Annotated in this window: 49 protein-coding genes, 1 tRNA gene and 1 pseudogene (2 of these 51 only partly in view); 29 read left to right on the forward strand and 22 right to left on the reverse strand. The window is 72.7% G+C overall.

The features are described from left to right. The 4 genes from QSK45_RS26995 to QSK45_RS27010 all read right to left on the reverse strand — a co-directional run. Positions 1-11: the beginning of a hypothetical protein gene (locus QSK45_RS26995; protein ID WP_285561500.1), read on the reverse strand. The gene continues 379 nt to the left of window position 1, outside the view; 11 of the gene's 390 nt are visible here — the first part of the coding sequence; it begins with the start codon at positions 9-11; its stop codon lies beyond the left edge, outside the window. 137 nt (positions 12-148) lie between these two features. Then, complete coding sequence (locus QSK45_RS27000) at positions 149-3,919, reverse strand: ABC transporter ATP-binding protein (RefSeq protein ID WP_285561340.1); 3,771 nt, start codon at positions 3,917-3,919, stop codon at positions 149-151. A gap of 83 nt (positions 3,920-4,002) precedes the next feature. Continuing rightward, positions 4,003-5,040 carry an esterase-like activity of phytase family protein gene (locus tag QSK45_RS27005; protein ID WP_285561342.1) on the reverse strand — a complete coding sequence of 346 codons (1,038 nt, stop codon included), beginning with the start codon at positions 5,038-5,040 and terminating at the stop codon, positions 4,003-4,005. Between the two features lie 103 nt (positions 5,041-5,143). Beyond that, positions 5,144-6,067, reverse strand: a complete 924-nt coding sequence (locus QSK45_RS27010) for a serine hydrolase (RefSeq protein ID WP_285561344.1) — start codon at positions 6,065-6,067, stop codon at positions 5,144-5,146. 142 nt (positions 6,068-6,209) lie between these two features. On the opposite strand from QSK45_RS27010, the gene QSK45_RS27015 reads away from it, so the two are divergent. Beyond that, complete coding sequence (locus QSK45_RS27015) at positions 6,210-6,578, forward strand: hypothetical protein (RefSeq protein ID WP_285561346.1); 369 nt, start codon at positions 6,210-6,212, stop codon at positions 6,576-6,578. 159 nt (positions 6,579-6,737) lie between these two features. On the opposite strand, the pseudogene QSK45_RS27020 reads toward QSK45_RS27015, so the two are convergent. Continuing rightward, positions 6,738-8,417: pseudogene (locus QSK45_RS27020) on the reverse strand (thiamine pyrophosphate-binding protein); the annotation flags it as partial. Positions 8,418-8,422: 5 nt separating this feature from the next. Continuing rightward, positions 8,423-9,394 carry an agmatinase gene (gene speB / locus QSK45_RS27025; protein ID WP_285561348.1) on the reverse strand — a complete coding sequence of 324 codons (972 nt, stop codon included), beginning with the start codon at positions 9,392-9,394 and terminating at the stop codon, positions 8,423-8,425. 132 nt (positions 9,395-9,526) lie between these two features. Here speB and QSK45_RS27030 point away from each other — a divergent pair, with 132 nt between their 5' ends. Both QSK45_RS27030 and QSK45_RS27035 read left to right on the forward strand, forming a co-directional pair. Next, positions 9,527-11,038 carry a PucR family transcriptional regulator gene (locus tag QSK45_RS27030; protein ID WP_285561503.1) on the forward strand — a complete coding sequence of 504 codons (1,512 nt, stop codon included), beginning with the start codon at positions 9,527-9,529 and terminating at the stop codon, positions 11,036-11,038. 83 nt (positions 11,039-11,121) lie between these two features. Then, on the forward strand, positions 11,122-11,913 hold the full coding sequence (locus QSK45_RS27035) for a phosphatase (protein WP_285561350.1): 792 nt from the start codon (positions 11,122-11,124) through the stop codon (positions 11,911-11,913). A gap of 75 nt (positions 11,914-11,988) precedes the next feature. Here the strand turns inward: QSK45_RS27035 and QSK45_RS27040 are convergent, their stop codons facing one another. The 4 genes from QSK45_RS27040 to QSK45_RS27055 form a co-directional block, all read right to left on the reverse strand. After that, positions 11,989-12,357 carry a hypothetical protein gene (locus QSK45_RS27040; RefSeq protein ID WP_285561352.1) on the reverse strand — a complete coding sequence of 123 codons (369 nt, stop codon included), beginning with the start codon at positions 12,355-12,357 and terminating at the stop codon, positions 11,989-11,991. 322 nt (positions 12,358-12,679) lie between these two features. Beyond that, positions 12,680-13,546: an acyl-CoA thioesterase II gene (tesB, locus tag QSK45_RS27045; RefSeq protein WP_285561354.1), complete on the reverse strand. Its 867-nt coding sequence runs from the start codon at positions 13,544-13,546 to the stop codon at positions 12,680-12,682. A 36-nt stretch (positions 13,547-13,582) separates the two neighbouring features. Then, on the reverse strand, positions 13,583-14,740 hold the full coding sequence (locus tag QSK45_RS27050; RefSeq protein WP_285561505.1) for an acyl-CoA dehydrogenase family protein: 1,158 nt from the start codon (positions 14,738-14,740) through the stop codon (positions 13,583-13,585). Positions 14,741-14,916: 176 nt separating this feature from the next. Beyond that, a complete protein-coding gene (locus tag QSK45_RS27055; protein WP_285561356.1) occupies positions 14,917-15,513 on the reverse strand; it encodes an SACE_7040 family transcriptional regulator in 597 nt (198 codons plus the stop codon). A 97-nt stretch (positions 15,514-15,610) separates the two neighbouring features. Here QSK45_RS27055 and QSK45_RS27060 point away from each other — a divergent pair, with 97 nt between their 5' ends. The 4 genes from QSK45_RS27060 to QSK45_RS27075 are packed head-to-tail and all read left to right on the forward strand — an operon-like array spanning position 15,611 to position 21,259. Further along, complete coding sequence (locus QSK45_RS27060; RefSeq protein ID WP_285561357.1) at positions 15,611-17,227, forward strand: carboxyl transferase domain-containing protein; 1,617 nt, start codon at positions 15,611-15,613, stop codon at positions 17,225-17,227. Positions 17,228-17,238: 11 nt separating this feature from the next. Further along, positions 17,239-19,152, forward strand: coding sequence for an ATP-binding protein (locus QSK45_RS27065; protein ID WP_285561360.1), 1,914 nt, complete (start codon positions 17,239-17,241; stop codon positions 19,150-19,152). A gap of 17 nt (positions 19,153-19,169) precedes the next feature. Then, complete coding sequence (locus QSK45_RS27070) at positions 19,170-20,093, forward strand: hydroxymethylglutaryl-CoA lyase (RefSeq protein ID WP_412827854.1); 924 nt, start codon at positions 19,170-19,172, stop codon at positions 20,091-20,093. A gap of 5 nt (positions 20,094-20,098) precedes the next feature. After that, on the forward strand, positions 20,099-21,259 hold the full coding sequence (locus tag QSK45_RS27075; RefSeq protein ID WP_285561364.1) for an acyl-CoA dehydrogenase family protein: 1,161 nt from the start codon (positions 20,099-20,101) through the stop codon (positions 21,257-21,259). 66 nt (positions 21,260-21,325) lie between these two features. On the opposite strand, the gene QSK45_RS27080 is transcribed toward QSK45_RS27075, so the two are convergent. Together QSK45_RS27080 and QSK45_RS27085 are read right to left on the reverse strand one after the other, a co-directional pair. Then, positions 21,326-21,508 carry a DUF1737 domain-containing protein gene (locus QSK45_RS27080; RefSeq protein WP_285561366.1) on the reverse strand — a complete coding sequence of 61 codons (183 nt, stop codon included), beginning with the start codon at positions 21,506-21,508 and terminating at the stop codon, positions 21,326-21,328. Positions 21,509-21,536: 28 nt separating this feature from the next. Further along, entirely contained in the window at positions 21,537-22,058 is a 522-nt protein-coding gene (locus QSK45_RS27085) for a hypothetical protein (protein WP_285561368.1), read from the reverse strand. Positions 22,059-22,164: 106 nt separating this feature from the next. On the opposite strand from QSK45_RS27085, the gene QSK45_RS27090 reads away from it, so the two are divergent. The 6 genes from QSK45_RS27090 to QSK45_RS27115 all read left to right on the forward strand — a co-directional run bounded on the left by QSK45_RS27090 (position 22,165) and on the right by QSK45_RS27115 (position 29,226). After that, positions 22,165-23,211, forward strand: a complete 1,047-nt coding sequence (locus QSK45_RS27090; RefSeq protein WP_285561370.1) for an ABC transporter substrate-binding protein — start codon at positions 22,165-22,167, stop codon at positions 23,209-23,211. Between the two features lie 42 nt (positions 23,212-23,253). Next, positions 23,254-24,099 (forward strand): siderophore-interacting protein, encoded by an 846-nt coding sequence (locus QSK45_RS27095; RefSeq protein ID WP_285561373.1) that lies wholly within the window; start codon positions 23,254-23,256, stop codon positions 24,097-24,099. Positions 24,100-24,220: 121 nt separating this feature from the next. Beyond that, positions 24,221-25,663 (forward strand): pyridoxal phosphate-dependent decarboxylase family protein, encoded by a 1,443-nt coding sequence (locus tag QSK45_RS27100; protein WP_285561374.1) that lies wholly within the window; start codon positions 24,221-24,223, stop codon positions 25,661-25,663. Further along, positions 25,647-26,930, forward strand: coding sequence for a lysine N(6)-hydroxylase/L-ornithine N(5)-oxygenase family protein (locus tag QSK45_RS27105; RefSeq protein ID WP_285561376.1), 1,284 nt, complete (start codon positions 25,647-25,649; stop codon positions 26,928-26,930). The genes QSK45_RS27100 and QSK45_RS27105 overlap by 17 nt, the downstream gene beginning before the upstream one ends. Next, positions 26,927-27,460 carry a GNAT family N-acetyltransferase gene (locus QSK45_RS27110; RefSeq protein WP_285561378.1) on the forward strand — a complete coding sequence of 178 codons (534 nt, stop codon included), beginning with the start codon at positions 26,927-26,929 and terminating at the stop codon, positions 27,458-27,460. Before QSK45_RS27105 ends, QSK45_RS27110 begins: the two co-directional genes overlap by 4 nt. Next, positions 27,457-29,226 carry an IucA/IucC family protein gene (locus tag QSK45_RS27115; protein ID WP_285561379.1) on the forward strand — a complete coding sequence of 590 codons (1,770 nt, stop codon included), beginning with the start codon at positions 27,457-27,459 and terminating at the stop codon, positions 29,224-29,226. Before QSK45_RS27110 ends, QSK45_RS27115 begins: the two co-directional genes overlap by 4 nt. A 51-nt stretch (positions 29,227-29,277) precedes the next feature. Here QSK45_RS27115 and QSK45_RS27120 read toward each other — a convergent pair whose 3' ends face one another. Further along, a complete protein-coding gene (locus tag QSK45_RS27120) occupies positions 29,278-30,897 on the reverse strand; it encodes a beta-N-acetylhexosaminidase (RefSeq protein WP_285561381.1) in 1,620 nt (539 codons plus the stop codon). Positions 30,898-31,046: 149 nt separating this feature from the next. On the opposite strand from QSK45_RS27120, the gene QSK45_RS27125 reads away from it, so the two are divergent. The 3 genes from QSK45_RS27125 to glmS all read left to right on the forward strand — a co-directional run bounded on the left by QSK45_RS27125 (position 31,047) and on the right by glmS (position 33,455). Beyond that, entirely contained in the window at positions 31,047-31,259 is a 213-nt protein-coding gene (locus QSK45_RS27125; RefSeq protein WP_285561383.1) for a hypothetical protein, read from the forward strand. 107 nt (positions 31,260-31,366) lie between these two features. Continuing rightward, positions 31,367-31,624 carry a hypothetical protein gene (locus QSK45_RS27130; protein ID WP_285561385.1) on the forward strand — a complete coding sequence of 86 codons (258 nt, stop codon included), beginning with the start codon at positions 31,367-31,369 and terminating at the stop codon, positions 31,622-31,624. 13 nt (positions 31,625-31,637) lie between these two features. Continuing rightward, complete coding sequence (gene glmS, locus QSK45_RS27135) at positions 31,638-33,455, forward strand: glutamine--fructose-6-phosphate transaminase (isomerizing) (protein ID WP_285561387.1); 1,818 nt, start codon at positions 31,638-31,640, stop codon at positions 33,453-33,455. 62 nt (positions 33,456-33,517) lie between these two features. Here glmS and QSK45_RS27140 read toward each other — a convergent pair whose 3' ends face one another. After that, positions 33,518-34,045: a universal stress protein gene (locus QSK45_RS27140; protein ID WP_285561389.1), complete on the reverse strand. Its 528-nt coding sequence runs from the start codon at positions 34,043-34,045 to the stop codon at positions 33,518-33,520. A 354-nt stretch (positions 34,046-34,399) separates the two neighbouring features. Here QSK45_RS27140 and QSK45_RS27145 point away from each other — a divergent pair, with 354 nt between their 5' ends. The 4 genes from QSK45_RS27145 (at position 34,400) to QSK45_RS27160 (ending at position 37,335) form a co-directional block, all read left to right on the forward strand. Next, the gene (locus QSK45_RS27145) at positions 34,400-34,789 is read left to right on the forward strand and encodes a hypothetical protein (RefSeq protein WP_285561392.1); all 390 of its coding nucleotides are present in this window, start codon (positions 34,400-34,402) and stop codon (positions 34,787-34,789) included. A 379-nt stretch (positions 34,790-35,168) separates the two neighbouring features. Then, positions 35,169-36,395, forward strand: a complete 1,227-nt coding sequence (locus QSK45_RS27150; protein WP_285561410.1) for a GlxA family transcriptional regulator — start codon at positions 35,169-35,171, stop codon at positions 36,393-36,395. Positions 36,396-36,535: 140 nt separating this feature from the next. Continuing rightward, on the forward strand, positions 36,536-37,141 hold the full coding sequence (orn, locus tag QSK45_RS27155) for an oligoribonuclease (protein WP_285561411.1): 606 nt from the start codon (positions 36,536-36,538) through the stop codon (positions 37,139-37,141). Between the two features lie 118 nt (positions 37,142-37,259). Next, a tRNA-His gene (locus QSK45_RS27160) sits at positions 37,260-37,335 on the forward strand. Between the two features lie 121 nt (positions 37,336-37,456). On the opposite strand, the gene QSK45_RS27165 is transcribed toward QSK45_RS27160, so the two are convergent. From QSK45_RS27165 to QSK45_RS27185, 5 genes are all read right to left on the reverse strand, one after another. Next, positions 37,457-38,512 carry a LacI family DNA-binding transcriptional regulator gene (locus tag QSK45_RS27165; RefSeq protein ID WP_285561414.1) on the reverse strand — a complete coding sequence of 352 codons (1,056 nt, stop codon included), beginning with the start codon at positions 38,510-38,512 and terminating at the stop codon, positions 37,457-37,459. Between the two features lie 182 nt (positions 38,513-38,694). Then, entirely contained in the window at positions 38,695-40,143 is a 1,449-nt protein-coding gene (locus QSK45_RS27170; protein WP_285561416.1) for a GH1 family beta-glucosidase, read from the reverse strand. 211 nt (positions 40,144-40,354) lie between these two features. Next, positions 40,355-41,263 (reverse strand): carbohydrate ABC transporter permease, encoded by a 909-nt coding sequence (locus QSK45_RS27175; RefSeq protein ID WP_285561418.1) that lies wholly within the window; start codon positions 41,261-41,263, stop codon positions 40,355-40,357. Between the two features lie 14 nt (positions 41,264-41,277). Beyond that, a complete protein-coding gene (locus QSK45_RS27180) occupies positions 41,278-42,270 on the reverse strand; it encodes a carbohydrate ABC transporter permease (protein ID WP_285561420.1) in 993 nt (330 codons plus the stop codon). Between the two features lie 415 nt (positions 42,271-42,685). Next, positions 42,686-44,005 (reverse strand): ABC transporter substrate-binding protein, encoded by a 1,320-nt coding sequence (locus QSK45_RS27185; RefSeq protein ID WP_285561422.1) that lies wholly within the window; start codon positions 44,003-44,005, stop codon positions 42,686-42,688. 495 nt (positions 44,006-44,500) lie between these two features. Between QSK45_RS27185 and QSK45_RS27190 the strand changes: the two genes are divergently transcribed. The 3 genes from QSK45_RS27190 to QSK45_RS27200 all read left to right on the forward strand — a co-directional run bounded on the left by QSK45_RS27190 (position 44,501) and on the right by QSK45_RS27200 (position 47,347). Continuing rightward, positions 44,501-45,550 (forward strand): LacI family DNA-binding transcriptional regulator, encoded by a 1,050-nt coding sequence (locus tag QSK45_RS27190; RefSeq protein ID WP_285561424.1) that lies wholly within the window; start codon positions 44,501-44,503, stop codon positions 45,548-45,550. A gap of 152 nt (positions 45,551-45,702) precedes the next feature. Continuing rightward, entirely contained in the window at positions 45,703-47,139 is a 1,437-nt protein-coding gene (locus QSK45_RS27195; RefSeq protein WP_285561427.1) for a GH1 family beta-glucosidase, read from the forward strand. A gap of 1 nt (position 47,140) precedes the next feature. After that, positions 47,141-47,347, forward strand: a complete 207-nt coding sequence (locus tag QSK45_RS27200) for a hypothetical protein (protein WP_285561507.1) — start codon at positions 47,141-47,143, stop codon at positions 47,345-47,347. 16 nt (positions 47,348-47,363) lie between these two features. On the opposite strand, the gene QSK45_RS27205 is transcribed toward QSK45_RS27200, so the two are convergent. Then, positions 47,364-48,233 carry a spermidine synthase gene (locus tag QSK45_RS27205; protein WP_285561429.1) on the reverse strand — a complete coding sequence of 290 codons (870 nt, stop codon included), beginning with the start codon at positions 48,231-48,233 and terminating at the stop codon, positions 47,364-47,366. 34 nt (positions 48,234-48,267) lie between these two features. Then, on the reverse strand, positions 48,268-48,669 hold the full coding sequence (locus QSK45_RS27210) for a hypothetical protein (RefSeq protein WP_285561431.1): 402 nt from the start codon (positions 48,667-48,669) through the stop codon (positions 48,268-48,270). Positions 48,670-48,936: 267 nt separating this feature from the next. On the opposite strand from QSK45_RS27210, the gene QSK45_RS27215 reads away from it, so the two are divergent. Continuing rightward, positions 48,937-50,421, forward strand: coding sequence for an NsdA family TPR-like regulatory protein (locus QSK45_RS27215; RefSeq protein ID WP_285561433.1), 1,485 nt, complete (start codon positions 48,937-48,939; stop codon positions 50,419-50,421). A 177-nt stretch (positions 50,422-50,598) separates the two neighbouring features. Here QSK45_RS27215 and QSK45_RS27220 read toward each other — a convergent pair whose 3' ends face one another. Then, complete coding sequence (locus QSK45_RS27220; RefSeq protein WP_285561435.1) at positions 50,599-51,195, reverse strand: histidine phosphatase family protein; 597 nt, start codon at positions 51,193-51,195, stop codon at positions 50,599-50,601. 237 nt (positions 51,196-51,432) lie between these two features. Between QSK45_RS27220 and QSK45_RS27225 the strand changes: the two genes are divergently transcribed. The 5 genes from QSK45_RS27225 to QSK45_RS27245 form a co-directional block, all read left to right on the forward strand. Further along, positions 51,433-52,365, forward strand: coding sequence for a phosphatase PAP2 family protein (locus QSK45_RS27225; RefSeq protein ID WP_285561437.1), 933 nt, complete (start codon positions 51,433-51,435; stop codon positions 52,363-52,365). Then, entirely contained in the window at positions 52,262-53,458 is a 1,197-nt protein-coding gene (locus QSK45_RS27230; protein WP_285561438.1) for a hypothetical protein, read from the forward strand. Before QSK45_RS27225 ends, QSK45_RS27230 begins: the two co-directional genes overlap by 104 nt. Further along, positions 53,449-55,038: a hypothetical protein gene (locus QSK45_RS27235; RefSeq protein ID WP_285561440.1), complete on the forward strand. Its 1,590-nt coding sequence runs from the start codon at positions 53,449-53,451 to the stop codon at positions 55,036-55,038. The genes QSK45_RS27230 and QSK45_RS27235 overlap by 10 nt, the downstream gene beginning before the upstream one ends. Beyond that, entirely contained in the window at positions 55,035-56,375 is a 1,341-nt protein-coding gene (locus tag QSK45_RS27240) for an AAA family ATPase (RefSeq protein ID WP_285561442.1), read from the forward strand. The genes QSK45_RS27235 and QSK45_RS27240 overlap by 4 nt, the downstream gene beginning before the upstream one ends. Positions 56,376-56,570: 195 nt before the next feature. Beyond that, positions 56,571-56,696, forward strand: partial view of a DUF8844 domain-containing protein gene (locus QSK45_RS27245; RefSeq protein WP_285561444.1) — the start only. It continues 243 nt past the right edge of the window; only the first 126 of its 369 coding nucleotides appear in the window; the start codon lies at positions 56,571-56,573; its stop codon lies beyond the right edge, outside the window.

A 56,696-nucleotide genomic window follows, 5' to 3' on the forward strand; every position in this document is an offset into this window, starting at 1 on the left:
CCACTGTCCACGTGCATGTCCTCCCCGAGAACGCGGCCGGGCCGTCCCCCGGCGGCCGTACGGATGTACGGACGCGGGGGTGTGACGGATGGTTGCACGGTCGTCAGCGACGCGACCCGGCGCGCACCCGTCGGGGGGACCCGGCCGCTCAGCGGACCGCGCCCACCGGCTCCTCCGGTTCGGAGCGCCCGGCGAAGGTCCGCCACAGCTCGGCGTACCGGCCGCCCAGGGCCAGCAGTTCCTCGTGCGTGCCGTCCTCGGCGACCCGCCCGTGGTCCATGACCACCACCCGGTCCGCACGGGCGGCCGTGGTCAGCCGGTGGGCGACCACCAAAGTGGTGCGCGCGTACGCGCTCCCCGAGGGGTGGTGGTCGGGCGAGGGGCCGGCCGTACGACGGCCCGCCAGCCGGTCGGTCGCCTGGTTGACCTGGGCCTCGGTGGCGAGGTCGAGCGCGGCCGTGGCCTCGTCCAGGAGCAGGATGTCGGGGTCGACCAGCTCGGCGCGGGCGAGCGCGATGAGCTGGCGCTGGCCCGCGGAGAGGTTGCGGCCGCGCTCGGCGACCTCGTGGAGGTAGCCGCCGTCGAGGGTGGCGATCATCTCGTGCGCGCCGACCGCCCGCGCGGCCGCCTCCACCTCGGCGTCGGTGGCGTCGGGGCGGCCGTAGGCGATGGCGTCGCGGACGGTGCCGGGGAAGAGGTACGCCTCCTGCGGGACGACACCGAGCCGGTGCCGGTACGCGGTGAGGTCGAGGTCGCGCAGATCGGTGCCGTCGACCGTGACCCGCCCGGCGGTGGGGTCGTAGAACCGGGCCACCAGCTTGACCAGCGTGGACTTCCCGGCACCGGTCTCGCCGACGAAGGCGACCGTCTGCCCCGCGGGGATCGTCAGCTCCACGTCGGCGAGGGCCTCTTCGCCGTCGCCGTACGCGAAGTGCACGTGCTCGAAGGCGATCTCGCCGCGCAGCGACCGTACGTCCCGCGGCTGTTCGGCCGCCGCGGTGGACGTGGGCTCGCGCAGCAGTTCCTGGATGCGGCCGAGCGAGACGGTGGCCTGCTGGTAGCCGTCGAAGACCTGGGACAGCTGCTGGACGGGGGCGAAGAAGAGGTCGATGTAGAGGAGGTAGGCGACCAGGGCACCGGTGGTGAGGGTGGCGGACTCCACCCGGCCCGCGCCCGCGATCAGCACGGCGGCCGCGGCGGCGGAGGACAGCAGCTGGACGAAGGGGAAGTAGATCGAGATCAGCCACTGGCCGCGCAGCCGGGCGGCGCGGTAGCCGTCGCTGCGCTCGGCGAACCGCCGCCCGCCGTCCCGCTCGCGCCGGAACGCCTGCACGATCCGCAGCCCGGACACCGACTCCTGGAGGTCCGCGTTGACCGCCGAGACGCGCTCGCGGGCGAGTTCGTACGCCTTCACGCTCGCCCGGCGGAAGAAGAAGGTGGCGACGATCAGCGGGGGCAGCGTGGTGAAGACGACGAGGGCGAGCTGGACGTCGATCACCAGCAGGACGACCATGATGCCGAAGAAGGTGACGACCGACACGAACGCGGTGACCAGGCCGGTCTGGAGGAAGGTGCTCAACGCGTCGACGTCGGTGGTCATCCGGGTCATGATCCGGCCGGTCAGCTCGCGCTCGTAGTAGTCGAGGCCGAGCCGCTGGAGGTGCGCGAAGATCTTCAGCCGGAGCGTGTAGAGGACGCGTTCGCCGGTACGGCCGGTCATCCGGGTCTCGCCGATCTGCGCGGCCCACTGCACCAGCACCACCAGCAGGGCGAGCAGCGAGGCCGACCAGACGGCGCCGATCGCCAGCTTGGTGACGCCCGCGTCGATGCCGTGCCGGATCAGCACCGGCAGCACCAGGCTCGCGCCCGCGTCCACCGCGACCAGGAGCAGACTGACCAGCAGGGGCAGGCCGAAGCCGCGCAGCAGGCGGCGCAGGCCGTAGGAGTCCTCGGGCCGCACCGCCTGCTCCTCGTCGACGCCGGGGGTGTCGGTGGCCGGGGGCAGCGCGTCCACCTTGGCGAGGAGTTCGGGGGTGGCCGGGCTGCCGGACAGCGCCATGTCCCTGGGCGCGCGGTCGCCGGTCCACAGCCGGGGGGTGACGCCGCGCTCGGCGTCGTACTCGGCGTCCAGCTCCTCGCGCAGGCTGTCGTCCTCGACCGGCTCGTCCGGCAGCGCGTGGCCCGGGGAGACGCCGCCCAGCTCGTCCGGGTCGGTCAGCAGCCGGCGGTAGAGGGCGCAGCGCCGCTGGAGCTCCTCGTGGGTGCCGAGGTCGGCGAGCCGGCCGCGGTCGAGCACGGCGATGCGGTCGGCGAGGTTCAGGGTGGAGCGGCGGTGGGCGATCAGCAGGGTCGTACGGCCCCGCATGACCTGCTTGAGGGCCTCGTGGATCTCGTGCTCGACCCGGGCGTCCACGGCGGAGGTGGCGTCGTCCAGAACCAGCAGGCGGGGGTCGGTGAGCAGGGCGCGGGCGAGCGCGACGCGCTGGCGCTGGCCGCCGGAGAGGGTGAGGCCGTGCTCGCCGACCTTGGTGTCGTAGCCCTCGGGCAGTTCCCGGATGAAGCGGTCGGCCTGGGCGGCGCGGGCGGCGGCCTCGATCTCCTCCTGGGTGGCGTCCGGGCGGCCGTAGGCGATGTTGGCGCGGACCGTGTCGGAGAAGAGGAAGGAGTCCTCCGGGACCAGTCCGATCGCGGCGCGCAGCGAGGAGAGGGTCAGCTCGCGGACGTCGTGGCCGCCGATCAGGACGGCGCCGTGGGTGACGTCGTAGAAGCGCGGCAGCAGCAGGGAGAGGGTGGACTTGCCGGAGCCGGAGGAGCCGACGACGGCCAGCGTCTCGCCCTGGCGTATCTCGAAGCTGAGCCCGTCCAGGACCTTGGCGTCGCTGTCGTACCCGAAGGACACGTCGTCGAACTCGACGGTCGCGGGCGCGTCCGCGGGCAGCTCCCTGGTGCCGTCCCGCATGGTCGGCTCGGTGTCGATCAGTTCCAGGACGCGCTCGGTGCCGGCGCGAGCCTGCTGACCGACGGTGAGGACCATGGCGAGCATGCGGACCGGGCCGACCAGCTGGGCGAGGTAGGTGGAGAAGGCGACGAAGGTGCCCAGCGTGATGTGGCCGCGCACCGCGAGCCAGCCGCCGAGGGCCAGCATGGCGACCTGGCCGAGCGCCGGGACGGCCTGGAGGGCGGGGGTGTACCTGCTGTTCAGGCGGATGGTGCGGAGCCGGCCGGCGAACAGCTTGCGGCCGACCGCGCGCAGCTTGCCGGTCTCCTGCGCCTCCTGCCCGAAGCCCTTGACCACGCGCACGCCGCTCACCGCGCCGTCGACCACGCCCGCGACGGCGGCGGCCTGGGCCTGGGCGTACCAGGTGGCCGGGTGCAGCCTGCTGCGGCTGCGCCGGGCGATCCAGCCGAGCGCGGGGGCGACGGCGAGGGCGACGAGGGTCAGCGGCAGCGACAGCCACGCCATGATCACCAGGGAGACCAGGAAGAGCAGGACGTTCCCGATGGTCATCGGAAGCATGAAGAGCAGGCCCTGGATCAGCTGGAGGTCGCTGGTGGCGCGGCCCACGACCTGCCCCGTCGACAGCTCGTCCTGGCGGCGGCCGTCGAGGCGGGTGATCGTGTCGTACATCTCCGTCCGCAGGTCGTGCTGGACGTCGAGGGCGAGTCGGCCGCCGTAGAAGCGGCGGATGTAGGTGAGGCCGTAGACGAGCAGGGCGGCGGCGACGAGGGCGCCGGCCCAGGGGGTCATGGAGCGGGTGTGGGCGCCGATCACGTCATCGATGATCACCTTGGTGATCAGGGGGACGACGGCGGTGACGGCCATGCCGGCGAGCGAGGAGCCGAGGGCGAGGAGGACGTCCTTGGGGTAGCGCCAGGCGTAGCCCGCGAGTCGTCGTGCCCATGCCCGTTGTGGTTCCACGCGGTGCCTCCCGTTCGTCGTACTTTTCCGGAAGGCACCAACGCGGGCGGGAGCGGATTTCATCCCTCCGCAACAAACGGTCGTCAGACGCGTACCCGCAGGTAGTAGAACCGGGTCGTCTGGACCGGGTTCTGGTTGTCGTCGCTGACCAGGAGGACCTTCAGGCGTCCGGTGTGGTCACGGCCGGTGACGGTCATGCCCTCGATGTTGTCGAGGAGGGGGTTGGGCTGGGGCTGCTTGGCGGTGGCGCCGAGGGAGGGGCAGGCCGCGATGTCGGCGAGGAGCGTCTTCCTGATCACGCGGACAGCGGGCTGCCCGGTGAGGTTCTCGATGCCGCTGGTGTCGGTGGCGTGGCGCGGGTCGGCCAGGTAGAGGCGGACCGTGTTGCCGACGCCGGGGGTGAAGCCGCGCTCCAGGACGAGGAGCCGGCCGTCGGGCGTGGCCTGCACCTCCGGGACGCCGAGTCCGGTGTCGACGCGGTAGGCGTACTGGGCGGCGAGCCGGAAGTGGTCGCCCTCGGTCCGGGTCCAGGTCTGGAAGCGGACGAGGTCGGCGGCGTCGCCCGCGATCGGGTCCTCCATGGACGCGAGGAGGGTGTGGCCGCCGGGCAGCAGGGTCAGGCCCTCGAAGGTCTGGTTGCGGGTGGCGCGGCCCGCGGGGGCGACGAGGAGGGAGGGCGGCACGGGGAGCCGGTCGAGGATCTCGCCGTCGCGGGAGTAGCGGCGCACGGACGGCTCGACCTCGGAGGTGATGAGCCGGGTCCCGTCGCGGTCGATGGCGAGTCCCTCGGAGTCCAGGTCGGCGCCCGTCTCGTCGGCGAGGTGGACGGCGGACCGGGGCGCGAGGGTCCTCGCGTCCAGGTCGAAGAGGGAGGACCGGTCCTCCAGGGCGGCGAGCGAGCCGTCGCGGTCGACGGCGAGGGCGGAGAAGTTGCCCACGAAGGTGCCGTCGTACGTCGTCTTGTCGAGCGCGTCGGAGAAACGGCTGAGGGAGACGGTGGACGAACAGGCGTGGTCCGCCGGGGAGTCGGCGGGCCGGGCGGCGGCGGGCCCGGCGGCGGTCAGCGTGGTGGCGGCCGCCAGGCCGGCCGTGACGGTGGCGATGACATGTCTCAGGCGCATGGTCGATCACGTTAGCGGTGAGTCAACGACGCGCGGGGGGCTTTGCGTTGGCTTCGCGCCGAACCGTCGAGGGGGTCGGATCGCGGTGGCGGCCGGACCGTCCCTACCGGTCGGCGGGCGTGGCGACGAAGGCCTCGCTCGGCTTGCTGGTGGGGACGTAGAGCGCCGTCGTGGCGGTGGTCGGCACGAGGTCCCTGTGGATGACCTTGGCGACGTTCTGGATGGTGGTGACGCCGTAGTCCATGGTGCTGTTGTCCTGGGTCAGCACGGACATCATGTAGTCGTGGCCGCCGCCGTTGAAGGTGCCGAGGCTGTGCACGCGCCAGCCGTGCGTGGAGCGCTGCAGCCAGCCGTTCTTGACGTGCACGGAGACGGTGGAGGGGGCGCCGGCGGGGGTGCCCCAGCGCTGGGAGGAGACGACCTGGCCCATCAGCTTCAGGATGTAGGCACGGGAACTGTCACTGAGCACGCTGTTCTTGGCGGTGACCAGCTGGAGCAGCTTCTGCTCGTCGGTGACGTTCTCCTGGGTCAGGCCCCAGTAACCATCCGTGCCCGGCACAGTCCTGGTCATGCCGGCGGCGGCCAGGAAGCCCTTGATCTTCGTGAGGCCCAGCTGCTTCCACAGCTTGCTGGTGGCGTCGTTGTCCGACTTGGTGATCATGGCCGTGGCGAGCGACGTCTCGGTGCTGGTCAGATACCGGTTGTGCTTCTTGGCGTCCCACAGCAGCGTGGCGAGCACGGTGACCTTGACGGTGCTGGCCGAGTCGTAGGCGGTGGTGGCGCGCAGGGTGCAGGTGGTCTTGGTGGAACGGTCGTACAGGCCGACGGCGACGGTGCCCTTGCGGTTGGCGAGCGCCGCGGTGATGTCCTTCGTCAGCTTGGCGGCGAGGCCGGCCTTGCCCGACGTGCAGCTGACGGCGGGCGTGGTCGCGGCGGCCGGGGCGGCCGCCGCGAAGGTGGGTATGAGCAACGCGGCACCGAGCGCCGCCGCCGACGCCTTGGCGCGCCGGCTGAAGCGGTGGGTCATGGAGGGGTCCCCCTGGGAACGACGTGTGAACGCACCCCTTGCGGGCACTTACGGCCCTTTGACTCGCAGGGATGGTCGGAAGTTGCACACATGTTCTCAAGGCGAGTGTTCCAACTGACCAACGGCTGGCAATGCTTCGTCCATGCCGGAGCAGAACGAATCCCCCTACACCAGGTCGGGCCGCCTCTTCGCCGCCCTCGCCGTCCTGCGCCTCGCGGCGGGCACGGACACGACACCGGCCACCCCGGACGACCACTCCCCCAAGGACCACCCCCAGGGCCGCATAGACCGCCTCGCCCTCAAACCCGCGCCGTACGACCTCCTCACCAGGTCCCGCACCGGCGCCCATTGGGCCGCGGCGGCCGAGGCGTTCCGCCGCATCCCGGACTTCCTGGACACGGGCCCGGCCGTCACGGGACCCATGACGGAGAAGGGGCTGGTGGAGCACAAGGCGGGGTACGAGGACCAAATGGCACTGTTCCGGGAGAAGTTCCCGGACCTCCCGCTCTGACCGCCCGATCGGCCGCGGACCGGACGGCGGGCCGTGCCCGGTCCCGCCCGTCGGTCACCTCGTCACCCGCCTCGGCGTTTCGCCCGCCGTGACGACCTCTTTCCCGTCCCCCTCGTCCTCCGCCCCGGGGATTCTCGTCCGGGAGATCTCCGGCCGGCCCAGGTGCGTCGGTGCGAACATCCGCAGGACCGCCGGGAGTACGACCACCGAGGGGCCCGGGGTGGACAGCGCCCGGGTGAGGTCGGGTTCCAGGGTCTCGGGCGTCGTGAGGACGCCGGGGACGCCGAAGGACTCCGCCAGGGCCACGAAGTCGGGGCGGGTCAGTTCCGTCGCCGTCGGTTCACCGAAGGCGTCCGTCATGTACTCGCGCAGGATGCCGTAGCCGCCGTCGTCGACGATCAGCCAGGTGACCGGGAGGTCGTGCTGGCGGGCCGTGGCCAGCTCGGCGACGGAGTAGAGCGCGCCGCCGTCGCCCGAGACGGCCAGTACCGGCCGGGTGGGGTCGGCCACCGCCGCGCCCAGGGCGGCCGGGAAGGCGTAGCCCAGGCCGCCGGCGCCCTGGGCCGAGTGCATCGCGTTCACGCCCCGGGGGTCGAAGGCGGACCAGGCCCAGTAGGACAGGATCGTCATGTCCCAGAAGGAGGGGGCACCGGAGGGGAGCGCCCGGCGGACGGCGCTCAGGACCTCCTGCTCCAGCGTCAGTTCCTGGGACGCGATGCGTTCCGAGACCCGGGACAGGACGTCCCGTACGCGCTCCGGCGCCGAAGGGTCCGTCCGCTCCCGCGCCGTCTCCAGCAGCGCCTGCAACGCCAGGCGCGCGTCCGCGTGGATGCCGAGGGCGGGATGGTTCGACTCCAGCTTGCCGAGGTCCGCCTCGACCTGGATCATCCGGCCGCGGGGCTCGAACGTGTGGTAGTTCGAGGAGAGTTCGCCCAGGCCCGAGCCCACCACCAGCAGGACGTCCGCGTCCTCCAGGAAGTCGGTCGTGTGCCTGTCCTCCAGCCAGGACCGGAGGGACAGCGGGTGCTCCCACGGGAACGCGCCCTTGCCGCCGAACGTCGTCACCACGGGCGCGTCCAGCAGCTCCGCCAGCCGGAGCAGCTTGCCCGAGGCGTCCGCGCGGACGACGCCGCCGCCCGCGATGATCGCCGGGCGGGCCGCGCCCGACAGCAACTCCGCCGCCACCGCCGTCAGTTCCGGCCGCGGCACCAGGTCGTCCGGCGTCGCGTCCAGCGCCGTCACCACCGGCAGCGACGCCGGGGCCAGCAGGACGTCCTGCGGGATCTCCACCCACACCGGGCCGTGCGGGGCCGTGAGGGCCGACTTCCACGCCGCGGCGATCGCCGAGGGGATCTGGGACTGGGCGCGGACCGTGTGGACGGACTTCACCACACCACGGAACGACGCGGCCTGGTCCGGGAGTTCGTGGAGGTAGCCGTGGCGGCCGCCGCCCAGGCCCGCCGTCGGGACCTGACTGCCGACGGCCAGGACGGGGGCGGAGGCAGAGGCCGCTTCCTGCAACGCGGCCAGGGACATCAGCGCGCCCGGACCCGTCGAGAGGAACAGCGGGGCCGCCTCGCCCGTCATGCGGCCGTACGCGTCCGCCGCGAAGCCCGCGTTGTTCTCCGTCCGCAGGCCCACGTAGCGGAGCGAGGAGCGCCGCAGCGCGTCGAACAGACCCAGCGCGTGCTGGCCCGGCAGGCCGAAGACGGTCGTCGCGCCCAGCCCGGCCAGGGTCTCCACGACCAGGTCCCCGCCGTTGCGGCCCGGAGGAGGACTGAGCGCGGCCTCCCGCTGGGCGGCGGTCGGGCGGAGCACCGGGGCGTGGTCGTGCGTCACGCCGGTTACGCGTCCTTCCGGGCCGCCGCGATCTGCCGGGACATGATGGTGGTCAGTTCGTAGGCCGTGTGGGAGGCCGCCACGGACGTGATCTCGGCGTGGTCGTACGCCGGGGCCACCTCCACCACGTCCGCCGAGACCAGGTTGCAGGACGCCAGCCCGCGCAGGATCTCCAGCAGCTCGCGCGAGGTCATGCCGCCCGCCTCGGGCGTGCCCGTGCCGGGGGCGTGCGCCGGGTCGAGGCAGTCGATGTCGATGGAGATGTACAGCGGGCGGTCGCCGATGCGCTGGCGGAGCTGGTCGGCCACCTCGTCCGCGCCCCGGCGGTAGACGTCCGCGGAGGTGACGATGCCGAAGCCCATCTTCTCGTCGTCCGTCAGGTCCTGCTTGCCGTACAGCGGGCCGCGCGTGCCCACGTGCGAGAGGGCGGAGGTGTCGAGGACGCCCTCCTCCACCGCGCGGCGGAACGGCGTGCCGTGGGTGTACTCGGCGCCGAAGTAGGTGTCCCAGGTGTCCAGGTGCGCGTCGAAGTGGAGCAGGGCGACGGGGCCGTGCTTCTTCGCCACCGAGCGCAGCAGCGGCAGCGCGATGGTGTGGTCGCCGCCCAGCGTCATCAGGCGGGCGCCCGTGCCGAGCAGGTCGTCGGCCGCGGCCTCGATCGTCTCGACGGCCTCGTTGATGTTGAACGGGTTCACCGCGATGTCGCCGCCGTCCGCCACCTGCGCGAGCGCGAAGGGCGACGCGTCCTGCGCGGGGTTGTAGGGGCGCAGCAGCCGGGACGCCTCGCGGATGGCGTTGCCGCCGAAGCGGGCGCCCGGCCGGTACGAGACGCCGGAGTCGAAGGGCACGCCCACCACGGCGACGTCGGCGGTGCCGACCTCGTCCAGGCGGGGCAGCCGGGCGAAGGTCGCGGGACCGGCGTACCGCGGGACGCGGGAGGAGTCGACGGGGCCGCGGGGCGTCTCGTTGCTGCTCATTGCGTGTGCCTTCTTTCCTGCGTGGCTGCCGCGTGGGGCGGTTTCCCGGGATCGACCCTAGGTGGCCCGACGGACACCCCGAAGTGTACTTTTCATCCATACATGAGGTCTGTAGTGAAGGAAGCGCACACCATGGCGGAGACGGGCACCCCGAGCGCGAGCGCCCCGGCTTCGCACGCCCCCGTGCCCCCGACCCCGCCCGTCCCCCTCTCCGCCCTCCTCGCCCGCGACGACCTCGCCCTGCGCCAGATCGCCGGCCCCGCCGGCCCGGACGTCGTCGTCCACTGGGCGCACACCTCGGAGATGGCCGACCCCTTCCCCTATCTCCTGGGCGGCGAGCTGCTGCTCACGGCAGGTGTGCAGATCCCCGACGCCTCGGCGCCCGGGGCCTTCTTCGACGCGTACGTCGCCCGGATCGTCGCGGCGGGCGGCGCGGCCCTCGGCTTCGGGCTGGCCCCGGTGCACGACACGGTGCCGGACGCCCTGGTCACCGCCTGTGACACCCATGGGCTGCCCCTCCTGGAGGTCCCGCCGCAGACCACCTTCTCGGGCGTGGCGCGCGCGGTGTGGCAGCTGATGGCGCGGGCCCGGCTGGCCGAGCTGCGCCGGGTCACCGAGGCACAGCAGAGCCTCGCCTCGGCCGCCGCCCGTCCCGACCCGGTCCCGTCCGTCCTGCGCCGGCTCGCCCAGCGGCTGACCGGCCGCGCGGTCCTGTACGGCCCCGACGGCACGGAGATCGCGGCGGCGGGGCGGGAGCCGGCACCCGCCGTCGGAAAGGCGCTGCGGAACCTGACCGAGGTGGTACGCCCGGCCGGATCGGCCAAGCCCGCCTCCGCCACCGACACCGTCGACGGCACCCACCTGTCCGCCTACGCCCTCGGCCCCGGCGAGGGGTTCGTGCTCGGGATCGCCGCCGGGCGGCGCGAGGGCGGGGACCACACCATCGCCTCGGTGGGCGCGGTGCTGCTGTCGCTGCTCACCGGGGAGCACCACAGCGGGGCGGGGGCGGCACGCTCCTCCGCGCTGGTACGGCTGCTGCTCGGGGCCTCGCCGCAGGACGTCGCGCCGCTGCTCCAGGACGGCGACGGCGACGGCGACCGGATCGTCGTCCACGCGCGGCCCGAACGGCGGGCGCCCGACCCCGTCGCCGCCTCCGCCCTCGGCGCCGCCCTGGGCTCACCCCTGGTCGACCTGGACGGCGAGGTCGTACGGGTTCTCGCGCCCGCCGGCCGGGAGCCCGCCCCGGTGCCCGGCTGGACCCTGGGCGTCAGCGCCCCCGCGGGGCCCGGCGGATGGCCCGCCGCCGACGTCCAGGCGGCCCGCGCCCTGGCCCGCGCCCGCGCCACCCGCGCCCCGCTGGTCCGGCACGGCGCACGGCCCGCGCTGTCCGAGCTGGTGCCCGAGGCGGAGGCGCGGGCGCACGCCCGTACCCTGCTCGCGCCGCTCGCCCCGCGGCCGGCCCTGGTGGACACCCTGCGGACCTGGCTTTCCCTGCACGGCAGTTGGGACCGCACGGCGGTGGCGCTGGGTGTGCACCGCAACACCGTGCGCCACCGCGTCGCCCGCAGCGCCCTGCTGCTGGACGCCGACCTGGACGATCCGGACGTGCGCATGGAGTTGTGGTTCGCGCTACGGCACTCCTGACGCCTGCCGAGCGGGGGGTGACGCCCGTCCCAGCGGGCGAAACCCCGGGGACGCCCGCGCCCGGCTGCCCCACAATGGGTGCCATGCCGATACCCGGGACACCCAGCCGCGCCCAGCTCGTCGACCACCTGGTGAGGACCCGTATCGCGGGGGACGTCGCCACGCCCCGCGAGAACAACCTCTCCCACTACCGCAGGCTGGCCAACGGCGACCGCAACTTCTGGCTCGGTCTGGAGCTGGGCGAGCGCTGGGCGGACGAGCAGGACGTGCTCGCGGTGATGGCCGAGCGGGTGGGCGTCAACGACGACCCGGAGTACCGGTACGGCCAGGACACCATCGACCCCGAGCTGACCGTGGACGCGCTCGACCGGCTCGCGGCACGGCTGCGCAAGGCGGCCGGGGGGCGCGAGCGGGTGCTGTTCGCGACCGGGCACCCGGGCGGCCTGCTGGATGTGCACCGCGCCACGGCCGCCGCGCTGCGCGCCGCCGGCTGCGAGATCGTCGTCATCCCGGACGGGCTGCAGACGGAGGAGGGGTACGTCATGCAGTTCGCGGACGTGGCCGTCCTGGAACACGGCGCGACGCTGTGGCACACCCACTCCGGGGCGCCGATGCGGGCCGTCCTCACAGGACTTGAGCACGCCGGGCGCCCCCTGCCCGACCTGGTGGTCGCCGACCACGGCTGGGCCGGGTACGCGGCGCAGCACGGCCTGGACTCGGTGGGATACGCCGACTGCAACGACCCCGCGCTGTTCCTCGCCGAGTCGGAGGGCACCCTCCAGGTGGCGGTGCCGCTGGACGACCACGTGGTCAGCCCGCGCTTCTACGACCCCATGACCGCGTATCTGCTGGCCGAGGCCGGGCTGGACCAGTAACCCGGACCGGACCGGAACACAGGGATGTGCGGCCCCGTGAGCGGGACCGCACATCGTGTTGCGTCGGAACGCGGCTCAGCGGCCGTGGCCACCACCATGTCCGCCGTGTCCACCGTGACCGCCGTGGCCGCCGTGGCCGCCGTGGCCACCGTGACCGCCGTGGCCACCGTGACCGCCGTGGTCACCGTGACCGCCGTGGTCTCCACGTCCGCCGTGGTCGTAACCGCCGTGGTCGTAGCCACCGTGGTCGTAACCGCCGTGGTCGTAGCCACCGCAGTCGTTGTTCCACCAGTCGTCGTCACAGCCCCTGCTGTAGGAGCCGCGGTCGTGGTGGTCGTACGTCGTCGCCGAGGCGGTGCCCGCGGCGCCGAGGGCGGCTCCACCGGCCAGCATCATGCCGGCGGCGGACAGCGCGAAGAGACGCCTCGTGCGTTGTGCTCGCATAGGGGTTACCTTCCGTTCCATCGTCTCTCGCGTCTCCCGGGCGGGAGTACGCGAGGCGGATGGCCGCCACCGCACACACAGAAGACCTCGGTGCGGCGCGGTCTTCGGATGTCAACCGCTGGAATCGCGTGCGGCACGCGGACACGGCCGACGCCTGCGGTCCGTCCGGACGCTGGCGCGCCGTCAGGTACCGCGGCTGAGGTCAGGGGTGGTGTCCCGGAACCTCGTCGGCCGCGCATGCCGTGCACTCGCGGCTTTCACTCACTGAGCCTAGTACCGCACCCGTCACTTGGCACCTCAGGAGACCGATGCCGCAACAGGGCTAGCGCGGGACGCGGACCACGCCCTCCTGGATGACCGTGATGGCGAGCCGCCCGTCCTGGGTGTATATGCGGGCCTGACCGAGGCCGCGACCGCCGTGCGCGGAGGGCGACTCCTGGTCGTACAGCAGCCATTCGTCGGCGCGGAACGGGCGGTGGAACCACATCGCGTGGTCCAGGGAGGCGCCCACCACGTCGCCGACCGCCCAGCCGCCGCGGCCGTGCGCGAGCAGCACGGAGTCGAGCAGGGTCATGTCGGAGACATAGGTGGCGAGGACGACGTGCAGCAGCGGGTCGTCGTCCAGCTTGCCGTTGGTGCGGAACCACACCTGGCTGTGCGGCTCGCGCGGCTCCCCGTAGCGGCCGTACGGCGGCTCGTCCACGTACCTGAGGTCGACCGCCTCGCGCGCCTCCAGGAACCGTTCCACCACGTCGGGCGCGAGATGGCCGTAGCCGCGCAGCCGCTCCTGGGAGGTGGGCAGCGTCGCCGGGTCGGGCGCGGCCGGCATCGGCGCCTGGTGTTCGAGCCCCTCCTCGTACGTCTGGAAGGACGCCGAGAGGTGGAAGATCGGCTTGCCGTGCTGGACGGCGACCACGCGGCGGGTGGTGAAGGACCGGCCGTCGCGGATGCGGTCGACGGTGTAGACGATGGGCGCGCCGGGGTCGCCGGGGCGCAGGAAGTACGCGTGCAGGGAGTGGGCGGGCCGGTCCGCGGGGACCGTGCGCCCGGCGGCGACCAGCGCCTGCGCCGCGACCTGCCCGCCGAAGACGCGGGGCACGACGGCGGAGCGGGACTGGCCGCGGAAGATGTCCTCCTCGATCTGTTCGAGGTCGAGCAGATCGAGGAGTTCCTGGAGTGCCTGACTCATGACGTGTAGTTGTACCCGCCAGTGATTGCGGGGACCTTACAGACCCATGTCCTTGGCGATGATCGTCTTCATGATCTCGCTGGTGCCGCCGTAGATGCGGTTGACGCGGTTGTCCGCGTACAGGCGGGCGATCGGGTACTCGTTCATGTACCCGTAGCCGCCGTGCAGCTGGAGGCAGCGGTCGATGACGCGGTGGGCGACCTCGGTGCAGAACAGCTTGGCGGAGGCGGCCTCGGCGGGGGTCAGCTCGCCGGCGTCCAGGGCCTCGGTGGCGCGGTCGGCGACGGCCTCGGCGGCGTCCACCTCGGCCTGGCAGGCGGCCAGCTCGAACTTGGTGTTCTGGAAGTGCGCGACCGGCTTGCCGAAGACGGTGCGCTCCTGCACGTACTGCTTGGCGAACCGGACGGCGGCCTTGGCCTGCGCGTAGGCGCCGAAGGCGATGCCCCAGCGCTCGGAGGCCAGGTTGTGGCCGAGGTAGTAGAAGCCCTTGTTCTCCTCGCCCAGCAGGTCCTCGACGGGGACCTTGACGTCCACGAAGGCCAGCTCGGCGGTGTCGGAGGTCTTCAGGCCCAGCTTGTCCAGCTTGCGGCCGACGGAGTAGCCCTCGGACTTGGTGTCCACCGCGAACAGGGAGATGCCGTGGCGGCGGTCCTCGGCGGTGGGCGCGGCGGTGCGAGCGCACACGATCACGCGGTCGGCGTGCACGCCACCGGTGATGAAGGTCTTGGCGCCGTTGAGGACGTAGTGCGTGCCGTCCTCGCTGAGCCTGGCGGTGGACTTCATGCCCGCGAGGTCGGAACCGGTGCCCGGCTCCGTCATCGCGATGGCCCACATCTCCTCGCCGGTGACGAACTTCGGCAGGTAACGCTTCTTCTGCTCGTCCGTGGCCAGCATCTTGATGTACGGCAGGGCGAGCAGCACGTGCACGCCGGAGCCGCCGAACTGGACGCCCGCGCGGGCGGTCTCCTCGTAGAGGACGGCCTCGAACTTGTGGCTCTCCAGGCCCGCGCCGCCGAACTCCTCCGGGACGTTGATGCCGAAGATGCCCAGCTCGCCGAGCTTGTAGTAGAAGTCGCGGGGCGCCTGGCCCGCCGCGAACCACTCGTCGTACACCGGTACGACCTCGGCCTCGATGAAGGCGCGCAGGGTCTCCCGGAACGCCTCGTGATCCTCGTTGAACACCGTACGGCGCACGCCGCCCACCTCCACGTACCTCGGCATGCCGGAAAAGTGCATGTCTAAGCGCTTGCTCATGCGAGCGTACCGGCGAGTAGGGAGCCCGTCCAGAGGTGGCCGGAGGTAACGCTCGTCACGCGGGGGCGCGCCCGGTCGGCGACGGGCGGGCGGAAGTGCCGGGCTCGCGCGCCGGACTACGCGGAACCGGCCGCCGCGAACGCCCCCCGCGCCATCCGGTGCAGCAGTGCCGCCGTGGCCCCGCGACCCGGGAGGGTGCCCGCGCGGCCCAGGTGGGGGGTGGAGTTGAGCAGGCCGAAGACCGAGTGGACGGCGGAGCGCGCGGTGGGCTCGGTCAGGGCCGGGTAGACCTCCCGGACCACCTCCACCCACAGCTCCACGTACTGCCGCTGGAGCTGGCGCACCAGCTTGCGGTCGCTGTCGCGCAGCCGGTCCAGCTCACGGTCGTGCAGGGTGATCAGCGGCCGGTCGTCCAGGGCGAAGTCGATGTGGCCCTCGATGAGGGAGTCCAGGACCGCCGAGGGGCGGGCGTCCCCGTCGGCCTCCGCGAGCCGCCGCCTGGCGCCCGTGAGCAGCTGACCGCTGATGCCCACCAGCAGCTCGGCGAGCATCGCGTCCTTGCCCGGGAAGTGCCGGTACAGGCCGGGGCCGCTGATGCCGACCGCCGCTCCTATCTCGTCCACGCCGACGCCGTGGAAGCCGCGCTCGGCGAAGAGGCGGGCGGCCTCCTTGAGGATCTGCTCGCGGCGGGTGGGGGCGTCGGTTCTGGCCATGAGGACGATTCTAGACAGCGAGGTTAGCGGTCGTTAACCTGAAGGAAATGGTTAACGCTCATTAACCGGTTCGAGCACCGGGTGAGGGGACCGCAGGATGCAGGAGGCACCGGAACTCCGGAGCGCGGCAGATCCCGCGTCGGAGGCCTGGCGGGCCAATGAACAGGCCCATCTCGCACTGGTCGAGGAGTTGCGCGGCAAGCTGGCCGCGGCGGCGCTCGGCGGCGGGGAGCGGGCGCGGGCCCGGCACACCGCGCGCGGCAAGCTGCTGCCGAGGGACCGGGTCGACACACTCCTCGACCCCGGCTCGCCCTTCCTGGAGCTGGCCCCCCTCGCGGCCGACGGGCTGTACGACGGGCAGGCGCCGGCCGCCGGAGTGATCGCCGGGATCGGCCGGGTCAGCGGGCGCGAGTGCGTGATCGTCGCGAACGACGCGACCGTCAAGGGCGGCACGTACTACCCGATGACCGTCAAGAAGCACCTGCGCGCCCAGGAGGTGGCCCTCGACAACCGGCTGCCCTGCGTCTACCTGGTCGACTCGGGCGGCGCCTTCCTGCCGATGCAGGACGAGGTGTTCCCGGACCGCGAGCACTTCGGGCGGATCTTCTACAACCAGGCCCGGATGTCCGGCGCGGGCATCCCGCAGATCGCGGCCGTCCTCGGCTCCTGCACGGCGGGCGGCGCGTACGTCCCCGCGATGAGCGACGAGGCGGTGATCGTCCGCAACCAGGGCACCATCTTCCTGGGCGGGCCCCCGCTGGTGAAGGCGGCCACCGGCGAGGTGGTCACCGCGGAGGAGCTGGGCGGCGGCGAGGTCCACTCCCGGATCTCCGGCGTCACCGACCACCTCGCGGAGGACGACGCGCACGCGCTGCGGATCGTCCGCGACATCGTCTCCACCCTGCCGGCCCGGCAGTCGCTGCCCTGGGAGGTCACGCCGGCCGTCGAGCCGAAGGTGGACCCCGCCGGGCTGTACGGCGCGGTACCGGTCGACTCCCGCACCCCCTACGACGTCCGCGAGATCATCGCGCGCGTGGTCGACGGCTCCCGGTTCGCCGAGTTCAAGAGCGAGTACGGCCAGACGCTGATCACCGGCTTCGCGCGCATCCACGGCCACCCGGTCGGCATCGTCGCCAACAACGGCATCCTCTTCTCGGAGTCCGCCCAGAAGGGCGCGCACTTCATCGAACTGTGCGACCAGCGCGGCATCCCGCTGGTGTTCCTCCAGAACATCTCCGGCTTCATGGTCGGCAGGGACTACGAGGCGGGCGGCATCGCCAAGCACGGCGCCAAGATGGTGACCGCGGTGGCCTGCACCCGCGTGCCCAAGCTGACCGTCGTCGTCGGCGGCTCGTACGGCGCGGGCAACTACTCGATGTGCGGCCGGGCCTACTCCCCCCGCTTCCTGTGGATGTGGCCCAACGCCAAGATCTCCGTCATGGGCGGCGAGCAGGCCGCCAGCGTCCTCGCCACGGTCAAGCGCGACCAGCTGGAGGGCCGGGGCGAGACCTGGTCCGCCGAGGACGAGGAGACCTTCAAGGCGCCGATCCGCGCGCAGTACGAGACGCAGGGCAACGCCTACTACGCGACCGCCCGCCTCTGGGACGACGGCGTGATCGACCCGATGGAGACCCGTCAGGTGCTCGGACTCGCCCTGACGGCCTGCGCCAACGCGCCACTGGGAGAGCCCCAGTTCGGCGTCTTCCGGATGTGAGGAGGGGAACCGTGTTCGACACAGTGCTGGTCGCCAACCGCGGCGAGATCGCGGTACGGGTCATCCGTACGCTCCGCCGGCTGGGCGTGCGCTCGGTGGCGGTCTTCTCCGACGCCGACGCGGGCGCGCGGCACGTCCGGGAGGCCGACACGGCGGTCCGGATCGGCCCGGCCCCGGCGGCGGAGAGCTACCTCTCGGTGGAACGGCTGCTGGAGGCCGCCGCCCGTACGGGCGCGCAGGCCGTCCACCCCGGCTACGGCTTCCTCGCCGAGAACGCCGCCTTCGCCCGCGCCTGCGAGGAGGCGGGCCTGGTCTTCATCGGCCCCTCCGCGGACGCCATCGCGCTGATGGGCGACAAGATCCGCGCCAAGGAGACGGTGAAGGCGGCCGGGGTGCCGGTGGTCCCCGGCGGTCGGGACCCCGAACTCGCCGACGCGGCACGCGAGTTGGGCGCTCCCGTGCTGCTCAAGCCGTCGGCCGGCGGTGGCGGCAAGGGCATGCGCCTGGTGCGGGACCTCTCGGTCCTGGACGAGGAGATCGCCGCCGCCCGCCGCGAGGCCCGCGCCTCCTTCGGCGACGACACCCTGCTGGTGGAGCGGTGGATCGACCGCCCCCGGCACATCGAGATCCAGGTGCTGGCCGACGGCCACGGGAACGTGCTGCACCTCGGCGAGCGCGAGTGCTCGCTCCAGCGGCGGCACCAGAAGATCATCGAGGAGGCGCCGAGCGTCCTCCTCGACGAGGCCACGCGCGCGGCGATGGGCGAGGCGGCCGTGCAGGCGGCGCGCTCGTGCGGGTACCGGGGCGCGGGCACGGTGGAGTTCATCGTGCCGGGTGTCGACCCGTCGCAGTACTACTTCATGGAGATGAACACCCGTCTCCAGGTGGAGCACCCCGTCACCGAGCTGGTGACCGGGCTCGACCTGGTCGAGTGGCAGCTGCGGGTGGCCGCCGGTGAGCCGCTGGGCTTCACCCAGGACGACGTGCGGCTGACCGGGCACGCGGTCGAGGCCCGTATCTGCGCCGAGGACCCGGCCCGCGGGTTCCTGCCCTCCGGCGGCACGGTGCTGCTGCTGGACGAGCCGCGGGGCGACGGCGTGCGCACCGACTCCGGGCTCAGCGAGGGCACCGACGTCGGCAGCCTGTACGACCCGATGCTGTCCAAGGTGATCGCGTACGGCCCCGACCGCGCGACCGCGCTGCGGGGGCTCCGGGCGGCCCTGGCCGGGACGGTCACGCTGGGCGTGCAGACCAACGCGGGCTTCCTGCGCCGGCTGCTCGGCCATCCGGCCGTGGTGGCGGGCGAGTTGGACACCGGCCTGGTCGAACGGGTCGTGGACGAACTGGTCCGCACGGACGTGCCGGAGGAGGTGTACGAGGCGGCGGCCGCCGTCCGCGCGCAGGCGCTGAAGCCGTCCGGCGACGGCTGGACCGACCCCTTCTCGGTACCGAACGGCTGGCGGCTCGGCGGCACCCCGAAGCCGCTCGCCTTCCACCTGCGGGTCCAGGAACCGGTGACGTACACCCCGCGCGGCACCGCCACCGTCACCGGCGACACCGTGGCCGTCACCCTCGACGGCGTCCGGCACACCTTCCGCCACGCCGGTGACTGGATCGGCCGGGAGGGCGACGCCTGGCAGGTGCGCGACCACGACCCGGTGGCCGACTCGCTGTCCCATGCGGCGCACGCGGGCGCCGACTCGCTGACCGCGCCGATGCCCGGCACGGTGACCGTGGTCAAGGTCGCCGTCGGGGACGAGGTCGCCGCCGGTCAGAGCCTGCTGGTGGTGGAGGCGATGAAGATGGAGCACGTCATCTCCGCCCCGCACGCGGGCACGGTCGCCGAACTGGACGTGACGCCCGGCTCCACGGTCGCCATGGACCAGGTGCTGGCCGTCATCGCGCCGAAGGAGGAGACGGAGTGAGCACCGAGCGACTGCCCATGGTCGTACCCGCCTCGGGCCTGCCCGACCGGGTGCGGATCTACGAGGTCGGCGCGCGCGACGGGCTGCAGAACGAGAAGGGCGCCGTACCGACCGAGGTGAAGGCGGAGTTCATCCACCGCCTCGCCGACGCGGGCCTCACGACCGTCGAGGCGACGAGCTTCGTGCACCCGAAGTGGGTCCCCCAGCTCGCCGACGCGGAGCAGTTGTTCCCGCGGGTGCGGGACCTGCCCGGGGTCGAACTCCCCGTCCTCGTGCCCAACCAGCGCGGTCTGGACCGGGCGCTGGCCCTCGGCGCCGACCGGATCGCGGTGTTCGCCAGCGCCACCGAGTCCTTCGCCAAGGCCAACCTCAACCGGACGGTGGACGAGTCCCTCGCGGTGTTCGAACCGGTGGTGCGCCAGGCCAAGGACGCGGGCGCGCACGTGCGCGGCTATGTCTCCATGTGCTTCGGCGACCCGTGGGAAGGCGCGGTCCCCCTGCACCAGGTGGCCCGCGTCTGCACCGCCCTGCGGAACATGGGCTGCGACGAACTGAGCCTCGGCGACACGATCGGCGTGGCCACCCCCGGGCACGTCCAGGAACTCCTGAACCTGCTCAACGAGGAGGGCGTGCCGACCGACGAGATCGGCGTGCACTTCCACGACACCTACGGCCAGGCGCTCGCGAACACCCACGCGGCCCTGGAGCACGGCGTGACGACGGTCGACGCGTCCGCCGGCGGGCTCGGCGGCTGCCCGTACGCCAAGTCCGCCACCGGCAACCTCGCCACCGAGGACCTGGTGTGGATGCTGCACGGCCTCGGCATCGAGACCGGCGTCGACCTCGACCGTCTCACCGCCACCAGTGTGTGGATGGCCGCCCATCTGGACCGGCCCAGCCCCTCCCGTACCGTCCGCGCTCTCTCCCACAAGGACCAGTGATCTGCATGGACCACCGCCTCAGCCCCGAGCTGGAGGAACTCCGCCGCACGGTGGAGGAGTTCGCGCACGATGTCGTGGCGCCGAAGATCGGCGACTTCTACGAGCGGCACGAGTTCCCGTACGAGATCGTCCGCGAGATGGGCCGCATGGGCCTGTTCGGGCTGCCGTTCCCGGAGGAGTACGGCGGCATGGGCGGCGACTACCTGGCGCTCGGCATCGCCCTCGAGGAACTGGCCCGGGTGGACTCCTCGGTGGCGATCACCCTGGAGGCCGGTGTCTCGCTCGGCGCGATGCCCATTCACCTGTTCGGTACCGAGGAGCAGAAGCGCGAGTGGCTCCCCCGGCTGTGCTCGGGCGAGATGCTCGGCGGCTTCGGCCTGACCGAGCCGGACTGCGGCTCGGACGCGGGCGGGACCCGTACGACGGCCCGTCTGGACCCGGACACGAACGAATGGGTGATCAACGGCTCGAAGTGCTTCATCACCAACTCCGGTACGGACATCACCGGGTTGGTCACGGTCACCGCGGTCACCGGCCGCAAGCCCGACGGCAGGCCGCTGATCTCCGCGATCATCGTGCCGTCCGGCACCCCGGGCTTCACGGTGGCGGCGCCGTACTCGAAGGTGGGCTGGAACGCCTCCGACACGCGTGAGCTGTCCTTCGTGGACGTCCGCGTCCCGGCCGCCAACCTGGTGGGCCAGGAGGGCCGCGGGTACGCCCAGTTCCTGCGCATCCTGGACGAGGGCCGCATCGCCATCGCCGCCCTCGCGACGGGTCTGGCGCAGGGCTGTGTGGACGAGTCGGTGAAGTACGCCAAGGAACGGCACGCCTTCGGCCGGCCGATCGGCGCCAACCAGGCGATCCAGTTCAAGATCGCCGACATGGAGATGAAGGCGTACACGGCCCGCCTCGCCTGGCGCGACGCCGCCTACCGCCTGGTCGCCGGCGAGCCCTTCAAGAAGGAGGCGGCGATGGCCAAGCTGTACTCCTCCACCATCGCCGTCGACAACGCCCGCGAGGCCACGCAGATCCACGGCGGCTACGGCTTCATGAACGAGTACCCGGTGGCCCGCATGTGGCGCGACTCCAAGATCCTGGAGATCGGCGAGGGCACGAGCGAGGTGCAGCGGATGCTGATCGCACGGGAGCTGGGGCTGGCGGGCTGAGCCCTGCGAACCGCCGGGTGAGGGGGCGCGTCCACCGGGACGTGCCCCCTCACCGCTGTCTCCGGCTCAGCGCGCGGGCCAGAGCAACGCCTGGGCGACCACGACGCGTTCGCCGTCGAAGGTGACGGCCGGGCCCTCGTGGAGTTCGTAGCCGAGGGCCAGGGCTTCGCTGACCCGGTGGCAGAAGGCGGCGTCGTCGGGGCCGGTGAGGACGCGGTAGACGGGGAGGCCGTCGGGGGGTGTGCTCATGGGGCAAGGATTCCAGCCTGGGCCGCCGTCAGGACGAGGAGTCCCACAAGTCCACCCCGGCCGCGACCAGCTCCAGCACCGCGCGCCGCTCGTCGGGGGTCCAGTCGGCGCCCCCGCCCGCGAAGAGCTTCTCGTAGGCGCTGTCGTGCACCGCGCCCTGCCGGGGCAGCCGGTGGGCCGCGCCGAGCCCCCGGGCCAGGTCCTCGAAGAAGTTCCACGCCTCCAGCACGGTCCCCGCGGGGACGCGCCGACGCAGCGGGTCCGCCAGCCAGCGCTGCACACGGACGAGTTCCAGCGTGCCGGCCCCGGAAACGGCCGGCCCCCACCCCCGCCGCCGCGCGTACGCCCGCGCCTGCCGGACCGTCACGAACACCGGCACCCGACAGCGCCCGCCTTCCGCCGCGGTCAGCACCCGATCGGGCTCGTCCCCCCTGCCCCCGGCCCACAGAACCACCCCGCTACGACCCGCCCCCCGCACCCGGTACGCATAGAGCCTGCCGTCGGCACCACTGGTTCCGCCCGCGCCGTCCACCTTCCCGTTCTCCGCCACGCGCCCACCCTCGCACCCCGGCACCCTGGACAGGAAGAAAGGTTAGGCTAACCTAAGATCGCACTTGTCCGGCAGGCGTCGCGCCCCGTTCGAAAGCGGTCCCCCCATGTCCCGTGCCCGTGCCATCCACCTCTCCCGCCGCGGCCTGCTCGCCGCGGGCGGTGCCATAGGACTCGGCGCCGCCCTCGCGGCCTGCGGGGACGGCGAGGGCAGAGCCCAGGGGGCCGGAGGCGGGTCGACCGCGGCGCGGTCGGGGCCCTGGTCGTTCGAGGACGACCGCGGGAAGACCGTGAAGCTCGACAGGGTCCCCGCGAACATCGTCGCCTTCACCGGCGTCGGCGCCGCGCTCCACGACTACGGCATCCGGGTCAAGGGCGTCTTCGGCCCCACGACCACCACGGGCGGCAAGCCCGACGTCCAGGCCGGCGACATGGACGTCAGCGAGGTGACCGTCCTCGGCAACGCCTGGGGGCAGTTCAACGTCGAGAAGTACGCCTCCCTCGCCCCCGACGTGCTGATCACCACGATGTTCGACGACGCCGGAACCCTCTGGTACGTCCCCGAGCAGTCCACGAAGCAGATCGCCGAACTCGCGCCCAGCGTGGGCATCTCCGTGTACGACCGTCAGCTCACCCAGCCGCTCCAGCGGATGTGGGACCTGGCCGCGTCGCTCGGCGCGGACATGAAGGCGGCCGAGGTCATGGGCGCGAGGAAGCGGTTCGAGGCGGCCGCGGCCCGGCTGCGGGCGGCGGCCAGGGCCAAGCCGCACATCAAGGTGATGGCCGGCAGCGCGAGCGACCAGCTCTTCTACGTCTCCGGCACGGACCTCTCCGTCGACCTCGAGTACTTCAAGGCCCTCGGCGTGAACTTCGTGGAGCCGCCGGAGAGCGCGAAGAAGCGGGGCGGCGGCTGGTACGAGTCGCTGAGCTGGGAGAACGTCGACAAGTATCCGGCCGACATCATCATGATGGACGACCGGTCCTCGGCGATCCAGCCCGCGGACATCACCAAGCCGACGTGGAGGAAGCTCCCCGCGGTCAAGGCGGGGCAGGTCATCCCGCGCTCGCCCGAGCCGATCCTGTCGTACGACAAGTGCGTGCCGCTGCTGACGACGCTCGCGAAGGCGCTGGAGAAGGCGGAGAAGGTCGGCTAGGCGCCCCTTCGGACACTCCGACCGCTTCCCCCAGGAGCCCCCATGACCACGGCCGCCGTCGCCCCCTTCACCTTCTTCGCCCTGCGGGTCGTGCGCACGAAAAGGCTCGGGCCGTCCCTCGTGCGCGTCACCTTCGGCGGGAGCGATCTGCGCGACTTCCGCTCCGACGGGCGCGACCAGTCGCTCTCCCTGTTCCTGCCGCACCCCGGGCAGCGGGAGCCCGTCGTGCCGCTCGGCCTCGGGGACGGCTGGTGGCGGGAGTGGCGCGAACTGCCGGACGGCGTAAGGGCCGTCATGCGGTCGTACACCCTGCGGGAGCTGCGGCGCGAGCCGGACGAGATCGACATCGACTTCGCCCTGCACGGGGCCGGGCCCGGCGCCGCCACTCCCGCCGGGCCCGCCTCCCGGTGGGCCGCGCGGGCCGTTCCCGGCGACCGGGTGCTCGTGCTCGGGCCCGTGCTCGCCGACAACCGGGCCATCAGGTTCCGGCCCCCCGAGGACACCGACCTCGTGGTGCTGTGGGGCGACGAGACCGCCGTACCCGCCGCGACCGCGATCCTCGAATCCCTTCCGGCGGACACCCGCGTCCGCGCCTGGCTCCAGGTGCCGCACGCCGGTGACGTCCAGGACGTGCGCACGGACGCCGACGCGGAGATCACCTGGCTGGTGCGCGGGCAGGGCGACCCCGCTCCCCTCGACGCCGTACGGGCCGCCCGGCTTCCCGGCGCCGCCGGCCCCTACGTCTGGCTCGCCGGCGAGTCCGGCCAGGTGAAGGCGCTGCGGCGGCACTTCGTCCGGGAGCGCGGGATCGATCGGCGCCGGGTGGCCTTCGTCGGGTACTGGCGGCGGGGACTGACCGAGGAACAGCTCCGGGCGACCGGCGAGTAGGCGCCCCTCCCCCCGAAAGCCCCACCCCCGCGGACGTGCGCCTCGATCCAAAAAAGTTAGGTTAGGCTTCCCTAAGTTGACTCTACGGACTTCCCCATGGACTTCCCCCGGAGGACCCCCCATGCGCTCCCACCTGCTCAATGGCCTCACGGCGGAGCACTACCGCCGCTGCGTGACCGAAGGGGTCGAGCGCGTGGCGGCCAGGCTCATCGCCACCGAGCGCCCGTTCACCGGCGTCACGGTGGACGGTCTCGCCCCCCGCGTCGACGCCATCGACCTGGACCGGCCGCTCGGTGACACCGCCGCCGCCTTGGACGAGTTGGAGGACGTCTACCTGAAGGACGCCGTCTACTTCCACCACCCCCGCTACCTCGCCCACCTCAACTGCCCGGTCGTCATCCCGGCGGTGCTCGGCGAGGCCGTGCTGTCCGCGGTCAACTCCTCGCTGGACACCTGGGACCAGTCGGCCGGCGGCACGCTCATCGAGCGCAAGCTGATCGACTGGACGACCGGGCGGCTCGGCCTCGGCCCGGCCGCGGACGGCGTGTTCACCTCCGGCGGCAGCCAGTCCAACCTCCAGGCGCTGCTGCTGGCACGGGAGGAGGCCAAGAGCGACGATCTGGCGAGACTGCGCGTCCTCGCCTCCGAGACCAGCCACTTCAGCGTGCGCAAGTCGGCGAAACTGCTCGGGCTCGGCCCGGACGCGGTCCTCACCGTCCCCGTCGACCGCGACAAGCGCATGCGGACCGTCGCGCTCGCCCACGAACTGGAGCGCTGCCGCGCCGAGGGCCTGGTGCCCATGGCGGTCGTCGGCACCGCGGGCACCACCGACTTCGGCTCCATCGACCCGCTGCCCGAGATCGCCGGTCTGTGCGCCCGGTACGGCGCGTGGCTGCACGTGGACGCGGCCTACGGCTGCGGGCTGCTCGCCTCGCGCAGGTACCGGCACCGCATCGACGGCGTCGAGCGCGCCGACTCGGTCACCGTCGACTACCACAAGTCCTTCTTCCAGCCGGTCAGTTCGTCGGCCGTGCTGGTGCGCGACGGGGCCACCCTGCGGCACGCCACCTACCACGCCGACTACCTCAACCCGCGCCGCATGGTGCGCGAGCGCATCCCCAACCAGGTCGACAAGTCCTTGCAGACCACCCGCCGCTTCGACGCCCTCAAGCTGTGGCTGACCCTGCGCACCATGGGCGCCGACGGCATCGGCGAACTCTTCGACGAGGTCCTGGACCTGGCCGTCGAGGGCTGGGGCCTGCTCACCGCCGACCCCCGGTTCGACGTGGTGGTCGAGCCGGCCCTGTCCACCCTCGTCTTCCGCTACGTCCCGGCCGCCGTCCCGGACCCGGCCGAGATCGACCGCGCCAACCTCCACGCCCGCGAGGCCCTGTTCGCCGCCGGCGACGCCGTGGTCGCCGGCACCACGGTGGGCGGCCGCCACTATCTGAAGTTCACCCTGCTCAACCCCGAGACGACGCCGGCCGACATCGCCGCCGTCCTCGACCTGATCGCCGGCCACGCCGAGCAGTACCTGGGAGGGTCCCTTGACCGCGCTTCCTGAAGCCGGCCGCGTCCACGACCTCGTGGGGATCGGGCTCGGCCCCTTCAACCTGGGCCTCGCCTGCCTGACCGAGCCGATCGCGGAACTGGACGCCGTCTTCCTGGAGTCCAAGCCCGACTTCGAGTGGCACGCCGGGATGTTCCTGGACGGCGCCCACCTCCAGACCCCGTTCCTGTCGGACCTGGTCACCCTCGCCGACCCCACCTCGCCGTACTCCTTCCTCAACTACCTGAAGGAGAAGGGCAGGCTGTACTCCTTCTACATCCGCGAGAACTTCTATCCGCTGCGGCTGGAGTACGACGACTACTGCCGCTGGGCCGCCGGCAAGCTGAGCAGCGTCCGGTTCGGCACGACGGTCACCGAGGTGTCGTACGAGGACGACGCCCACGTGGTCCGCACCGGCACCGGGGACACCTACCGCGCCCGGCACCTCGTCCTCGGCACGGGCACGGTGCCGTACGTCCCCGAGCCCTGCCGGGACCTCGCCGGGGACTTCCTGCACAGCTCCCAGTACATGGGCCGCAAGGCGGAGTTGCAGCGGAAGGAGTCCATCACGGTGGTGGGCAGCGGGCAGAGCGCGGCCGAGATCTACTACGAGCTGCTGTCCGGGATCGACGTCCACGGCTACCAGCTCAACTGGGTCACCCGGTCCCCGCGGTTCTTCCCGCTGGAGTACACCAAGCTGACGCTGGAGATGACCTCCCCGGACTACATCGACTACTTCCGCGCGCTGCCCGAGGAGACCCGGTACCGGCTGGAGGAGCAGCAGAAGGGGCTGTTCAAGGGCATCGACTCGGGCCTCGTCGACGCGATCTTCGACCTGCTGTACCAGAAGAACGTGGAAAGCGGGGACCGGCCCGTGCCCACCCGGCTGCTCACCAACTCCTCCCTGGACAGCGCCCGGCACGACGGCGGGGCCTACACCCTCGGCTTCCGCCAGGAGGAGCAGGGCAAGGACTTCGAGATCCGCACCGAGGGCCTGGTGCTGGCCACCGGCTACCACTACGCGCCCCCGGCCTTCCTCGCCCCGCTGCGCGAGCGGCTGCGCTTCGACGGGCACGGCCGCTTCGACGTGGCCCGCAACTACGCCATCGACGTCACCGGGCGCGGTGTCTTCCTGCAGAACGGCGGCGTCCACACCCACAGCGTCACCAGCCCCGACCTGGGCATGGGCCCGTACCGCAACGCGTGCATCATCCGCGAGCTGCTCGGCACCGAGTACTACCCCGTCGAGAAGTCCGTCACCTTCCAGGAGTTCGCCGCATGACCGGCACGAGGTTCGACTTCCGGCCCGTCGACCCGCTCCGGGACGCCGAGCTGCTGCACTCCTGGGTCACCCACCCGAAGGCCGCCTTCTGGATGATGCGGGACGCCGGACGCGAGAACGTCGAGCGGGCGTACACGCAGATCGCGGCCGACCCGCACCATCACGCGCTCCTCGGACTGCGGGACGGCCGCGCCGCCTTCCTCATGGAGAAGTACGACCCCGCGCGCCGGGAACTGGTGGGCCTCTACGAGCCGCGGCCCGGCGATGTCGGCATGCACTTCCTGACCCCGGCCACCGACACCCCCGAGCACGGGTTCACCAGGGCCGTCCTCACCGCCGTCATGACCCACCTCTTCGAGGACCCGGCGGTACGGCGCGTCGTCGTGGAGCCGGATGTGCGCAACAAGGCCGTGCACGCGCTGAACGAGGCCGTCGGGTTCGTGGCCGAGCGCGAGATACGCAAGCCCGAGAAACGCGCCCTGTTGAGCTTCTGCACGCGCGAGCGGTTCAGGAAGGCGGTGGCCGCGTGACGCCCGCCGAGTCCGTCGCCCACCTCTCCCCCGAGCGCTGGGCGCAGGCCAACCGGCTGCTGATCCGCAAGGCACTCGCGGAGTTCGCGCACGAGCGCCTGATCACGCCCGAAGTGGACGGCGAGGGGTATGCCGTCCGCAGCGACGACGGGCGCACCGTCTACCGGTTCACCGCCGTGCGCCGCGCCCTCGACCACTGGCAGGTCGACGCCGGCTCCGTCACCCGCGAGCGCGAGGGAAGCGAACTGCCGCTTTCGGCACTGGACTTCGTCATCGAGCTGAAGGAGTCGCTGGGGCTCGGCGACGCCGTCCTGCCGGTCTACCTGGAGGAGATCTCCTCCACCCTCTCCGGCACCTGCTACAAGCTCGCCAAGCACCCGGTCACCTCCGCCGAGCTGGCGTCGAGCGGCTTCCAGGCGATCGAGACCGGAATGACCGAGGGCCACCCCTGCTTCGTCGCGAACAACGGGCGGCTCGGGTTCGGCGTCCACGAGTACCTGTCGTACGCCCCGGAGACCGCGCACCCCGTCCGCCTGGTGTGGCTGGCCGCGCACCGGTCGCGGGCCGCCTTCACGGCGGGCGCCGGGATCGGGTACGAGGGCTTCATCCGGGCGGAGTTGGGCGAGGAGACCGTCGAGCGGTTCGGGCGGGCGCTGACCGCGCAGGGCCTCGACCCGGCCGACTACCTCCTCATCCCGGTCCACCCCTGGCAGTGGTGGAACAAGCTGTCCGTCACCTTCGCCGCGGAAGTGGCCCTGCGCCACCTGGTCCCGCTCGGCGAGGGCGACGACGAGTACCTCGCCCAGCAGTCCATCCGGACCTTCTTCAACACCAGCGACCCGCACAAGCACTATGTGAAGACGGCCCTGTCCGTCCTCAACATGGGCTTCATGCGCGGCCTCTCGGCCGCCTACATGGAGGCCACCCCGGCCATCAACGACTGGCTCGCCCGGCTCGTCGACGACGATCCCGTGCTGAGGGAGACCGGCCTGACGATCATCCGCGAGCGGGCGGCCGTCGGCTACCGGCACCTGGAGTACGAGCGGGCCACCGACCGCTCCTCCCCCTACCGCAGGATGCTGGCCGCGCTGTGGCGGGAGAGCCCGGTGCCCTCCCTCAAGGACGGCGAGTCGCTCGCCACCATGGCCTCGCTGCTGCACGTCGACCACGACGGCGCGTCCTTCGCGGGCGCCCTGATCGAGCGCTCGGGGCTCGCGCCCGCCGAGTGGCTGCGGCGGTACCTGCGGGCGTACTACGTCCCGCTGCTGCACAGCTTCTACGCCTACGGCCTGGCGTTCATGCCGCACGGCGAGAACACCGTCCTGGTGCTGCGGGACGGAGTGGTGCGGCGGGCCGTGTACAAGGACATCGCCGAGGAGATCGTGGTGATGGACCCGGACGCCGTGCTGCCGCCGGAGGTGGCCCGGGTCCGTGTGGCGGTCCCCGAGGACAGGAGGCTGCTGTCGATCTTCACCGACGTCTTCGACTGCTTCTTCCGCTTCCTCGCCGCGAACCTGGCCGGCGAAGGCATCCTCGCGGAGGACGGGTTCTGGCGGACGGTCGCGGAGATCAGCCGTGAGTACCAGGAGGCCAACCCCCGGCTCGCCGACCGGTTCCGGCGGTACGACCTCTTCGCGCCCGAGTTCGCGCTGTCCTGCCTCAACCGGCTCCAGCTGCGCGACAACCGGCAGATGGTGGATCTCGCGGACCCGTCCGGGGCGCTCCAGCTGGTGGGCACGCTGCGCAATCCGCTGGCCGGACACTGACGGGCGGGCGCCCCGGAGTACGGTCCTCCGGGGCGCCCGTCCGACTCCCCGTCAGCCGCGGGGCCACGGCACCTGCGGCGACCGGTAGTACCCGATCCCGAGGGCGTCCCACCGCGGGCCCTGCGCGGCCAGCCGCACCTTGTAGCCGTTCCAGTCGTGCGTGGCCGCGGGCGACCAGCCCAGCTCGGCCGCGCCCGGCAGCCGAGGGAAGGCCATGTACTCGATGTCGGCGGACGTCTTCAGCGTCTCCGACCACAGGGGCGCCTCCACCCCCTTGATCGCCGCCGCGGGCGCCCCCGGCAGATAGCCGCCCGGGTCCCAGTCGTAGGACCGCCGCACCTCGACCAGGCCCGCCCAGGTCAGCCCGAGCCTGGTGTCCTTGGTGTACTTCATGTCGAGGTAGACCCGGTCGGCCGGGGACAGGATCAGACCCGTGCCCGCGCGGGCGGCCCGCACGACCTGCTCCTTCTCCGCGGCACCGGTGCCGTCCAGGCCCCAGTACTGCGCGAGCGCGCCCTCGGCGGGGTGGGCGCCGGTGAGCTGGTGCCAGCCGATGACCGTCTTGCCGTACCCGGCGACGATCGGCTGCACGCGGTCCATGAAGGTCACGTAGTCGGCGTGGCTGGTGGAGTGCGCCTCGTCGCCGCCGATGTGCAGGTAGCGGCCCGGCGTGAGCGCGGCCAGTTCCTTGACGACGTCGTTCACGAAGGTGTACGTGACGTCCTTGGAGACGCACAGCGAGCTGAATCCGACCTCGGTGCCGGTGTAGCGCGGGGGTGCCACGCCGTCGCAGTCGAGCCGGCCGTAGGAGGCGAGGGCCGCGTTCGTGTGGCCGGGCATGTCGATCTCGGGCACGACCTCCACGTAGCGCGAGGCCGCGTAGGAGACGATCCGCCGGTAGTCGGCCTGGCTGTAGGAGCCGCCCTCGCCCCCGCCGACCTCGGTGGCGCCGCCGTAGTCGGCCAGGCGGGGCCAGGAGGTGATGGCGATGCGCCAGCCCTGGTCGTCGCTGAGGTGCAGATGCAGCTCGTTGACCTTGTAGAGGGCGAGCTGGTCGATGTACCGCTCGACCTGGGCGACGGTGAAGAAGTGCCGGGCGACGTCCAGCATGGCGCCGCGGTAGGCGTAGCGGGGGTGGTCCTCGATGGTGCCGCCGGCGATCTCCCAGCTCTGGTGCTGGACCGTCCTCTTCTCGACGGCGGCCGGGAGCAGCTGACGCAGCGTCTGCACGCCGTGGAAGAGCCCCGCGGGGGTGCCCGCGGTGAGCGTGACGCCGGAGGGGGCGCTGCGCAGCCGGTAGCCCTCGGCGCCGTAGTCGCCCTTCTCCAGGTGGAGGCGGATGCCGCCGCTGCCGCCGTCGGTGAGCGGCAGCGGATAGCCGGTGGAGGGCCGCAGGATGCCGGTGAGGTAGGCGCCGACGCGGCGGACCCCGGCCGGGCCGTCGACGCGGACGGCGGTGGCGCGGGTGAGGCGGTACGGCGCCCCACCCGGGGTGACGGAGGCGGGGGCCGGGACCACCCGGTCCAGGGGGACGGCGGTCCTGGACGGGGCGGAGGCGGTCTTGGGCGGGGCGGGGGCGGCGCCGACGGTGAAGGCGCCGGCCGCCGCGACGAGCAGCAGCGAACCGAGGACGCGGGCGGTGCGGGGAGTCGTACGGCGATTCCGTCTCACATGCGCTCCTTCGGGTGTGGTCGAGACCACTCTCCCGCAGATCCGGTGAAAAAAATCCGCTATGGCATAAATCATCCGGAAGGACGGCGCCTGGGCCCTCGGCGGTGACGCCCCGCGGCTCACGTCGGGCCGCCGCGCCGGGAACCGGGGTGATTCCCCGCGCCGTTGGGCGCGCCGGCGTCCGCGCCCTCCGCGCGGGGCAGGCGGTCGGGCAGTCCGAGTGCCACGGCGTCGCCGAGCACTTCGCGGACGAGGTGCGCGACGCGCTGCCGCCGGAGCGGGTCCCCCGGATCCGGTCGACCGAGAAGGAGTTCACACCGGCCAAGCAGACGGTCCCTGCCCGACCCCGAGCGGAGAAGTGACGAAGGACACAGCCAGGAACGCGAGTTCACCACGCCGCCCAGCCCGTCACTGCCCGATATCGGGCAGGATTCTTGCGAAACCGACGCCGGTATCCGAGGATCTACGGGTGCACGACGAACTCGTAGATCACCTGACGCGATCCACGCCCCTCGGCAGGGGCGAGGCGCTGCGGGTGATCCAGGACGTGCTCGCCTATTTCGACGAGTCGACGGAGGATTTCGTCCGTCGCCGCCACCGCGAGCTCCAGGCCCAGGGCCTGGTGAACGCGGAGATCTTCGAACGGATCGGGGCGGACCTCAGGTATCGAGCGGTCGCACCGCCCGAGCTGACGCTCAGGCAGCTGCGCCGCATCGTCTACGGCTAGGAATATCTTTAATATGTGCGGAATTGTCGGTTACATCGGGAAGCGTGACGTCGCGCCCCTCCTGCTGGAGGGCCTGCAGCGGCTGGAGTACCGCGGGTACGACTCCGCGGGCGTCGTGATCACCTCCCCGAAGGCGCCCGGCCTGAAGATGGTCAAGGCCAAGGGCCGGGTGCGCGACCTGGAGGCGAAGGTCCCGGCGCGCTTCAAGGGCACCACCGGCATCGCCCACACCCGCTGGGCCACCCACGGCGCCCCCTCCGACGTGAACGCCCACCCCCACATGTCGGCCGACAACAAGGTCGCCGTCGTGCACAACGGCATCATCGACAACGCCGCCGACCTGCGCCGCAAGCTGGAGGCGGACGGCGTCGAGTTCCTCTCCGAGACCGACACCGAGGTCCTCACCCACCTCATCGCCCGCTCGACCGCCGAGAAGCTGGAGGACAAGGTCCGCCAGGCGGTCCGGCTGATCGAGGGCACGTACGGCATCGCCGTGCTGCACGCCGACTTCCCGGACCGGATCGTGGTGGCCCGCAACGGCTCCCCGGTCGTCCTCGGCATCGGCGAGAAGGAGATGTTCGTCGCCTCGGACATCGCCGCCCTCGTCACGCACACGCGCCAGATAGTGACCCTGGACGACGGCGAGATGGCCACCCTCAAGGCCGACGACTTCCGCACCTACACCACCGAGGGCACGCGCACTACCGCCGAGCCCACCACGGTGGAGTGGGAGGCCGAGTCGTACGACATGGGCGGCCACGACACCTACATGCACAAGGAGATCTTCGAGCAGGCCGACGCGGTCGACCGGGTGCTGCGCGGCCGGATCGACGACCGGTTCTCCACCGTGCACCTCGGCGGACTCAACCTCGACGCCCGCGAGGCCCGGCAGATCCGCCGCGTGAAGATCCTCGGCTGCGGCACCTCGTACCACGCCGGCATGATCGGCGCCCAGATGATCGAGGAGCTGGCCCGCATCCCCGCGGACGCCGAGCCGGCCTCCGAGTTCCGCTACCGCAACGCGGTCGTGGACCCCGACACGCTGTACGTCGCGGTCTCCCAGTCCGGTGAGACCTACGACGTCCTCGCCGCCGTGCAGGAGCTGAAGCGCAAGGGCGCGCGGGTCTTCGGCGTCGTCAACGTGGTGGGTTCGGCGATCGCCCGTGAGGCGGACGCCGGGATCTACGTCCACGCGGGCCCCGAGGTCTGCGTCGTCTCGACCAAGTGCTTCACCAACACCACGGTCGCCTTCGCGCTGCTCGCGCTGCACCTGGGCCGCACGCGCGACCTCTCGGTGCGCGACGGCAAGCGGATCATCGAGGGCCTGCGCAGGCTGCCCGACCAGATCACCGAGATCCTCAAGCAGGAGGAGCAGATCAAGGAGCTGGCCGAGCTGTACGCCGACGCCCGCTCGATGCTCTTCATCGGCCGCGTCCGGGGCTACCCGGTCGCCCGCGAGGCCTCCCTCAAGCTCAAGGAGGTCTCGTACATCCACGCCGAGGCCTACCCCGCCTCCGAGCTGAAGCACGGCCCGCTGGCCCTGATCGAGCCGGCCCTGCCGACGGTCGCGATCGTCCCCGACGACGACCTGCTGGAGAAGAACCGCGCCGCCCTGGAGGAGATCAAGGCCCGCGAGGGCAAGATCCTCGCCGTGGCCCACCAGCACCAGGAGAAGGCCGACCAGACCATCGTCGTCCCGAAGAACGAGGACGAACTCGACCCGATCCTGATGGGCATCCCGCTCCAGCTCCTCGCCTACCACACGGCGCGGGCGCTGGGCCGGGACATCGACAAGCCGAGGAACCTCGCCAAGTCGGTGACGGTCGAGTAGGGGACCGGACGAGGAGAGGACCGGACGAACCCCCGTGCACGGCGCACGGGGGTTCCGCCGTCTCAGGGGATCACGATGACCGGGCGCCGCGCCCGCCGCGCGAGCCGCCCCGCGACGGAACCGAAGATGCGGCCGACGATCCCGTGCGTGGAGCCGACGACGATCGCGTCCGCCTCGTACTCCCGGCCCACCTCCTCGAGTTCGTGGCAGATGTCCCCGCCCCGCTCGACGAGGATCCAGGGCACCTCGGACAGGTAGTCCGCGCAGGCGAGTTCGAGGCCGAGCACCTCCGTGCGGTGATCCGGCACGTCCACGAAGACCGGCGGCTCGCAGCCCGCCCAGACCGTGGTGGGCAGCCGGTTGGCGACATGCACGATGATCAGCCCGGAGTGGGAACGGTGCGCCATGCCGATCGCGTACGCGAGGGCGCGCTCACTGGAGGTGGAGCCGTCGAAGCCGACGACGACTCCGTGCCGGAAGGCGGGGTCGCAGGAATGACATGACTCTTCCGCCGCCAGGGGATCGGCCGCCGTGGGATCGGCGACCGGCCGCTTGCGGTCCGCGGGTTCGAAGAATTCGTGACCGGCCATGGCTGTCTCGGCGTTGTGATCCTTTATGGGACGGGACGACAGTGTGCAGCGGAGCTGTGTCCGGGATTCATCTTCCCCACCCCATACCCCCAAGGGTACGGCGGCACGCCTCCCGAGCCCAGTTGCCTTGCACGCTCCGTAAGCGGCCCCCCGACGTCCGTAGGGGTTCCCCGGAGCATGCACGAGCCGCGCCCGTTGCGCAATGCCCGTTGTCGCGTACAGGCGCTTTGCACGGAATTCGCGGACGCACGGCCGGTGACCGACCGGTCGGACGGGCGTTGAACGGGGTGAGCCACCGCCACAGGGAGCCACACGGCGCCACAGGCCGACACCGCTCGCCACAGGGAGTACGAGATGCCCGGACCGCGGTCCAGCCACGAGGAGCCCGGCGCGCAGGACGGCACGGGCGAGCTGATCCGCTGGGCGGCCTTCAGCTGCGTCCTCGTCCCGGTGGTCCTGGTCTGGTACGGCACCTCGCTCGCCGGCGCCACGGGCACCGCGCTGGGGCTGGCCGCCGTCACCGCCGTCTGCCGGCTTCTGCTACGGCGGTCGGAGCGCGCGGCGCGGCGGGGCGCGCGCCGGAGCCGCGGGCGCGGCGCGCGGCGCGGCGGGGCGCGGGGCGCCGGGCGGGCCGGCGGGCGGGCCGGCGGACGGGAAGAGAGCCGCGGGGACGGCCCGATCGCTGGGCGTTGCGGCGTGCAAAGAGGCGGACGTCACACCCGGGGGAAGACACCGGTCGACTGACCGGTTTCCACGCTTCCAAGCGCTTCTTTTCAGCCAACTTCTGGATATCGCCCCAGGGTGGTCCGGACCACCCCTCAACCCCCGTTCCACCTGCACGGAAAGGGTCTACGGAGCGCTACGCACCCTACGCGGTTTGGCCACTGCCGGAAGGCGCACTTCCCTGCGCGGCCCGCGAGTGCAACCCTTCGTGATCGAATGCTTCACGCCAAGTTGTCATGTCGACAATGTGCCGCATTTGGAACTGGTCACCGTGCGTCCGCGGGACCCAGTAGATTCGATCTTGACTGTCTTTACGGCGGGGGACTCGTGCAGGACCGAGGGGAAACGTGCAGGAGCGACACAACCGAGGAGCCGCGACCACCGAGGGGGGCTTAGCAGGATGAGCCACGACTCCACTGCCGCGTCGGAAGCCGCTGTCCGGAAACTGTCCGGACGCCGCCGCAAGGAGATCGTCGCGGTGCTGCTGTTCAGCGGCGGCCCCATCTTCGAGAGTTCCATACCGCTGTCGGTGTTCGGCATCGACCGCCAGGACGCCGGAGTGCCGCGTTACCGACTGCTGGTGTGCGGCGGCGAGGAGGGTCCGCTGCGGACCACGGGGGGCCTCGAACTCACCGCCCCCCACGGGCTGGAGGCGATCTCCCGCGCCGGTACGGTCGTCGTACCGGCCTGGCGCTCGATCACCGCGCCGCCGCCCGAGGAAGCGCTCGACGCGCTGCGCCGGGCACACGAGGAGGGCGCCCGCATCGTCGGGCTGTGCACCGGCGCGTTCGTGCTCGCGGCCGCCGGACTGCTCGACGGCCGCCCGGCGACCACCCACTGGATGTACGCGCCGACGCTGGCCAAGCGCTATCCGTCGGTGCACGTCGACCCGCGGGAGCTGTTCGTCGACGACGGCGACGTGCTCACCTCCGCGGGGACGGCGGCCGGAATCGATCTCTGTCTGCACATCGTGCGGACGGACCACGGCAACGAGGCGGCCGGCGCGCTGGCCCGCCGCCTGGTGGTCCCGCCGCGCCGCTCGGGCGGTCAGGAGCGCTACCTCGACCGGTCTTTACCCGAGGAGATCGGCGCCGACCCGCTCGCCGAGGTCGTCGCCTGGGCGCTGGAGCACCTCCACGAGCAGTTCGACGTGGAGACGCTGGCGGCGCGGGCGTACATGAGCCGCCGCACGTTCGACCGCAGGTTCCGGTCGCTCACCGGGAGCGCGCCGCTGCAGTGGCTGATCACGCAGCGGGTGCTCCAGGCCCAGCGGCTGCTGGAGACGTCGGACTACTCGGTGGACGAGGTGGCCGGCCGGTGCGGGTTCCGCTCGCCGGTCGCGCTGCGCGGGCACTTCCGCCGCCAGCTCGGCTCCTCCCCCGCCGCCTACCGGGCCGCGTACCGGGCCCGCAGGCCGGGGGCCGAGAAGCCGGGTGAGGCGGAGACCGCGCCGCAACCGCCGTCCGGGCAGCCGCTGCCGTCCGCGGGGCTGCCGGGGCCGGGTCCGATGGGCACGATGCCGTCGGTGCTGCACGCGGAGCGGGACAGCGGAGTACCGATGCAGAGCAGGCGCACGGCGGGGGCCGGCGCGATGACGCTGCTGCCGGGGCCGCGCGCCGGGAGCTGACCGGGAGCCGCTGAACGGGATGAAGGGGGAGGGGTGCGGAGTCCAGGCTCCGCGCCCCTCCCCTTCTCCGCCCGTGTCCGCGCTCACTTCCCGGCCGACGCGGGGCATCCAAAAGGGGAGGTCCGCCTTAGGGTGGTCGCATGAACGATCGCATGGTGTGGATCGACTGCGAGATGACCGGCCTCTCGCTGTCCGACGACGCTCTCATCGAGGTGGCCGCCCTCGTCACCGACTCCGAGCTGAACGTACTCGGCGAGGGGGTGGACATCGTCATCCGCCCGCCGGAGCGGGCGCTGGAGACGATGCCGGAGGTGGTGCGTCAGATGCACACCGCGTCCGGGCTGCTCGCCGAGCTCCCGAACGGCACGACGCTCGAGGACGCCGAGGCGCAGGTCCTGGCGTATGTGAAGGAGCACGTCAAGGAGCCCGGCAAGGCCCCGCTGTGCGGGAACTCCGTGGGCACCGACCGCGGCTTCCTGCTGCGGGACATGCCGACGCTGGAGGACTGGCTGCACTACCGGATCGTGGATGTCTCCTCGGTCAAGGAACTGGCCCGCCGCTGGTACCCGCGGGCGTACTTCAACAGCCCGGAGAAGAACGGCAACCACCGGGCCCTCGCCGACATCCGCGAGTCCATCGCCGAGCTGCGCTACTACCGCGAGGCCATCTTCGTCCCGCAGCCGGGCCCGGACTCGGAGACGGCCCGGACGATCGCGGCGAAGCACGTGCTGCCCGCGGCGAAGTAGGCCGGACAGGGTCCGCCCGGGGGGCCTCGCGAAAACGTGTGCGCGAGCACCCCCTCGGACCCTGTAGACTTCTTCTCGGCCGGTCGGGGAAACGACAAGTTTCCGAGCACCGGTCATGGTGGGTGTAGCTCAGCTGGTAGAGCACCTGGTTGTGGTCCAGGATGCCGCGGGTTCGAGTCCCGTCACTCACCCCACCAGGGAAGCCCCTGATCAGCGGAGACGCCGATCAGGGGCTTCTTCGTCATCCGCGCGCGCCGTCGCCGGGGCGCACGGACGTACGGGCCCCACGCGTGGGCCGCCGCGGCCCACGCGGCGCTACGACGACGCCCGCACCACCAGCTCCGTGGGCAGCACCGCGTGCCGTCGCTCGCCCCGCCCCGGGCCCGCGGGGCGGCGGTCGGCGATCTCCGTCAGGAGCAGGTCGATCATGGCGCGGCCCATCTGCTCGATGGGCTGGCGGACACTGGTGAGGGGCGGGTCCATGTGGCGGGCGATGACGGAGTCGTCGTAGCCGACGAGGGAGACGTCGTCGGGGATGCGGCGGCCCTGCTCGCGCAGCACCTGGCGGGCGCCGGCCGCCGTGACGTCCGAACCGGCGAACACCGCGTCGAGGTCCGGGCGGCGGGCGAGCAGGGCGGACATCGCGCGGCGACCGCCTTCCTCGGTGAAGTCGCCGCCTTCCACGAGGAGTTCGTCCACCTCGTGGCCCGCGGCGCGCAGGGCGTCCCGATAGCCGTCGACGCGGCGCCGGGCGCCGTAGACGTCCGGGCGGCCGGTGATGTGGGCGATGCGGGTGCGGCCGCGGGAAAGGAGGTGCTCCACGGCCGCGCGGGCGCCGCCGTAGTTGTCCGCGTCCACGGAGGGGAGCGGCTCCGTGTCCGAGCGCGGGCCACTGACCACCGCGGGGATCTCCAGCTCGGCCAGCAGGTCCGGCAGCGGGTCGTCGGCGTGCACCGAGACCAGGAGGACACCGTCCACCCGGTGGGCCGCCAGATAGTGCGCCAGGCGCTCCCGCTCGCGGTCGCTGCCCGCGAAGGTCAGGATCAACTGCATCTGGGTATCGGCCAGTTGAGCGCCGACCCCGCGCAGCATGTCCGAGAAGTACGGCTCCGTGAAGAACCGGGTCTCGGGCTCGGGGACGACCAGGGCGATGGCGTCGGTGCGGTTGGCGGCCAGCGCGCGGGCCGCCGTGTTGGGGACGTAGCCCAGTTCGGCGACCGCCGCCTCCACGGCGGCGCGGGTCGCGTCGCTGACCCGGGGCGAGCCGTTGATCACGCGCGAGACCGTGCCCCGGCCGACCCCGGCCCGAGCGGCGACCTCCTCCAGGGTGGGCCGCCGTCCGCCCCGGCCCCGCCCGTCGTTGACCGCCATGGTCGCCGCCCTCCGTTCGCAGCTGTCAGGCCAGGAATCTAACAGCAGGCATCCGTCCGCCCCCGCTCGCCGTCGTCCCCGCCGAGCCGGTTCCCGCGCCCCTCGGTCCGCTCGGAGCGCGACGGGGCGCGACCCGCCGGCGGCCGCGCCCCCCGGACCTGACGGTCACTCCCGCGCTCCGCTCACCGGGTGGCCGGCAGGGCGTTGCCGCGGATCACCTCCGCGTACCAGTGGGCGCTCGCCTTGGGGATGCGGCGCTGGGTGGAGTAGTCGACGTAGACCGCGCCGAAGCGCTTGGAGTAGCCGTAGGACCATTCGAAGTTGTCCAGCAGGGACCACAGGAAGTAGCCGCGCACGTCCGCCCCGTCGGCGATGGCGCGGCGGACCGCGTCCAGGTGGCCGTGCAGGTAGGCGATCCGCTGGGGGTCGTCGACCCGGCCCTCGGGGGAGATGTAGTCGTCGAAGGCGGCGCCGTTCTCGGTGACCATCAGCGGCAGCTGCGGGTACGCGGCCGCCAGACCGGTGAGCAGGGTGTGCAGCCCGTCGGCGTCGATGGCCCAGTTCATCGCGGTCAGCTCGTCGTTGGCGAGATGGAAGGCCACGTCCTTGCAGCCGGTCCACGGCGAGTGGTCGCTGGCGCCGTGGCCGTCGTTCCTGGTGGTGCCGGAGCCCTCGACGGCCTGGGAGACCACGGTCGGCGAGTAGTAGTTGACACCGAGCACGTCGATGGGGCGGGAGATCTCCGCCAGGTCGCCGTCGTGCACCAGCCGGTCCCAGTCGACGAGGTGCGCGGTGTCGGCGAGCAGGTCCTCGGGGTAGGCGCCGTCCAGGACGGGGCCGGTGAAGATCCGGTTGCCGACCGCGTCGATGCGGCGCGCGGCCTCGGCGTCGGCCGCGCTGCCGGTCAGCGGGCGCACCTGGTGCAGGTTGAGGGTGAGGGAGATCTGCGCGGACGCCGGCAGGGCCGAGCGCAGTGCCCCGACGGCCCGGCCGTGCGCGAGGTTGAGGTGGTGGGCGGCGCGCAGGGTGGCGGACGGGTCGGTGCGGCCGGGCGCGTGCACACCGGACCCGTACCCGAGGAAGGCGCTGCACCAGGGCTCGTTGAGCGTGGTCCACACGCCGACCCGGTCGCCGAGGGCGCGGGCCATGATGTCGGCGTACTCGGCGAAACGGTGCGCGGTGTCGCGGTGCGGCCAGCCGCCGACGTCCTCCAGCTCCTGGGGCAGGTCCCAGTGGTACAGGGTGGCGACCGGGGTGATGCCCGCCTCCAGCAGCTCGTCGGTGAGCCTGCGGTAGAAGTCCAGGCCGCGCTCGACGGCGGGCCCGCGGCCGGTGGGCTGGACCCGGGACCAGGAGACGGAGAACCGGTACGCCTTGAGGCCGAGGTCCTTCATCAGCGCGACGTCGTCGCGGTACCGGTGGTAGTGGTCGGCGGCGATGTCACCGCTGTCACCATTGCGGACCTTGCCGGGGGTGTGACTGAAGGTGTCCCAGATGGAAGGAGTGCGGCCGTCCTCGGCGGCGGCACCCTCCACCTGGTAGGCGGCGGTGGCGGCGCCCCAGACGAAGCCCGGCGGGAAAGAGGTGTCCGGTGCGTGCTGGGCGCTGGCCTCGGGTCGTACGGCGGTCATGGTGAGAACGCTCCCAAAGTGGCGTGAGAAGAGGACGGACGGCGGTCCGGCGGTGCCGGACGGGGCGGGGCGGTGGACGCCCGGCCCGGTACGGCCCGCGCGCGGTGCGGGTACGGTGCGGGTCGTACCGGACGGGCCGTGCCGGGCGTGCGCGGCCGGGCGCGGGGACCGGGACGGGCCGCGGGAGCCGCGGGAGACGGGGCCTGCGGTCTCAGCCCTTGACGGCGCCCGCCATGATCCCGCCGACGATCTGCTTGCCGAAGATGACGAAGACCACCAGCAGCGGCAGGGTGCTGATCAGCGCCCCGGCCATGACGATGCTCTGGTCGGGGGTGTAGGAGGCGCTGAGCTGGCCGAGCGCGACCTGGATGGTGGGGTTCTCCTGGTTCAGCGCGAGGAAGGGCCAGAAGAAGTCGTTCCACGCCTGCACGAAGGTGAGCATGCCGAGCACCGTCATCGCGGGCCGGGCCGCGGGCAGGACGACGTTCCAGACGATGCGGATGTTGCTCGCCCCGTCCATCTTGGCCGCCTCGATCAGCTCGTAGGGCAGTGCCTCCAGGAGGTACTGGCGCATGAAGAAGACGCCGAAGGCGCCGACCAGGGTCGGGAAGATCACCGACTCCAGTTTGCCGCCCCACCCGATGTCGGACATCAGCATGAACAGCGGGACCACACTGAGCTGCGGCGGAATGGTCAGGGTCGCGATGACCGCCGTCATCAGCACGCCCCGGCCGCGGAAGCGCATCTTGGCGAAGGCATAGCCGGCGAGGGTGCAGAAGAACAGGGTGGCGACGGTGATGGAACCCGCAACGACGACGCTGTTGACGATGGCCTTGCCCAGGTTGGCCTGGTCCCAGGCCGACTGGAGGTTGCTCCAGAGCCTGCCGCCCGGCACCAGCGGCGGCGGGGTGTCCAGGACGCGCTGCTGGTCGTGCGAGGCCGCCACCAGCGTCCAGTACAGCGGGAGGATCGAGCCCAGGCCGACGACGACGAGCGCGATGTAGGTGAACGGGCCGCCCTTGAGCTGCTGGCCGGCGCCGACCCTGAAGCGCGGACGGCCGGTGGCCGCGCGGACGGCGAGGTCCGGCACGGCGGTGTTGGTGGGACTGGTCGTGGTCATCGATATCGCTCCCGTCAGGCCGCGCTCTTGCGCACGAACCGGCCGACGATCCAGTTGATCAGGGCGATGAGCAGCAGCAGGACGAGCATCGCCCAGGCCACGGCCGCGGCCGGACCCAGGTGGCCGAGCTTCCAGCCGTAGTTGTAGAGGTAGATGCTGAGCGTCTCGTACTGGTGCTCGCTGCCGCCGACGGCGCCGAGCGTGCCGCCCTGCAACAGCAGTGGCTCACCGAACAGTTGCATGGAGCCGATCGTCGAGATGACGATGGTGAACAGGATCGTCGGCCGCAGCGAGGGGATCGTCACCTTGCGGAACTGCTGCCACCGCGACGCCCCGTCGATCGAGGCCGCCTCGTACAGATCGCTGGGCACCGCCTGCATGGCCGCGAGGTAGATCAGGGCGTTGTAGCCCGTCCAGCGCCAGATCACGATCACCGAGATGGCGATCTTGGAGGTCCATTCCCCGTTGCCCCAGTCGGTGTTGCCCGCGCCGAAGAAGTGCAGCACCCAGTTGAGGACGCCGCCGTCGGCCCGGAAGACCAGGGCGAAGACCAGGGCGGCGGTGGCCACCGAGGTGGCGTACGGGGTGAGGATGACCGTCCGCCAGAACGTGCTGGCGCGCAGCTTGTAGTTGAGCAGGTGGGCCAGGCCGAGCGCGACGAGCAGCTGCGGGACGGTGGATATGACGCCGATGACGAAGGTGTTGAAGACGGCCGTCCAGAACTCCGAGTCCTGGAGGATCTTGGTGAAGTTGTCGAAGCCGACCCACTGGGACTGGTCCAGGCCCGTCATCTCCACCCGGTGCAGGGCGATCCAGCCGGTGTAGAGGAGCGGGTAGAGCCCGAAGGCGCCGAAGACGAGGAAGAAGGGGGCGATGTAGGCGTACGGCGACGCGATGTCGTCGAGGCGCCACAGCCGGGTACGCCACCTGCCGCGTCCGTTCGGCGCGACGCCGGAGCCGCCGGCGGGCGGGGTGCCGGCGCCCCGTACGGGGGTTGTCGTTGCCACGAGGGAGTCCTTCCCTGAAGGTTTGGGCCGGGTGCGGGGCGAGAGTCGCGTTCGGGGCCGGGCGCCCGTCCCGCGGCTTCCCTGTCCGGACGGGCCGGTGCCGAACGGCCCGCGCCGCGGCCTGACGTGCGTGTGGGGCCGGTCCCGGCGACCGGACACCGGGTCCGGTCGGCCGGGCTCCGGCCGGGGGCCTGGTGCCCGCCCGTCCGGCGACTCCCGCCGGACGTGGCGGGCCTGGCGGAAGTCGCCGGCCGGGTGGTGGTCGGTGCAGCGCGGCCGGGCCGGCCGGGTCCCGTCGCTCAGGGACCCGCGCCCGGCCCGTCCCGCTCGACGGCCCCGCGGCCAAAGCCGTCGCGGGGCTCCGGCCGGGGGCTCGGTGCGGGCGGCCGCCGGGGCCGCCCGCACCCGGCGGTCGTCAGCCGATCGCCTTGTCGATCGTGTCGGTCGCGTCCTTCCACGCCTTGTCGGGCGCGGTGCCCCGCTGCTCCATGTTGTTGATCTGGGTGGAGATCGTGTCCTTGATCACGCCGTCCTTCTCGCCGAGCACGGCGTCGGGGATGGACTTGGCCTCGTCGGCGTAGATCTGGCCGATCGGGGCGTCGCTGAAGTACGGGAGCTTGGCGTCCTTCACGCTGGCGAGCTGGTAGGCGCCCGTGTTGGACGGGAAGACGCCGGCGGCCTTGAACACGGCGGCCTGCTGCTCGGCGGCGGTCAGCCACTTGACGAGGTCGATGGCCTCCTTGACGTGCTTGCCGCTCTTGGGCACGGCCAGGAAGGAACCGCCCCAGGCGGACGCCGTGGTGCCGGGGGCGTGGGAGATGTCCCACTTGCCCTTGAAGGCGTCACCGGAGTAGGTCGAGATCTGGGCGGCCATCCAGGCGGGGCACACCACCGTGGCCACGTTGCCCTTGCGCAGCGCCGTCTGCCACGGGACCTGGAACTGGGCCAGGCCCGCGCTGAGCTTCTTCGACGCGGCCTCGGCGGCCAGGTCCCAGCCCTGCTTGACGGCCGGGTTGTCCTTGTAGATCGGCTTGCCGTCGGCGTCGTAGTACTGCTTCGCCGACGAGCTGACGACCGCGTTGTACATGGCGCTCGCGGAGTCCATGAAGTGGGTGCCGGCGGGCGCCTTCTTCTGGTACTGCTCGCCGAGCTTGAGGTAGTCCTCCCAGCCGCCCGAGACCGCCTTCGCCACGGCGTCGCGGTCGGTCGGCAGACCCGCCTGCTGGAACAGGTCCTTGCGGTAGCACAGGGACATCGGGCCGATGTCGGTGCCGGCGCCGATCACCGTGCCGTCCTGCGCGGTGGCCTGCTTCTCCTTCCAGGGCAACCAGTCGCTCACGTTGATCGACTTGCTCAGGTCGGCGAACTTGCCCGCCTGGGTGTCGACGACCTCCTTGATACGGCCGACCTCGATGCCCGTGATGTCGCCGAGCCCGCTGCCCGAGTTCAGCTGCTGAAGCAACTTCGGGTAGTAGTCCTGCTCGTTGGCCGTCGTCTCTTCCTTGACGGTGATGTTCGGGTGCAGCTTGTGGTACTGGGCGAACAGGCCCGCTTCCTTGTAGCCGAACTGACCGTAGTCGGACAGGGTGAGGGTGATGTTCCCGCTGGAGTCCGCGGCGTCCGAGTCGCCGTCGCTGCTGCAGCCGGTCAGCAACAGGGCCGAGGCCGCCAGGACCGCCGTGGCCACGGCCGCTGCTCTGCGGCCGCGGCGGCCGCCGGTACGGGTGATACGCATTCCACTACTCCTTGTTCCAGTGGGGAACGGGGACCTCAGGAATCCGACCGCCGACGTGCGACGGTCCCGACCTGCCCTCTCGGTTCGAGCAGCGGCCAGCCCACAGCACTCGGCAAGCGATGGAAAGGTGCTGGTCAACGGCGTGGCAACGGGTACAGAGGGAAGGCCCTTCGGTGGTTTTCCGGCCACGGGGAGAGAACCCCGGTGAAACCGTGGGACCGCTCCCACGCGGCATGCCGGAAGACTCGTTGCTGCCGGGCCACGTGTCAAGACTTGAAAACGGCGTTGTTGCCCAAGCGTGTTCAGCGCGTCACGCGAATGTTTCGCGTGACGGGGCGTCAGGACCCCTCCCCCGCCGCCCGGTCCGCGCGATCCCCGCAGATCACAGGGGTGCCGACCACCGGGGCGACGCCCGTTCACGGGGCACCGGGCCGGTGGCCGGATATTTCTGGGTCAGAATGAAGCCGCCCCGCACCAAGCGCCGGAAGGTGAACGATGAGCTCTGCCGAACTGCCGCAGCCGCACAGGACCGCGGACGTCCGGCGCCCGACTCTGAACGCCGTCGCCGCTCGGGCCGGGGTCGGCCGCGGCACGGTCTCCCGGGTGATCAACGGCTCCCCCAAGGTCAGCGCCCAGTCGCGCGCCGTGGTCGAGCAGGCGATCGCCGAACTCGGCTACGTCCCCAACCGCGCCGCCCGTTCCCTGGTCACCCGGCGCACCGACTCGGTGGCCCTGGTCGTGCCCGACGCCGAGACCCGGCTCTTCTCCGAGCCGTACTTCTCGGAGATCATCCGGGGCGTCTCCGCCGGACTCGCCGGCGCCGGGATGCAGTTGCTCCTGGTGCTGGCGCGGGACGAGACCGAGTACGCGCGCCTGGCGGCCTATCTGTCCGCGCAACGGGTGGACGGGGTGCTGATGATGGCCGTCCACAGCGACGACACCCTGCCCGACCGGCTGGACGAACTGTCCGTGCCGACCGTGCTGGCCGGGCGGCGCAGCGAGACCGAGCCGCTCGGACACGTCCGCGCGGACAACCGGGGCGGCGCCCGGGTGGCGGTCGAGCATCTGCTGGCGGCGGGCCGCCGGGTCATCGGCACGATCACGGGCCCGATGGACATGGACGTGGCCCGGGAGCGGCTCGACGGCTACCGCGAGGCGCTGAAGCACGCGGGCGTCGCCGTCGACGAGGAACTCATCGCCTCCGGCGACTTCACGGAGGAGGGGGGCCGCGCCGCGATGCGCGAACTCCTGCGCCGGCGCCCTGGTCTCGACGCCGTCTTCGCCGCCTCCGACGTGATGGCCTCGGGCGCGGTGCTGGAACTGCGCGCCGCGGGCCGGCGGATGCCGCGGGACGTGGCCCTCGTCGGTTTCGACGACTCGATCGTGGCCCGGCACATCGATCCCCCGCTGACCAGCGTCCGCCAGCCGCTGGAGGAGATGGGGCGCACCATGGCGAACCTGCTCCTGGACGAGATCGCCCACCGCGGCACGGGCCGGCGGGAAGTGGTCCTGCCGACGGAACTGGTGGTGCGGGAGTCGGCTTGAGGCGCGTTCGGCCGACGCGACCTGCCGGGACCCCGGAAAGGGCCCCTGAGCACGGTCCGAACCGTGCGCCGCACGCCTTCGCGGGCGTGACCCGTTCTCTATGGGAGCGCTCCCATGCATAATGGTCGCACTCAACTCGTGGGAGCGATTCCATGCCCGAACCGATGTCCGAGTCCTTCCCGCCCGCCTTCCTCTGGGGGGCGGCGACGTCCGCGTACCAGATCGAGGGCGCGGTGCGGGAGGGCGGCCGTACGCCCTCGATCTGGGACACTTTCAGCCACCAGCCCGGCAGGACGGCGGGCGGCGACCACGGCGACACCGCGGTCGACCATTACCACCGCTACCGGGACGACGTGGCGCTGATGGCGCGGCTCGGCCTCAACGCCTACCGCTTCTCGGTCTCCTGGCCGCGAGTGCGGCCCACCGGCCGGGGTCCCGCCGCGCAGGCCGGTCTGGACTTCTACCGCCGGCTGGTCGACGAGCTGCTGTCCCACGGGATCAAACCGGCGGTCACCCTCTACCACTGGGACCTGCCGCAGGAGTTGGAGGACGCGGGCGGCTGGCCGGAGCGGGACACCGCGCCGCGCTTCGCGGAGTACGCGCACCTCGTGGGCGAGGCGCTCGGTGACCGTGTGGAGCAGTGGATCACGCTCAACGAGCCGTGGTGCAGCGCCTTCCTGGGCTACGGCTCCGGGGTGCACGCGCCGGGCCGCACCGAGCCCTCGGCCGCGCTGCGCGCGGCCCACCACCTGAACCTGGCGCACGGGCTGGCCACGCAGGCGCTGCGCTCGGTGCTGCCCGCCGACGCCTCGATCGCCGTCAGCCTCAACTCCCAGGTGATCCGGCCGCTGTCGCACGACCCCGCTGACCTGGGCGCGGCGCGGCGGATCGACGACCTCGCCAACGGCGTCTTCCACGGCCCCCTCCTGCACGGCGCGTACCCGGCCACGCTGCTGGAGGCCACCTCGTCGGTCACCGACTGGTCGTTCGTCCGTGACGGGGACCTGGCGGAGATCCGGCAGCCCTTGGACGCGCTGGGCCTCAACTACTACACGCCGGCGCTGGTCTCCTCGGCCGAGAGCGCGCCGAAGGGACCGCGGGCGGACGGGCACGGCGCGAGCGCGCACTCACCGTGGCCGGGCTCGGACGACGTGGCGTTCCACCAGACGCCGGGCGACCGCACCGAGATGGGCTGGACCATCGACCCGACCGGCCTGTACGAGCTGATCACGCGCTACTCCCGCGAGGCCCCGGGACTCGCCCTGTACGTGACGGAGAACGGCGCGGCCTACGACGACAAGCCCGACGCCGACGGCCGGGTGCACGACCCCGAGCGCATCGCCTATCTGCGCGCCCACCTCGCCGAGGTGCGGCACGCCATCGCCGACGGGGCCGATGTGCGCGGCTACTACCTGTGGTCCCTGATGGACAACTTCGAGTGGGCGTACGGTTACGGCAAGCGGTTCGGCGCCGTGTACGTGGACTACCCGACGCTGGAGCGCACTCCGAAGTCGAGCGCGCACTGGTACGCGCGGGCGGCGCGGACCGGCCAGCTGCCGCCGGTGGACGCCGCGGGGACGACCGCCTGACATGAGGGGCGCGGCACCGCGGTACCGCGCCCCTCACCCGCGCCCCGAACGTCAGCCGAAGGCCGCGAACGCCTTCGAGAACGCGTACGCGTCCTGGGCGATGGAGCAGTCGTGGATCCGGGTGGAGTTCACCCGGGGCACGGACCGGGTCTCGGTGTTCTGCGCCTGGCACGACGGTCCGCCGCACGGGGAGATCGGCGACTACTGAAGCGGGCCGCCGGCATTCAGCGGAACACCGAGGGCGGCGGCGCCGGGGAGTCGACGGCCGCCGCGTCCGTGACGGGTACGGCCCCACCGGTGAAGTCGGTGAGCGGGCGGCCGTGTTCGACCCGGGCGGGATGCGGGTCACAGGCGGCGCGGCGGGTGAGTTCGGGCAGCGGCAGCGGCAGGTCGGAGGCGACCAGGACCGCGTTGCCGAAGCGCTTGCCGCGCAGCACGGCCGCGTCGGCGATCAGCGCGAGTTCCCCGAACCGCGCGGCCGCGGTCGCGACCTGGCCGCGCAGATGGGCGAGCGGCGGGCCGTCGGCGAGGTTGGCGGCGTAGACCCCGGACGGCTTCAGGGCACGCCGGACCTCGTCGAGGAACTCGGTGGAGGTGAGGTGCGCGGGGGTGCGGGCGCCGCTGAAGACATCGGCGATGACGAGGTCGGCCCAGCCGTCGGGCACCTTGCCGAGTCCCGCACGGGCGTCCGTCGACCGCACGCGGATCCGGGCGTTCGGGTCCAACGGCAGCTCGCGCCGTACCAGTTGCACCAGGCTCGCGTCCCGCTCCACGACCTGCTGGGTGGACCGGGGCCGGGTGGCGGCGACGTACCGGGCGAGGGTGAGAGCGCCGCCGCCGAGGTGCACGGCGTGCACGGGCTTGCCGGGCGGGGCGGCGAGGTCGATGACATGGCCGAGGCGGCGCTGGTACTCGAAGGAGAGGTACGCGGGGTCGTCCAGGTCGACGTGCGACTGGGGCGCCCCGTCGATCAGCAGTTTCCAGGCCCGGTCGCGGTCCGGGTCGGGGAGGAGCTGCGCGAGTCCGCCGTCGACGGTCTCCTCGACGGCGCTGACCGCGGCCGCCGCGCGCCGCGGGTTCCTGGATCTGCCCATCGGGCCATTTTCCCAGGTTCCCGCGGTAAACGTTTCAGCGGCAGTTGTCGGCGGCCGCGAGCAGCCGCGCCGCCTCGCCGAGGGCCTCGCGCAGGACGGCCGGGTCGGTGGCGAGACCGGCGTCGTCGGCGGGGGGCAGGAGCCAGTCGGAGCCCGCGACCGGGGGCTCGGGGGCGAGGCGCAGGCCGCGCCCGCTGGTCTCCGTGCAGGTGCTGCCCGGTACGTCCCAGTCGGCGGCGGTACCCGCGGGCACCAGGAAGCCGAGGGTGTCGCGGTCGTCGTCGTGCAGCACCGGTCCGACGGCGTCCGCCGCGCCGCGCCGCAGGATGTCGACCGCCTCCAGGCCCTGCCGGGCCGGTACGGTCACCAGGTCGCACACCGTGTCGCCCGACGCGGGCGACAGCGGTGATGTGCACGGTTCGTTGCTGGTCTGCATGCCCGCCTCCACCACACAGCACTGTCGCGGTCCACCCGTTCCAACGCGCGGCCGCGTCAACGGCTACGGCGCAAGTGCGCCGCAAAGGATGGCACTTCATGGCAGATCACGGATGAGATATCCGCTTTTGTGGCCAAACCCAGCGTGGCGAGCCCCTCACAGCCGGTACGTTCTTGCTCGCCGGAACCAGGGCGTCCCTCGGGCCACGCGTTCCGAAACCGCCCCGGCACCGGCATGGTTCGACGGTTCGCACGAGAGGACCCGGCCATGGCGTCGTCTACCGTGACCTCGTCACAGCCCGAGCGGCCACCCCGGCCGAATCTCGCCTTCCGGCGGCTGCGCGGTCGGCGCTCACCGGCCGAGTTCGCGGCGCTGGTACGGCGGGCCGCGCGGGAGATCGGTGAGCGGGTGAGCTGTGACGCGCGCTACGTCGGGCGGGTCGAGGCGGGTGAGATCCGCTGCCCGAACTACGCCTACGAGCGGGTGTTCCTGCACATGTTCCCCGGTCGGTCGCTCACCGACCTCGGCTTCGCGCCCCGCTCGTCCGTCCGCGGCCGCGCGGCGCGCACCGCCGCGCCGGCACGCGTGGGGAAGGAGACCGCGGCCGTGGGAACGGGCGAGGCGTTCGAGCCGCAGGACCGGCAGAACTCGTATGACCTGTTTGACCCGCACGAGGAGTACGGCCCCCAGGGGCCGTACCCGTACGACCATCCGAACCACGAGGAGAGCGACGTGCTGCGTCGCGCATTCATGACCGGCGGGGGCGCCACCGTGGCCGCCACCGCGCTGGGCCCGCTGCGGCTCACCCCGGAGACCGTGCCCGCCCCCCGGCGCTCGCGCAGGCCCGGGAGCACCGAGGCGACCGCCCTGGAGGAGGCGGTCCGCCGGATCCGGCTGCTCGACGACCGGCACGGCGCGGACGGTCTCTACCGGCGCGCGGCGGCTCCCCTGCGCGCGGCGTACGCGCTGCTGGACGCCGGCGCGACCCGGCAGGCCACCGTCGAACGGCTGCACGCGGGAGCGGGTGAACTCGCCATCTCCGTGGGCTGGCTGGCCCACGACTCCGGGCGCTTCGACGACGCGCGCTCCCATTACGCGGAGGCGCTGGCCACGGCCCGGATGACGGGGGACGGGGCGCTGGAGGCGCACGCCTTCTGCAACACCGCCTTCCTGGCGCGGGACGCGGGGCGGCCCCGGGAGGCGGTACGGGCCGCGCAGGCCGCGCAGCGCGCGGCCCGGCCCCTGGGCTCCGACCGGCTGAACTCCCTGCTCGCGCTGCGGGAGGCGGGCGGCTGGGCGGGACTCGCCGACGGCACCGGCTGCGCGCGGGCGCTCGCGCGGGCGCAGGCCCTGTTCGCGCGGGGGCGCTCCGACGCGGACCCCGAGTGGATGAGCTTCTACGGCGAGGCCGAGCTGGAGGGGCAGGAGGCGCAGTGCTGGTCCATGCTGGGCGACTGGCGACGGGCGTCCCTCCACGCCCGGCGGGCGGCGGACCTCCAGGACCCCCACTTCACGCGGAACCTCGCCCTCTACACGGCGGAACTCGCGGACGACCTCGCGCGTGACGGCCGTCCCGACGAGGCGGCGGAGGCGGGGGTGCGGGTGCTGTCGCTGCTGGACCAGGTGCAGTCGTCCCGTATCCAGACGATGCTGGCGGGGACGGCGCGGGTGCTGCTGCCGCACCGGAGGGCCGCCGGGGTCTCGGACTTCCTCGACCGGCACAAGGCGTATCCGAGGGTGGCGGGGGCGTAGCGCGTGCCGCGGAGTCGCCCGGCGGGGGCGGGCGGGTCCTGCCGGCACCGGGCCGCGGCGGCACGCCGTTCGCCGACGGGCCGGACACGGGCCGGTGCGCCCGTGGCGGCTCGCGTGGCTCCCCGCACCCCCGGCGAACCCCGGGGCCGTCCACCGCGGGGCCCGGTCGGCCCCGGCTCAGCCCGCCAGGTGGCCGACGTCGTTCCAGCTCTCCAGCGCCGGTTCGCCGTACGCCCAGCCCAGGATCGACAGCGACGTCGGGTTGAGACGGATGCGGGCGGCGAAGTCCAGCGGGAAGCCCAGCCAACGCGCGGCCAAGGAGCGCAGGATGTGGCCGTGGGCGAAGAGGAGGACGTCGCGGTCGGCGGAGCGGGCCCAGGAGACCACCTCGTCCGCGCGGGCGGTGACCTCGGCGGTCGTCTCCCCTTCGGGAACGCCGTCGCGCCAGATCAGCCAGCCGGGGCGGACGGCCTGGATCTCCGCCGGGGTGAGGCCCTCGTAGGCGCCGTAGTCCCACTCCAGCAGCGCGTCCCAGGTCTCGGCCCGCTCCCCGAACCCGGCCAGCGCGCAGGTCTCCGAGGCCCGCGCCAGCGGACTGGTGCGCACCGCCACGCCGGGCAGCCCGTCCAGCGGCGCCCGGTGCAGGCGTTCGCCGAGCAGCTTCGCGCCGTGCCGGCCCTCCGCCAGGAGGGGCACATCGGTCCTGCCGGTGTGTCTGCCGGACAGCGACCAGGCCGTCTGTCCGTGCCGGGCCAGCAGGATGCGCGGTGCCATGGGGGACCTTTCCGGGGATGGACGCCGAAAAGACGCCACGGGAACAACAAGAGTCGGCCCCTCCATCATCGCTCACCCCTACGGGGGCAACCCCGCGCCCGGTCCCGGCGTCTTTGTGGGCCGGAGCCGACCGCACCGGACGGCTCCGGAGGACCCGCGTGGGCCACCAACGGACACCGTAAAGTGGCACGGTCGCCCACCGGGCGGACGTACCGCGGACAGGGGGAGGGCGATCGGATGGCGCAGACCGAGACACCGGGCACCGAGGTGCCCCGCACCCGGCTGCGCTGGTGGACCGAACTGCCGCTGCTCCTGCTGGTCTACGGCTGTTACTCGGCCGGCCGCCTCCTCGTGCGCGGCGACGTGGACGACGCCGTGGAACACGGACTGACCCTGCTGCGCGTCGAGAAGCTGCTCCACCTGAACGCCGAGCACCCCCTCAACCGCCTGTTCACCCGCGAACCCTGGCTCGGGATACCCGCGGACTTCTGGTACGCCTCACTGCACTACCTGGTCACGCCCGCGATCCTCGTCTGGCTGTTCCGGGCCCGCGCCGAGCACTACCGGCGGGCCCGCACCTGGCTGATGGCGTCCACGTTCATCGGACTGATCGGCTTCACCCTGGTGCCGACCTGCCCGCCCCGGCTGCTCACGGCGAGCCACGGCTTCGTGGACACCATGGCCCACTACAGCTCGTACGGCTGGTGGGGCGGCGACGCCAGCGCGCCGCGGGGACTGGGCGGAATGACCAACCAGTACGCGGCGATGCCGAGCCTGCACGTCGGCTGGGCGCTGTGGTGCGGGGTGATGCTCTGGTGGTACGGCGGCACCCGGCTCACCAAGGTCCTGGGGGTGCTCTATCCGCTGGGCACCGCGCTGGTCGTCATGGGCACCGCCAACCACTACCTCCTGGACGCGCTCGCCGGCATCGCCGTGATGGGCGTCGGCCACCTGCTCGCCCCGTGGGTGACGCGGACCGTCGACCGGGTCCGGGCCAGGCTCTTCCCGGCCGTCGCGAAGGCCGGAAGTTCCCCGGTTGTCAGTGGCGGATGCCAGACTTCCGCGGGTGAGCGAATTCCACGGCAGCGCGAGTCGCGGCCCGGCGCCGGAGCCGAGCCGGACCCCTCCCCCACGGACGCGGGCGACGGGGCTCCGGCACCGGCTCGCTGAGCTGCGCGGCCCCGACGTACCGGCGAAGCCCCTGGACGCGCGCGCCCTCGCGGCGCTGGCCGCGAACCCCGGGTGCCGCAGACGGGCGATCCTCGACGGCGCCGGGGTGGACAAGGCCCGGCTGGCGAGCGCGCTCGGCGCGCCCTCCGGCTTCGGCCAGTCGCAGTTCGCGCTGACCCGGGGCAACGCGTTCGAGGCGAAGGTGAAGGCGGACGGCGGCGCCGAGCTGCTGCGCCTCGCGCACGCCCGCCTCGACCCGGGCGCCGAGGCCCCGCGGGCGGCCGCGGTGCCCGACCTGACCGCGCAGGGCCCCGAGGGCCGTACGGCGCGTACGGCCCTCGCGCTGCGGGAGGCCACCGGCGCGGGCGGCTGGACGCTGCTCGACCACCCGATGCTCGCCCTGGACGTGGCGGGCTCGCTCGCGTTCCTGGAGCCGGACGCGGTGGTGGTGCACCCGGACGGCAGCTGGTCAGTGGTGGAGATCAAGTCCTTCCCGATGCTGGACGGCTCGGCGGACCCGGCGAAGGTGGGCGCCGCCGCCCGGCAGGCGGCGGTGTACGTGCTCGCCCTGGAGGACGTGGCCGCACGGCTCGACCCCGCACCGCCCGTGCGCCACCGGGTGCTGCTGGTGTGCCCCAAGGACTTCTCGAACCTGCCGGCCGGCTCCGCCGTCGACGTGCGCAAGCAGCGGGCGGTCACCGCGCGCCAGCTCGCCCGGCTCACCCGCATCGAGGAGATCGCCGACTCGCTGCCCGAGGGCACCTGCTTCGCGCCCGACCGCGGTGCCGAGGAGCTGACAGCCGCGGTGGCCGCGGTCCCGGCGACGTACGCGCCCGAGTGCCTGTCCGCCTGCGAACTGGCCTTCCACTGCCGGGAGCGGGCCCGTGCGGCCGGCACGGTCACCCGCCTCGGCCGGCCGCTGCGCGCCGAACTGGGCGGCCTGACCACGGTCGAGGACGTCCTCGCGGCGGCCCGCGGCGAGCTGGGCGACCCGGACGATCCGGCGGTCGCGGCGCTGCGCCGGGCGGCGGCCCTGCGCGCGGAGGCGCTCCGGGAGGCCGGGGACCGGGAGGTGGCGGCCGTATGTCGCTGATCGACACGCTCGCCCGCCTGGAGGCCGTCGGCAGCGGGCGGGCACAGGCCGCCGCGACCGTGCGGCACCGGCATGTCTCCGGCCGTCCGCTGGTGTTCGTGCCGCTCACCACCGCGGGCGAGGCCGGTGCCCCGCTCGGCGCGCTGGTCGGCACCGACCGGGACGCGCCCCGGCTGCTGGTCGTGCCGCAGCCCCGCGACCGGGATCTGCGCTTCACGTTCCTCGCCGAGCTGGCGGACGTGGTCCTGCCGTACATCGACTCCTACGCCGGCTCCGTGGAGGGCGCCGAGCGCACCGACACCGACCCCGAGACCGGCAAGCGGGTCAAGGTCGAGGTGGAGCTGTGCACGGACGCGCCCCAGCTGATCGTGCCGAGCCGCGCGGGCCTGGAGTTCGTCCGGCTCCTCGGGCGCTCCATGCGGTTCCGCCGCACCGCCGAGCAGGACCCGGAGGCGCCCTATCCGGCGCCGCCCCGGGTGCCGCTGCTCGGCCGCTGGTTCACCCACTACGGGGAGCGGTCCCGGGTCCCCGGCTCCGCGCTGCTGCTCGCCCTCACCGACGTGCTGTCCCGGCACTGGGCGACCGGCCAGTCGGGGCTTGAGGACCAGCACCTCGGCGCGCTGCTGGCGTGGATCGACCCGCCGGAGGGCATGAGCGGCGCCGAGGCCGCGCGAGAGGCCGAGCTGGCCCGGGACGAGGCCGGACAGCTGCGGTGCCCGCCGGCCGGGCCCGCCACCGACCCGGCGTTCGACAACAGGCTGCTGGCCCCGGCGATCGAGCGGTACGACCGGGCGCGCACCGCCCTCGCCGCCGCCGAGGATCCGCTGGACGCCGACGACCGGCTGGCCGCGCTCACCCGGGCCGAGCGGGAGATCCGGGGGCTGATCGAGGGTCAGGCCCGGCCCACCTGGGACGCGGTGTGGCGGGGCCTGGACCTGCTGCGGGCACTGCCGGAGGGCGGGCACGTCGAGGAGCGCTGGACGCGGGACCGCTGGTCGTTCACCGGGCACCGGGACCGGGTGCTGGCCGGGGAGCCCCCGCAGCCGCGCCGGGACGACGCGGTGACGGCGGCGAACAAACTGGCCACGCGCGAGCGCGAACAGGCCCGCCTGGAGGCGCAGGAGGCGCTGGACGATCCGCTGGTGATGGCGGGGCGGCGGCTGGCCGGTGAGGCGTTCGCGGGTGAGGTGACCGAGGTCGTCATGGCGTACGGCGAGGGCAGGCGGCCGAGCCCGCGCCCGCTGGTGACGGTCCGCACCGAGGACCTGCCGCATCTGGCGGAGCGCGCGAAGGTGTACCGCTCGCTGGCGGGCCGCCCGCAGTCGGCGGAGTTCGTCGAGCAGGCGGCCCAGGACGCGGTCGTGCTGCGGATCCTGGACAAGATGGGCCGGGGCAAGGAACCGGAGCCCGGTTCGGTGCCGCGGAAGGGCGACCGGGTCTGCTTCACCCTCTTCGAGCACGAGCAGCGTGGCGGGGCGAAGCTGCCCGACCCGGAGGAGACCCCGTGGACGCACGGCGGGCCGCCCGGCGAGGCCGTGGCGGAGGCCGCCGATCCGATCACCGAGGAGGACGTGCTGTGACGACCGTCGACGCGGGCCCCGGGGCCGCCGCCGCCCGCGCCACCGACGCGATCCTCCGCGACACCCTGCACGGCACCGAGCGGGGCGTGGTGGTCGACTCGCCGCCCGGCGCGGGCAAGTCCACGCTCGTGGTGCGGGCGGCGCTGGAACTCGCGGACGCGGGGCGTCCCCTGATGGTGGTGGCGCAGACCAACGCCCAGGTGGACGACCTCGTGCTGCGGCTCGCCGAGAAGAACCCCGACCTGCCCGTGGGCCGGCTGCACAGCAGCGACGCCGACGCGTACGACAAGGCGCTGGACGAGCTGCCGGGCGTGCGCACCTCGGCGAAGGCGGCCGACCTCGCCGGGCTGCCGGTGGTGCTGTCCACCGCCGCGAAGTGGGCGCATGTGAAGGTGGACGAGCCCTGGCGGCACGCGATCGTCGACGAGGCGTACCAGATGCGCTCGGACTCCCTGCTCGCCGTCGCCGGCCTGTTCGAGCGGGCGCTGTTCGTGGGCGACCCCGGCCAGCTCGACCCGTTCGCGATCGTCGGCAGCGAGCAGTGGGCGGGGCTGTCGTACGACCCCTCGGCCTCCGCCGTCACCACGCTGCTCGCCCACAACCCGGGCCTGCCGCAGCACCGGCTGCCGGTCTCCTGGCGGCTGCCCGCGTCCGCCGCGCCCCTGGTCTCGGACGCGTTCTACCCGTACACCCCGTTCCGCAGCGGCACCGGTCCGGGCGACCGTCGCCTCGCCTTCGCCGTACCCTCCGACGGCTCGGGCCCCGACCGGGTGATCGACGAGGCCGCCGCCTCCGGCTGGGGCCTGCTGGAGCTGCCCGCCCGGCACACGCCGCGCACGGACCCCGAGGCGGTGCGGGCGGTGGCGGCGGTGGTGCGACGCCTGCTGGACCGGGGCGGCGCCGCGGTCTCGGCGGAGCGCTCACCGGACCCGACCCCGCTCACGGCCGCCCGGATCGCCGTCGGCACGGCTCACCGCGACCAGGCCGCCGCGGTCCGCTCCGCGCTCGCCGACCTGGGCGTCGCGGACGTCACGGTCGACACGGCGAACCGGCTCCAGGGCCGCGAGTACGACGTCACGGTCGTCCTGCACCCGCTCTCCGGCCGCCCCGACGCCACCGCCTTCCACCTGGAGACCGGCCGCCTGTGCGTCCTCGCCTCCCGGCACCGCCACGCCTGCGTCGTGGTCTGCCGCGCGGGCGTCGGCGACCTCCTGGACGACTACCCGTCCACGGAACCGGTCCAGCTGGGCACGCTGGTCAGGTTTCCCGACGGCTGGGAGGCGAACCACGCGGTACTGGCCCATCTGGCGGAGCACCGGGTGAGCTGGCGCCCCTGACCGACCGGTACCGGGCCCGCCACCTCGCCGAACGGACCCGGCACACCACAGGAAGCGGACCCGGCCGTCTCCGGCGCCCCGGCGGACGCCGACCGGCTCGGGCCCCTTGCGCCCACGCGGGACAATGGACGGTGGCCCACCAGACAGGTGGTGCCCAGCGAACCGTACGAAGGCCGTACGAGGAGGAGAGAAGACATGGCGGAGCCCACGCCGCGTCGGAACGAACCGCGGCTACGCCCCGCGCCCCTGATCTTCGAGCCCGCGGAAGCGGCCGCCGATCCCGAGCACTTCTTCCAGCTGGAGTCCATCGACGACCCGCGG

Origin of the sequence: Streptomyces hygroscopicus subsp. hygroscopicus (assembly GCF_030269125.1) — a bacterium.
GTDB classification, from domain to species: Bacteria; Actinomycetota; Actinomycetes; order Streptomycetales; family Streptomycetaceae; genus Streptomyces; species Streptomyces hygroscopicus_C.

Coding starts and splice junctions, on each gene's coding strand:
- QSK45_RS27005 (WP_285561342.1), bottom strand. CDS start 5,040: ATGCGCCTGAGACATGTCATCGCCACCGTCACGGCCGGCCTGGCGGCC.
- QSK45_RS27010 (WP_285561344.1), bottom strand. CDS start 6,067: ATGACCCACCGCTTCAGCCGGCGCGCCAAGGCGTCGGCGGCGGCGCTC.
- QSK45_RS27015 (WP_285561346.1), top strand. CDS start 6,210: ATGCCGGAGCAGAACGAATCCCCCTACACCAGGTCGGGCCGCCTCTTC.
- speB (WP_285561348.1), bottom strand. CDS start 9,394: ATGAGCAGCAACGAGACGCCCCGCGGCCCCGTCGACTCCTCCCGCGTC.
- QSK45_RS27030 (WP_285561503.1), top strand. CDS start 9,527: ATGGCGGAGACGGGCACCCCGAGCGCGAGCGCCCCGGCTTCGCACGCC.
- QSK45_RS27035 (WP_285561350.1), top strand. CDS start 11,122: ATGCCGATACCCGGGACACCCAGCCGCGCCCAGCTCGTCGACCACCTG.
- QSK45_RS27040 (WP_285561352.1), bottom strand. CDS start 12,357: ATGCGAGCACAACGCACGAGGCGTCTCTTCGCGCTGTCCGCCGCCGGC.
- tesB (WP_285561354.1), bottom strand. CDS start 13,546: ATGAGTCAGGCACTCCAGGAACTCCTCGATCTGCTCGACCTCGAACAG.
- QSK45_RS27055 (WP_285561356.1), bottom strand. CDS start 15,513: ATGGCCAGAACCGACGCCCCCACCCGCCGCGAGCAGATCCTCAAGGAG.
- QSK45_RS27060 (WP_285561357.1), top strand. CDS start 15,611: ATGCAGGAGGCACCGGAACTCCGGAGCGCGGCAGATCCCGCGTCGGAG.
- QSK45_RS27070 (WP_412827854.1), top strand. CDS start 19,170: ATGGTCGTACCCGCCTCGGGCCTGCCCGACCGGGTGCGGATCTACGAG.
- QSK45_RS27075 (WP_285561364.1), top strand. CDS start 20,099: ATGGACCACCGCCTCAGCCCCGAGCTGGAGGAACTCCGCCGCACGGTG.
- QSK45_RS27080 (WP_285561366.1), bottom strand. CDS start 21,508: ATGAGCACACCCCCCGACGGCCTCCCCGTCTACCGCGTCCTCACCGGC.
- QSK45_RS27090 (WP_285561370.1), top strand. CDS start 22,165: ATGTCCCGTGCCCGTGCCATCCACCTCTCCCGCCGCGGCCTGCTCGCC.
- QSK45_RS27095 (WP_285561373.1), top strand. CDS start 23,254: ATGACCACGGCCGCCGTCGCCCCCTTCACCTTCTTCGCCCTGCGGGTC.
- QSK45_RS27100 (WP_285561374.1), top strand. CDS start 24,221: ATGCGCTCCCACCTGCTCAATGGCCTCACGGCGGAGCACTACCGCCGC.
- QSK45_RS27110 (WP_285561378.1), top strand. CDS start 26,927: ATGACCGGCACGAGGTTCGACTTCCGGCCCGTCGACCCGCTCCGGGAC.
- glmS (WP_285561387.1), top strand. CDS start 31,638: ATGTGCGGAATTGTCGGTTACATCGGGAAGCGTGACGTCGCGCCCCTC.
- QSK45_RS27140 (WP_285561389.1), bottom strand. CDS start 34,045: ATGGCCGGTCACGAATTCTTCGAACCCGCGGACCGCAAGCGGCCGGTC.
- QSK45_RS27145 (WP_285561392.1), top strand. CDS start 34,400: ATGCCCGGACCGCGGTCCAGCCACGAGGAGCCCGGCGCGCAGGACGGC.
- QSK45_RS27150 (WP_285561410.1), top strand. CDS start 35,169: ATGAGCCACGACTCCACTGCCGCGTCGGAAGCCGCTGTCCGGAAACTG.
- orn (WP_285561411.1), top strand. CDS start 36,536: ATGAACGATCGCATGGTGTGGATCGACTGCGAGATGACCGGCCTCTCG.
- QSK45_RS27165 (WP_285561414.1), bottom strand. CDS start 38,512: ATGGCGGTCAACGACGGGCGGGGCCGGGGCGGACGGCGGCCCACCCTG.
- QSK45_RS27170 (WP_285561416.1), bottom strand. CDS start 40,143: ATGACCGCCGTACGACCCGAGGCCAGCGCCCAGCACGCACCGGACACC.
- QSK45_RS27175 (WP_285561418.1), bottom strand. CDS start 41,263: ATGACCACGACCAGTCCCACCAACACCGCCGTGCCGGACCTCGCCGTC.
- QSK45_RS27185 (WP_285561422.1), bottom strand. CDS start 44,005: ATGCGTATCACCCGTACCGGCGGCCGCCGCGGCCGCAGAGCAGCGGCC.
- QSK45_RS27190 (WP_285561424.1), top strand. CDS start 44,501: ATGAGCTCTGCCGAACTGCCGCAGCCGCACAGGACCGCGGACGTCCGG.
- QSK45_RS27195 (WP_285561427.1), top strand. CDS start 45,703: ATGCCCGAACCGATGTCCGAGTCCTTCCCGCCCGCCTTCCTCTGGGGG.
- QSK45_RS27200 (WP_285561507.1), top strand. CDS start 47,141: ATGAGGGGCGCGGCACCGCGGTACCGCGCCCCTCACCCGCGCCCCGAA.
- QSK45_RS27205 (WP_285561429.1), bottom strand. CDS start 48,233: ATGGGCAGATCCAGGAACCCGCGGCGCGCGGCGGCCGCGGTCAGCGCC.
- QSK45_RS27210 (WP_285561431.1), bottom strand. CDS start 48,669: ATGCAGACCAGCAACGAACCGTGCACATCACCGCTGTCGCCCGCGTCG.
- QSK45_RS27215 (WP_285561433.1), top strand. CDS start 48,937: ATGGCGTCGTCTACCGTGACCTCGTCACAGCCCGAGCGGCCACCCCGG.
- QSK45_RS27220 (WP_285561435.1), bottom strand. CDS start 51,195: ATGGCACCGCGCATCCTGCTGGCCCGGCACGGACAGACGGCCTGGTCG.
- QSK45_RS27225 (WP_285561437.1), top strand. CDS start 51,433: ATGGCGCAGACCGAGACACCGGGCACCGAGGTGCCCCGCACCCGGCTG.
- QSK45_RS27235 (WP_285561440.1), top strand. CDS start 53,449: ATGTCGCTGATCGACACGCTCGCCCGCCTGGAGGCCGTCGGCAGCGGG.